General features: G+C 46.8%; 66 protein-coding genes and 1 pseudogene. 57 read left to right on the top strand and 10 right to left on the bottom strand.

Annotated features, from left to right (window positions below):
* The first annotated feature begins 479 nt into the window (after nucleotides 1-479).
* Nucleotides 480-2240 carry an ABC transporter ATP-binding protein gene (locus tag IEY53_RS08420; RefSeq protein ID WP_189023877.1) on the top strand — a complete coding sequence of 587 codons (1761 nt, stop codon included), beginning with the start codon at nucleotides 480-482 and terminating at the stop codon, nucleotides 2238-2240.
* 42 nt (nucleotides 2241-2282) lie between these two features.
* The gene (locus IEY53_RS08415; RefSeq protein WP_229696064.1) at nucleotides 2283-4109 is read left to right on the top strand and encodes an ABC transporter ATP-binding protein; all 1827 of its coding nucleotides are present in this window, start codon (nucleotides 2283-2285) and stop codon (nucleotides 4107-4109) included.
* Nucleotides 4110-4181: 72 nt separating this feature from the next.
* Here IEY53_RS08415 and IEY53_RS08410 read toward each other — a convergent pair whose 3' ends face one another.
* Nucleotides 4182-4430 carry a DUF7667 family protein gene (locus tag IEY53_RS08410; RefSeq protein WP_189023873.1) on the bottom strand — a complete coding sequence of 83 codons (249 nt, stop codon included), beginning with the start codon at nucleotides 4428-4430 and terminating at the stop codon, nucleotides 4182-4184.
* A gap of 306 nt (nucleotides 4431-4736) precedes the next feature.
* Between IEY53_RS08410 and licT the strand changes: the two genes are divergently transcribed.
* From licT to IEY53_RS08395, 3 genes are all read left to right on the top strand, one after another.
* Nucleotides 4737-5582 carry a BglG family transcription antiterminator LicT gene (licT, locus tag IEY53_RS08405; RefSeq protein WP_189023871.1) on the top strand — a complete coding sequence of 282 codons (846 nt, stop codon included), beginning with the start codon at nucleotides 4737-4739 and terminating at the stop codon, nucleotides 5580-5582.
* 194 nt (nucleotides 5583-5776) lie between these two features.
* On the top strand, nucleotides 5777-7648 hold the full coding sequence (locus IEY53_RS08400) for a beta-glucoside-specific PTS transporter subunit IIABC (protein WP_189023863.1): 1872 nt from the start codon (nucleotides 5777-5779) through the stop codon (nucleotides 7646-7648).
* 28 nt (nucleotides 7649-7676) lie between these two features.
* Entirely contained in the window at nucleotides 7677-9134 is a 1458-nt protein-coding gene (locus tag IEY53_RS08395) for a glycoside hydrolase family 1 protein (protein ID WP_189023861.1), read from the top strand.
* A 449-nt stretch (nucleotides 9135-9583) separates the two neighbouring features.
* On the opposite strand, the gene IEY53_RS08390 is transcribed toward IEY53_RS08395, so the two are convergent.
* Together IEY53_RS08390 and IEY53_RS08385 are read right to left on the bottom strand one after the other, a co-directional pair.
* Nucleotides 9584-10624 carry an HD-GYP domain-containing protein gene (locus IEY53_RS08390; RefSeq protein WP_189023858.1) on the bottom strand — a complete coding sequence of 347 codons (1041 nt, stop codon included), beginning with the start codon at nucleotides 10622-10624 and terminating at the stop codon, nucleotides 9584-9586.
* 78 nt (nucleotides 10625-10702) lie between these two features.
* Nucleotides 10703-11416 carry a molybdenum cofactor biosynthesis protein gene (locus IEY53_RS08385; RefSeq protein WP_189023856.1) on the bottom strand — a complete coding sequence of 238 codons (714 nt, stop codon included), beginning with the start codon at nucleotides 11414-11416 and terminating at the stop codon, nucleotides 10703-10705.
* A gap of 140 nt (nucleotides 11417-11556) precedes the next feature.
* On the opposite strand from IEY53_RS08385, the gene IEY53_RS08380 reads away from it, so the two are divergent.
* From IEY53_RS08380 to IEY53_RS08320, 13 genes are all read left to right on the top strand, one after another.
* The gene (locus IEY53_RS08380) at nucleotides 11557-12996 is read left to right on the top strand and encodes a bifunctional metallophosphatase/5'-nucleotidase (protein ID WP_189023854.1); all 1440 of its coding nucleotides are present in this window, start codon (nucleotides 11557-11559) and stop codon (nucleotides 12994-12996) included.
* Between the two features lie 28 nt (nucleotides 12997-13024).
* Nucleotides 13025-13852, top strand: a complete 828-nt coding sequence (locus tag IEY53_RS08375; protein WP_189023852.1) for an undecaprenyl-diphosphate phosphatase — start codon at nucleotides 13025-13027, stop codon at nucleotides 13850-13852.
* 42 nt (nucleotides 13853-13894) lie between these two features.
* Nucleotides 13895-14977, top strand: coding sequence for an HD-GYP domain-containing protein (locus tag IEY53_RS08370; RefSeq protein ID WP_229696050.1), 1083 nt, complete (start codon nucleotides 13895-13897; stop codon nucleotides 14975-14977).
* A gap of 183 nt (nucleotides 14978-15160) precedes the next feature.
* Nucleotides 15161-16297, top strand: a complete 1137-nt coding sequence (gene yfkAB, locus IEY53_RS08365) for a radical SAM/CxCxxxxC motif protein YfkAB (protein ID WP_229696049.1) — start codon at nucleotides 15161-15163, stop codon at nucleotides 16295-16297.
* 18 nt (nucleotides 16298-16315) lie between these two features.
* On the top strand, nucleotides 16316-17674 hold the full coding sequence (locus IEY53_RS08360; protein ID WP_189023850.1) for a hemolysin family protein: 1359 nt from the start codon (nucleotides 16316-16318) through the stop codon (nucleotides 17672-17674).
* Between the two features lie 526 nt (nucleotides 17675-18200).
* A complete protein-coding gene (locus IEY53_RS08355) occupies nucleotides 18201-18923 on the top strand; it encodes a GntR family transcriptional regulator (RefSeq protein WP_229696048.1) in 723 nt (240 codons plus the stop codon).
* Between the two features lie 176 nt (nucleotides 18924-19099).
* Nucleotides 19100-19924, top strand: a complete 825-nt coding sequence (locus IEY53_RS08350; RefSeq protein ID WP_189023848.1) for an ABC transporter permease — start codon at nucleotides 19100-19102, stop codon at nucleotides 19922-19924.
* A 9-nt stretch (nucleotides 19925-19933) separates the two neighbouring features.
* The gene (locus tag IEY53_RS08345) at nucleotides 19934-20980 is read left to right on the top strand and encodes an ABC transporter ATP-binding protein (RefSeq protein WP_189024308.1); all 1047 of its coding nucleotides are present in this window, start codon (nucleotides 19934-19936) and stop codon (nucleotides 20978-20980) included.
* Nucleotides 20981-20998: 18 nt separating this feature from the next.
* A complete protein-coding gene (locus IEY53_RS08340) occupies nucleotides 20999-22156 on the top strand; it encodes an extracellular solute-binding protein (RefSeq protein WP_189023846.1) in 1158 nt (385 codons plus the stop codon).
* The gene (locus IEY53_RS08335) at nucleotides 22153-23052 is read left to right on the top strand and encodes an ABC transporter permease (protein WP_229696047.1); all 900 of its coding nucleotides are present in this window, start codon (nucleotides 22153-22155) and stop codon (nucleotides 23050-23052) included. The genes IEY53_RS08340 and IEY53_RS08335 overlap by 4 nt, the downstream gene beginning before the upstream one ends.
* Before the next feature lie 42 nt (nucleotides 23053-23094).
* Nucleotides 23095-24447 carry a hypothetical protein gene (locus tag IEY53_RS08330; RefSeq protein ID WP_189023844.1) on the top strand — a complete coding sequence of 451 codons (1353 nt, stop codon included), beginning with the start codon at nucleotides 23095-23097 and terminating at the stop codon, nucleotides 24445-24447.
* Entirely contained in the window at nucleotides 24437-24919 is a 483-nt protein-coding gene (locus IEY53_RS08325; RefSeq protein WP_189023842.1) for a hypothetical protein, read from the top strand. The genes IEY53_RS08330 and IEY53_RS08325 overlap by 11 nt, the downstream gene beginning before the upstream one ends.
* On the top strand, nucleotides 24916-26013 hold the full coding sequence (locus IEY53_RS08320) for a CehA/McbA family metallohydrolase (protein ID WP_189023840.1): 1098 nt from the start codon (nucleotides 24916-24918) through the stop codon (nucleotides 26011-26013). Before IEY53_RS08325 ends, IEY53_RS08320 begins: the two co-directional genes overlap by 4 nt.
* A 223-nt stretch (nucleotides 26014-26236) precedes the next feature.
* Here IEY53_RS08320 and IEY53_RS08315 read toward each other — a convergent pair whose 3' ends face one another.
* Nucleotides 26237-26539 (bottom strand): putative quinol monooxygenase, encoded by a 303-nt coding sequence (locus tag IEY53_RS08315; RefSeq protein WP_189023838.1) that lies wholly within the window; start codon nucleotides 26537-26539, stop codon nucleotides 26237-26239.
* 492 nt (nucleotides 26540-27031) lie between these two features.
* On the opposite strand from IEY53_RS08315, the gene IEY53_RS08310 reads away from it, so the two are divergent.
* From IEY53_RS08310 to IEY53_RS08300, 3 genes are all read left to right on the top strand, one after another.
* A complete protein-coding gene (locus IEY53_RS08310) occupies nucleotides 27032-27547 on the top strand; it encodes a CarD family transcriptional regulator (RefSeq protein WP_189023836.1) in 516 nt (171 codons plus the stop codon).
* A gap of 135 nt (nucleotides 27548-27682) precedes the next feature.
* Nucleotides 27683-30514 carry an excinuclease ABC subunit UvrA gene (gene uvrA / locus IEY53_RS08305; RefSeq protein ID WP_189023834.1) on the top strand — a complete coding sequence of 944 codons (2832 nt, stop codon included), beginning with the start codon at nucleotides 27683-27685 and terminating at the stop codon, nucleotides 30512-30514.
* Entirely contained in the window at nucleotides 30511-30846 is a 336-nt protein-coding gene (locus tag IEY53_RS08300; protein WP_189023832.1) for a hypothetical protein, read from the top strand. Before uvrA ends, IEY53_RS08300 begins: the two co-directional genes overlap by 4 nt.
* Nucleotides 30847-31214: 368 nt before the next feature.
* On the opposite strand, the gene IEY53_RS08295 is transcribed toward IEY53_RS08300, so the two are convergent.
* A complete protein-coding gene (locus tag IEY53_RS08295) occupies nucleotides 31215-31499 on the bottom strand; it encodes a hypothetical protein (protein ID WP_189023830.1) in 285 nt (94 codons plus the stop codon).
* A gap of 12 nt (nucleotides 31500-31511) precedes the next feature.
* Nucleotides 31512-32540 carry an HD-GYP domain-containing protein gene (locus tag IEY53_RS08290; protein WP_189023828.1) on the bottom strand — a complete coding sequence of 343 codons (1029 nt, stop codon included), beginning with the start codon at nucleotides 32538-32540 and terminating at the stop codon, nucleotides 31512-31514.
* Between the two features lie 427 nt (nucleotides 32541-32967).
* On the opposite strand from IEY53_RS08290, the gene IEY53_RS08285 reads away from it, so the two are divergent.
* The 3 genes and pseudogenes from IEY53_RS08285 to IEY53_RS08275 form a co-directional block, all read left to right on the top strand.
* A complete protein-coding gene (locus tag IEY53_RS08285; RefSeq protein ID WP_189023826.1) occupies nucleotides 32968-33180 on the top strand; it encodes a spore coat associated protein CotJA in 213 nt (70 codons plus the stop codon).
* A gap of 3 nt (nucleotides 33181-33183) precedes the next feature.
* Nucleotides 33184-33450, top strand: coding sequence for a spore coat protein CotJB (locus IEY53_RS08280; RefSeq protein ID WP_189023825.1), 267 nt, complete (start codon nucleotides 33184-33186; stop codon nucleotides 33448-33450).
* Nucleotides 33451-33510: 60 nt separating this feature from the next.
* Nucleotides 33511-33711 (top strand): annotated as a pseudogene (locus tag IEY53_RS08275) (manganese catalase family protein); the annotation flags it as partial.
* A 24-nt stretch (nucleotides 33712-33735) separates the two neighbouring features.
* On the opposite strand, the gene IEY53_RS08270 reads toward IEY53_RS08275, so the two are convergent.
* On the bottom strand, nucleotides 33736-35322 hold the full coding sequence (locus IEY53_RS08270) for a recombinase family protein (protein WP_229696046.1): 1587 nt from the start codon (nucleotides 35320-35322) through the stop codon (nucleotides 33736-33738).
* A gap of 193 nt (nucleotides 35323-35515) precedes the next feature.
* On the opposite strand from IEY53_RS08270, the gene IEY53_RS08265 reads away from it, so the two are divergent.
* The 4 genes from IEY53_RS08265 to IEY53_RS08250 are packed head-to-tail and all read left to right on the top strand — an operon-like array spanning nucleotide 35516 to nucleotide 37211.
* Nucleotides 35516-36148 (top strand): hypothetical protein, encoded by a 633-nt coding sequence (locus tag IEY53_RS08265; RefSeq protein ID WP_189023823.1) that lies wholly within the window; start codon nucleotides 35516-35518, stop codon nucleotides 36146-36148.
* Nucleotides 36141-36668 carry an accessory gene regulator ArgB-like protein gene (locus tag IEY53_RS08260; protein WP_189023822.1) on the top strand — a complete coding sequence of 176 codons (528 nt, stop codon included), beginning with the start codon at nucleotides 36141-36143 and terminating at the stop codon, nucleotides 36666-36668. The genes IEY53_RS08265 and IEY53_RS08260 overlap by 8 nt, the downstream gene beginning before the upstream one ends.
* Nucleotides 36665-36808, top strand: a complete 144-nt coding sequence (locus IEY53_RS08255) for a cyclic lactone autoinducer peptide (protein ID WP_189023821.1) — start codon at nucleotides 36665-36667, stop codon at nucleotides 36806-36808. The genes IEY53_RS08260 and IEY53_RS08255 overlap by 4 nt, the downstream gene beginning before the upstream one ends.
* 22 nt (nucleotides 36809-36830) lie before the next feature.
* A complete protein-coding gene (locus IEY53_RS08250; RefSeq protein WP_189023820.1) occupies nucleotides 36831-37211 on the top strand; it encodes a hypothetical protein in 381 nt (126 codons plus the stop codon).
* A 267-nt stretch (nucleotides 37212-37478) separates the two neighbouring features.
* On the opposite strand, the gene IEY53_RS36035 is transcribed toward IEY53_RS08250, so the two are convergent.
* Together IEY53_RS36035 and IEY53_RS08245 are read right to left on the bottom strand one after the other, a co-directional pair.
* Nucleotides 37479-37730 carry a helix-turn-helix domain-containing protein gene (locus tag IEY53_RS36035; protein ID WP_373293825.1) on the bottom strand — a complete coding sequence of 84 codons (252 nt, stop codon included), beginning with the start codon at nucleotides 37728-37730 and terminating at the stop codon, nucleotides 37479-37481.
* Nucleotides 37731-37949: 219 nt separating this feature from the next.
* Nucleotides 37950-38756: a hypothetical protein gene (locus IEY53_RS08245; protein ID WP_189023819.1), complete on the bottom strand. Its 807-nt coding sequence runs from the start codon at nucleotides 38754-38756 to the stop codon at nucleotides 37950-37952.
* A gap of 172 nt (nucleotides 38757-38928) precedes the next feature.
* Here IEY53_RS08245 and IEY53_RS08240 point away from each other — a divergent pair, with 172 nt between their 5' ends.
* From IEY53_RS08240 to IEY53_RS08130, 24 genes are all read left to right on the top strand, one after another.
* Nucleotides 38929-39195: an XRE family transcriptional regulator gene (locus tag IEY53_RS08240; protein ID WP_189023818.1), complete on the top strand. Its 267-nt coding sequence runs from the start codon at nucleotides 38929-38931 to the stop codon at nucleotides 39193-39195.
* Nucleotides 39196-39564: 369 nt separating this feature from the next.
* Complete coding sequence (locus IEY53_RS08235; protein ID WP_189023817.1) at nucleotides 39565-39960, top strand: hypothetical protein; 396 nt, start codon at nucleotides 39565-39567, stop codon at nucleotides 39958-39960.
* Between the two features lies 1 nt (nucleotide 39961).
* Entirely contained in the window at nucleotides 39962-40219 is a 258-nt protein-coding gene (locus IEY53_RS08230; protein WP_189023816.1) for a hypothetical protein, read from the top strand.
* Nucleotides 40220-40566: 347 nt separating this feature from the next.
* A complete protein-coding gene (locus IEY53_RS08225) occupies nucleotides 40567-40743 on the top strand; it encodes a hypothetical protein (protein ID WP_189024347.1) in 177 nt (58 codons plus the stop codon).
* A 277-nt stretch (nucleotides 40744-41020) separates the two neighbouring features.
* A complete protein-coding gene (locus IEY53_RS08220) occupies nucleotides 41021-41188 on the top strand; it encodes a hypothetical protein (RefSeq protein WP_189023814.1) in 168 nt (55 codons plus the stop codon).
* Between the two features lie 158 nt (nucleotides 41189-41346).
* Entirely contained in the window at nucleotides 41347-42036 is a 690-nt protein-coding gene (locus IEY53_RS08215) for a Rha family transcriptional regulator (RefSeq protein WP_189023812.1), read from the top strand.
* 455 nt (nucleotides 42037-42491) lie between these two features.
* Nucleotides 42492-43562 carry a replication protein gene (locus IEY53_RS08210; protein WP_189023810.1) on the top strand — a complete coding sequence of 357 codons (1071 nt, stop codon included), beginning with the start codon at nucleotides 42492-42494 and terminating at the stop codon, nucleotides 43560-43562.
* A complete protein-coding gene (locus tag IEY53_RS08205) occupies nucleotides 43555-43896 on the top strand; it encodes a replicative helicase loader/inhibitor (RefSeq protein ID WP_189023808.1) in 342 nt (113 codons plus the stop codon). Before IEY53_RS08210 ends, IEY53_RS08205 begins: the two co-directional genes overlap by 8 nt.
* A 22-nt stretch (nucleotides 43897-43918) precedes the next feature.
* Nucleotides 43919-45250 (top strand): replicative DNA helicase, encoded by a 1332-nt coding sequence (dnaB, locus tag IEY53_RS08200; RefSeq protein ID WP_189024302.1) that lies wholly within the window; start codon nucleotides 43919-43921, stop codon nucleotides 45248-45250.
* Nucleotides 45251-45252: 2 nt separating this feature from the next.
* A complete protein-coding gene (locus IEY53_RS36030) occupies nucleotides 45253-45438 on the top strand; it encodes a DUF6906 family protein (protein WP_373293824.1) in 186 nt (61 codons plus the stop codon).
* 128 nt (nucleotides 45439-45566) lie between these two features.
* Nucleotides 45567-47486, top strand: a complete 1920-nt coding sequence (locus tag IEY53_RS08195; protein ID WP_229696045.1) for a DNA cytosine methyltransferase — start codon at nucleotides 45567-45569, stop codon at nucleotides 47484-47486.
* A gap of 260 nt (nucleotides 47487-47746) precedes the next feature.
* Complete coding sequence (locus tag IEY53_RS08190) at nucleotides 47747-47935, top strand: site-specific DNA-methyltransferase (RefSeq protein ID WP_189023806.1); 189 nt, start codon at nucleotides 47747-47749, stop codon at nucleotides 47933-47935.
* Between the two features lie 73 nt (nucleotides 47936-48008).
* A complete protein-coding gene (locus IEY53_RS08185; RefSeq protein WP_189023804.1) occupies nucleotides 48009-48284 on the top strand; it encodes a hypothetical protein in 276 nt (91 codons plus the stop codon).
* Nucleotides 48285-48318: 34 nt separating this feature from the next.
* Nucleotides 48319-48624, top strand: coding sequence for a hypothetical protein (locus IEY53_RS08180; protein WP_189023802.1), 306 nt, complete (start codon nucleotides 48319-48321; stop codon nucleotides 48622-48624).
* Between the two features lie 42 nt (nucleotides 48625-48666).
* On the top strand, nucleotides 48667-49101 hold the full coding sequence (locus tag IEY53_RS08175) for a hypothetical protein (protein WP_189023800.1): 435 nt from the start codon (nucleotides 48667-48669) through the stop codon (nucleotides 49099-49101).
* A 194-nt stretch (nucleotides 49102-49295) separates the two neighbouring features.
* Nucleotides 49296-49961, top strand: a complete 666-nt coding sequence (locus IEY53_RS08170) for an ArpU family phage packaging/lysis transcriptional regulator (RefSeq protein ID WP_189023798.1) — start codon at nucleotides 49296-49298, stop codon at nucleotides 49959-49961.
* A gap of 38 nt (nucleotides 49962-49999) precedes the next feature.
* Nucleotides 50000-50209 carry a hypothetical protein gene (locus tag IEY53_RS08165; protein ID WP_189023796.1) on the top strand — a complete coding sequence of 70 codons (210 nt, stop codon included), beginning with the start codon at nucleotides 50000-50002 and terminating at the stop codon, nucleotides 50207-50209.
* Nucleotides 50209-50511, top strand: coding sequence for a DUF7678 domain-containing protein (locus IEY53_RS08160; RefSeq protein WP_189023794.1), 303 nt, complete (start codon nucleotides 50209-50211; stop codon nucleotides 50509-50511). The genes IEY53_RS08165 and IEY53_RS08160 overlap by 1 nt, the downstream gene beginning before the upstream one ends.
* Before the next feature lie 34 nt (nucleotides 50512-50545).
* Entirely contained in the window at nucleotides 50546-50731 is a 186-nt protein-coding gene (locus IEY53_RS08155) for a hypothetical protein (protein WP_189023792.1), read from the top strand.
* 50 nt (nucleotides 50732-50781) lie between these two features.
* Nucleotides 50782-50970: a hypothetical protein gene (locus IEY53_RS08150; protein WP_189023790.1), complete on the top strand. Its 189-nt coding sequence runs from the start codon at nucleotides 50782-50784 to the stop codon at nucleotides 50968-50970.
* A 61-nt stretch (nucleotides 50971-51031) separates the two neighbouring features.
* Complete coding sequence (locus tag IEY53_RS08145) at nucleotides 51032-51199, top strand: DUF7167 family protein (RefSeq protein WP_189023788.1); 168 nt, start codon at nucleotides 51032-51034, stop codon at nucleotides 51197-51199.
* 55 nt (nucleotides 51200-51254) lie between these two features.
* Complete coding sequence (locus tag IEY53_RS08140; protein ID WP_189023786.1) at nucleotides 51255-51443, top strand: hypothetical protein; 189 nt, start codon at nucleotides 51255-51257, stop codon at nucleotides 51441-51443.
* A gap of 30 nt (nucleotides 51444-51473) precedes the next feature.
* Nucleotides 51474-51752, top strand: a complete 279-nt coding sequence (locus IEY53_RS08135; protein ID WP_189023784.1) for a hypothetical protein — start codon at nucleotides 51474-51476, stop codon at nucleotides 51750-51752.
* Between the two features lie 45 nt (nucleotides 51753-51797).
* A complete protein-coding gene (locus IEY53_RS08130; protein ID WP_189023782.1) occupies nucleotides 51798-52277 on the top strand; it encodes a GIY-YIG nuclease family protein in 480 nt (159 codons plus the stop codon).
* A gap of 112 nt (nucleotides 52278-52389) precedes the next feature.
* Here IEY53_RS08130 and IEY53_RS08125 read toward each other — a convergent pair whose 3' ends face one another.
* Nucleotides 52390-52632, bottom strand: a complete 243-nt coding sequence (locus IEY53_RS08125; RefSeq protein ID WP_229696063.1) for a hypothetical protein — start codon at nucleotides 52630-52632, stop codon at nucleotides 52390-52392.
* A 157-nt stretch (nucleotides 52633-52789) separates the two neighbouring features.
* Between IEY53_RS08125 and IEY53_RS08120 the strand changes: the two genes are divergently transcribed.
* The 5 genes from IEY53_RS08120 to IEY53_RS08100 all read left to right on the top strand — a co-directional run bounded on the left by IEY53_RS08120 (nucleotide 52790) and on the right by IEY53_RS08100 (nucleotide 55975).
* Nucleotides 52790-52972, top strand: coding sequence for a hypothetical protein (locus IEY53_RS08120; protein ID WP_189023778.1), 183 nt, complete (start codon nucleotides 52790-52792; stop codon nucleotides 52970-52972).
* Between the two features lie 5 nt (nucleotides 52973-52977).
* Nucleotides 52978-53166 carry a hypothetical protein gene (locus IEY53_RS08115; protein WP_189023776.1) on the top strand — a complete coding sequence of 63 codons (189 nt, stop codon included), beginning with the start codon at nucleotides 52978-52980 and terminating at the stop codon, nucleotides 53164-53166.
* 86 nt (nucleotides 53167-53252) lie between these two features.
* The gene (locus IEY53_RS08110) at nucleotides 53253-53438 is read left to right on the top strand and encodes a hypothetical protein (protein WP_189023774.1); all 186 of its coding nucleotides are present in this window, start codon (nucleotides 53253-53255) and stop codon (nucleotides 53436-53438) included.
* Nucleotides 53439-53880: 442 nt separating this feature from the next.
* A complete protein-coding gene (locus tag IEY53_RS08105; protein WP_189023773.1) occupies nucleotides 53881-54492 on the top strand; it encodes a hypothetical protein in 612 nt (203 codons plus the stop codon).
* A gap of 670 nt (nucleotides 54493-55162) precedes the next feature.
* The gene (locus tag IEY53_RS08100) at nucleotides 55163-55975 is read left to right on the top strand and encodes an inositol monophosphatase family protein (RefSeq protein ID WP_189023770.1); all 813 of its coding nucleotides are present in this window, start codon (nucleotides 55163-55165) and stop codon (nucleotides 55973-55975) included.
* Nucleotides 55976-56268: the final 293 nt, after the last annotated feature.

The raw sequence follows: 56268 nt of genomic DNA, 5'->3' as shown, positions 1-56268 counted from the left end.
ACAATAAGAGCACCTGAGTCCGTCAAAAAGGACAACACCCTTCGTTGCCTCAAATAAGAGCACCTGAGTCCGCTTCCTTGCACAGCCGGTCCCGGTAGCGTCCATTCGAAATGCCAAAGTCGATCCTACTCCAAGTTGTGTGGGGAAGGGCCACTTAAATTGTATTATTATACAATTTAGACGGATAAAGGGCTGTATTGACAGAACAGAAAACAGTGTATTCTTCATTCAACAGCATTCGCGAGCAAATAGAAGCATTTTAAGATATAGGGAGTCGTTTGCTTTATGGAAATCCCGGTATTTCCCGGAATAAGGGGTTAAATGCCCGATTATCCGCTTTGCTGCTTTAAAATTAGGATGATAAACTGCATAAAGTCACTACATTGGAAGCGTTAAAAAGACGTTTTTCAAAGCTAGCTTATTTATAAAGCTAAGCCCATGCTTACGAAAAACTTCGTAAAGCTTTAAGGAGGAGAGAGATGGATGTTCTCAGGCAATTGCGGGGCTTTTACCGGGAGAAGCTGCATTATTTGATTCTTTCGATTATTTGCTTGGCCGCCGCCACTGCAGTGGGGCTGATTACCCCCAATTTATTAAGAAGGCTGATTGACGATGTCATTGTTCCAAGAAAGTTTACAGAGGTGCCGATGCTGGCAATCGCTGTAGTCGTTGTAGTTTTTGTAAAAGCTTGCCTGCAGTTTGCACATGGTTTTTTTGGAGGGCGGCTGGGGAATTTCCTGGCTTATCGGCTGCGCAACGCTTGTTATGAGAAGCTGCAATTCCTATCTTTCCGTTATTATGATACGGCGAAGACCGGTGACCTGATGTCCCGGCTGACCGGTGACCTGGAAGCAATCCGGATGTTTATCGGCTTTGGTTTCGCCCAGTTGCTGAATGTATTTTTTATGGTGTTGTTTGGCTCCGCTATGATGTTCTCGATCAATTGGCAGCTGACGCTGGTCACGTTGATCACCATGCCTTTTCTCGCAGGGATCGCGCTTAAGTTCGAGTCCAAGATTCATCCCGCTTTTCAGGAGATGCGTCTGGCGCTCAGTGCGCTGACCACGGCGGTTCAAGAGAATGTTACTGGTGTGCGGACCGTCAAATCCTTTGCCAGAGAGTCTTACGAGGTCGAGAAATTCTCACACCGCAATGAACGTTACAAAAACAACCAGATTTTTGCCGCAGAGCTCTGGAGTAAATTTTTCCCCTTGATGGAGCTTATGGCTTCGGTCAGTGTGGCGATTCTGCTGGGTGTTGGCGGGACCCTCGTAATCAATGGACGTATGTCCCTGGGTGAGCTGGTTGCCTTTTTCAGCTTGATCTGGTATATCATTGGCCCGGTATGGGGCCTGGGCTTCCAAATTAACAACTATACGCAGTCCAAGGCTTCGGGAGAACGTGTGCTTGAGGTGCTGAATCAGCGGATTGATGTGAAGGATAAAGAAAATGCCCGCGAGCTTGTGTCTTCGGAAGTCAAAGGCGATGTGGAATTTAATCATGTGACGTTTGCTTATGGCAACAAAATGCCGGCGGTGACCGATATCCATTTCCGGGCCAAACCGGGAACGGTCATTGGTTTCCTTGGCGGTACGGGGTCTGGTAAATCAACAATTACACAGCTGATGATGCGGGCCTATGACGTTAATGAAGGAAGCATTACGCTGGATGGAGTCGACATCAGGGAGTACAATGTCCGCAGTCTGCGCTCACAGATCTCAACTGTGTTCCAGGAGACATTCCTGTTCTCCTCCTCCATCCGCAACAATATTTCCTATGGCCTCAAAAATGTAACCATGGATGAGATCATCCGGGCCGCACAATTGGCCAAAGCCCATGATTTCATTATGGAAATGGCAGAAGGTTATGATACGGTTGTCGGTGAACGCGGAATGGGGCTCTCAGGAGGCCAAAAGCAGCGGATTGCCATTGCCAGAGCGCTGCTTAAGAATCCGCGGATTCTGATCCTCGACGACGCGACAAGCGCCGTGGATATGGAGACGGAGCATGAGATTCAGGCGGGGTTCCAGGAGGTCATGCGTGGCCGCACGACCCTGATTATCGCCCACCGGATTTCATCGCTGCGCCATGCCGACCAGATCATTGTGATGAACGAAGGCCGTGCCGTGCAGCAGGGCACACATGAAGAGCTTATTGAGGTTCCGGGACCCTACAGGGATGTATACCGTATTCAGTACGCGGATTATCTGTCAAGAGCTACCGGCAGAGAGGGGGCGTAAAAAAGCATGAAACTTGAAGCCAAACCAAGCCAGGCAGCGGGAATGAACAAGAATACCGCCCAGCAGCAAAAGACCCTGGAAGAACGCTTTGTGTATAAAGATGACGACCTGATTGATAAAGCGTTTGACTGGAGGCAGTTCACCCGGCTGTTCGGCTATATGAAGCCCTATGCGAAGCAGATGCTTCCGCTCGTGTCGATTATGATGATTCTCGGAACGATTACGAAGCTGACCGTTCCGTTCCTGACCAGTCTTGCCATTGACCGTGCGATTGCTCCCAAGGAAGGGAATCCAAGCTTAACGCTTTTATACACCCTGACCGCCAGTGTAATTGTCCTGTACCTGATTCAGTGGATCGCCGGAGTGTACCGGATTAAATACACAAACGTTATCGGGCAGCGGGTCATTTATGATCTGCGCTCGGATTTGTTCAAGCATATTCAGAAGTTATCCTTTAACTTCTTTGACAAAAGACCGGCCGGTTCGGTGCTGGTGCGGGTCACGAATGATATCAACTCTTTGCAGGACCTGTTTACGAACGGGGTTGTCAATCTGATGATTGACTGCGTGCAGCTGCTGGGGATTACGGTTATCCTGCTGCTGATTAACTGGAAGCTTGGGCTTGCAGTGATGATTACCGTGCCGGTGATGTTCCTGATCTCCACCAAGCTGCGTCAAAAGATCCGTCTGGCTTGGCAGGATGTGCGCATGAAGAACTCGAGAATCAATTCCCACTTAAATGAATCCATTCAGGGGATCAGAGTGACGCAAGCATACACGCAAGAGCGGGAGAATATGAATTATTTCGATTCCATGAACATGGACAGCAAGAAATCCTGGGATAAAGCCTCGGCGATGAACCAGGGGTTCGGGCCAATTATTGAGGTGACCGGCGGATTCGGGACGATGATTCTGTTCTGGTTCGGGGCCTATCTGATTCAATCGGGTGAACTGACCGTCGGTTTTCTGGTGGCTTTCAGCACGTATGTCAGCAACTTCTGGGACCCGATTAACCGTTTGGGACAAATGTACAATCAGCTGCTCGTCGCCATGGCCTCCTCGGAACGGATTTTTGAATATCTGGATGAACAGCCGGCGGTCCAAGACAAGCCGGGCGCACAGCCGATTCCCAAGATTAACGGCGATATTGTATTCGACAAGGTGGTCTTTGAATATGAGAAAGGCCGGGCTGCGTTAAAGGGCATTGACCTGAACGTCCAGGCCGGGCAGTCCATTGCCCTGGTAGGTCATACCGGCTCCGGGAAAAGTACGATTATTAATCTGATCGGACGGTTCTATGATATTACGAGCGGCAAGATCACCATTGATGGCCAGGATATCCGTGACGTTACCCTGGAGAGTCTGCGCAGCCAGATCGGAATCGTGCTCCAGGACACCTTTATCTTCTCGGGAACCATCCGCGATAATATCCGCTTCGGGCGGCTGGATGCGACCGACCAGGAAGTGGAGGAAGCTGCCAAGGCGGTGGACGCTCATGAATTCATCACGAAGCTGCCGGGAGGCTACAATACGGAGGTAGAAGAACGGGGCAGCGCATTGTCCATGGGACAACGCCAGCTCCTGTCCTTTGCCCGGGCGCTGCTTGCCAATCCGCGGATTCTAATCCTGGATGAAGCTACAGCAAGCATTGATACAGAGACGGAGCTCAAAATTCAGGAAGCGCTCAAAATCCTGCTGCAGGGCCGGACCTCCTTTATCGTCGCCCACCGTTTATCCACGATCCGGCACGCCGACAAAATTGTGGTGCTGGATCACGGGGAAGTTAAGGAAGTCGGAACCCACAGTGAGCTGACCGCGCATGAGGGTGTGTACAACGGCCTTATTGAAGCCCAATTCCGCTTTCTCTAAAATCAGCAGACAGCCCATTCCCCGCAAGTCAGTGGGGGAATGGGCTGTTTTTATATTGAGCGATGACTTTGTTTACTTTCGGCGTTTGGATACCCTACCTGTGGTGCGGAGCTCAAACATTTGGGCAGCTATCTCCTGGTCCCATCCCGCATCACCGGTAAGGCCGGCGAGAAGAGCTTCATTCTTCAGGCGGGCCATTTCCCAGCAGTACCTGGCGTTGACCTGCAAACACTGCTGCTGCTCGGCTTCCTCAGCAGGAGTCAGAGCCCGTTTGCCGCTTATGATGAACAGTTCGGCCAGGCGTTCATGAACGGGCAGCATGGTTTTTCGCTCCTTTGTATGAATATACCGGATCATACATTATTACCTGTATAAATAGTTTCACCCAAGAGCTGAGCACTTAAACGTTTTAGAGTTACCTGATCTGATTCCCTGGTCAAAAAATTCAGCAAAAGATAAAAAACATATTGTAATCGCTTTTTTTTATGCTACAATAACAGTAATACAGGATTGTGACCGGTAACGCGGGCAATGCCTAAGCTGATTCGAGTATCATTTTTGATAATGATATTGGAATCAACTTAGGCTTTTTTTGTACAAACTATAGGGTAAGGAGGTGAGAGTGCGGTGATTATTGAGAAAGTGCTCAATAACAATGTCTTACTCACAAAGAATCAGAAGGGCAAGGAAGTTATTGTTATGGGCAGGGGGATTTCCTTTAATAAAGTGGCCGGGGATTATGTTGATCCCGAGAAGATAGATAAAATCTTTATGCTGAATGAGAACGAATTTACGGCCCGTTTAACAGAGCTGTTGAATGATATTCCGGTGACACATCTGGAGCTTGCGAATGAAATTGTGACCTATGCGAATGGAGTGCTGGGCACGGAGCTGAGCGACAACATTTATTTGACGCTGACGGACCATATCCATTTTGCCGTACAACGTCATGAGAAAGGCATTATGCTGAAGAATGCGATGTTGTTCGAGATCAAACGTTTCTATAAGAAAGAATTCTCGATCGGAATGGATGCGCTGAAGTTCATTGAACGGACGACCGGGCTGTCGCTTGGGGAAGATGAGGCAGGGTTCATAGCCCTTCATCTGGTGAACGCAAGAATGGATGGCAGTGAAATGAAGTCTACAATGAAGATGACCGAGATTGTCCAGAACATTATCAATATTGTGACCTATCATTATAATGTGGTTCTGGATGAGACCTCCTTGAATTATTCGCGCTTTTTGACCCATTTGCAGTATTTTGCGATGAGAGTGCTCCGCAAGGAGACCAATAACAGCGGCGAAGAGTTTCTGTACAACCAGGTGAAGAGCACTTACGTGAAAGCATTTGAATGTGCCACCAAGATCAACGGCTATCTCGAAAGCTCTTATGGACAGACTTTGAGCAAGGATGAATATGTGTACTTGACGATCCATATCCAGCGGGTGACGGAGCGCAACAGCCTACAATAGAATATTTCAGCGTACAGGGTGTAACTGGTAAGGCAGGCAAAACCTGAACTGATGGCAAAATGGCGTGAATCGGCGCTTATTTTACCTTGAGTTCAGGTTTTTCTTGTTTGCAGAGGTTAATTCGATGATTGCTGGCACATCTTATAACTGCTGCAAATATCCCCAAATACTAATGATGCAGAGGAGTCGTATATATGAGCAACAAAGAGCTATCCAAACAAATTATAACGCTCGTGGGCGGTGAATCGAATGTCAATTCCGTGTTTCACTGTGCCACCCGTCTAAGATTCAAATTAAAGGATTCATCCAAAGCCAATAAAGAGGCCCTGCAAAAAACACCGGGTGTCATCACGGTTGTGGAGAACAGCGGCCAATTTCAGGTCGTCATTGGGAACAATGTGGGTCAAGTGTTCGAACAAATCATGAAAGAAACCAACCTCCAGGATGCCGAACAAGGCAGCAAGGAGGACTCTTCATCGGACGCAGGTTTCCTGGGCAAAGCCGTGGATATCATCTCTAGTATTTTCTCGCCGATTCTCGGCGCTCTGGCGGGTGCAGGGGTTCTAAAAGGGCTGCTGGCCCTGATTCTGTCGCTGGGCTGGATCAATGGAGCCAGCGGGACGTACCTGATTCTGAATGCGGCCTCGGACAGTGTGTTCTACTTCCTGCCGGTCTTTCTGGCGATTACAGCGGCCCGGAAATTCAAGGCCAACCAGTTTGTTTCGGTTGCGATAGCCGGTGCGCTGATTTATCCGGCGGTGATTACCGCAGTTGGCGGAACGGAACCCCTGTCATTCCTAGGAATTCCGATTGTTCTGGTTAATTATTCTTCCAGCGTTATCCCGATCATTCTGGCGGTGTGGGTCCAGTCCTATGTGGAAAAATGGTTCCGCTCTGTCATTCATGAATCAGTCAGAAATATTCTCGTGCCGATGTTCGCCTTGCTGATTGTCATTCCCTTGACATTCCTGGCTTTTGGACCGGTCGGCTCCATGATCAGTAACGGTCTCGCAAGCGGGTATACCTGGCTCTACAATCTCAGCCCGCTGGTGGCAGGCGCCATTGCCGGCGCATTCTGGCAGGTTTTCGTTATATTCGGTGTTCACTGGGGATTTGTGCCCATTATGCTCAGCAATATTTCTACTTTGGGTTATGACACGATGCTGCCGATTCTTTCAGCAGCCGTTATGTCCCAAGCCGGTGCTGTGTTTGGGGTATTCCTGAAATCCAGAAATACGCAGCTGAAAGCACTGGCAGGCTCGTCTACCTTAGCCGCTGTATTCGGGATTACGGAGCCGACGATCTATGGGGTTACCTTAAAGTTGAAAAAGCCTTTCATCTATGCCTGTATCTCCGGGGCCATTGGCGGGGCGATCATCGGAATGGGCGGTGCAAGAGCCATTTCGTTCTCGCTGCCCGGTCTGCTGGCTCTGCCTACGTATTTCGGAACCGGCTTCTCGTGGGTGGTAGTTGGATTAGTAGTGGCCTTTGTGCTCGCGATCCTCTTGGTATATGTACTTGGCTTTGAAGATCCTGCTGAAACTGAAACCGCAAGCAGTACAACAGCCGAGACCTCAGTGGACCGTGTTGCTTCAACGGACAGTCTGATTGAAAAAGAAGTGCTGGTAAGTCCGCTCGCAGGTGCCGTTAGTCCGTTGTCTGAGCTGCCTGACGAAGCTTTTGCTTCCGGTGCAATGGGTAAAGGGATCGTAATCGAACCTTCTTCCGGCCGCCTGACTTCTCCAGTCAATGGTACGGTGACAACTGTATTTCCAACCGGGCATGCCATTGGCATCACGTCCAACGAAGGGGCGGAACTGCTGATTCATGTGGGTGTGAACACGGTCAAGCTGAAGGGCAAGTATTTTGATAAAAAAGTGCAGGAAGGCGATATCGTGAAGCAGGGAGATTTGCTGCTGGAGTTCGATGTAGAAGCTATCCGTGCGGCTGGCTTCGTAACGGCGACCCCTGTCATTGTCACCAATTCGGCCGATTATCTCGATGTGCTGAGCACTAAGGAACCGGAAGTGAAAAGTGGAGATTATCTGCTGACTGTGATGATCTAAAAAAACTAATGGAGAGGGGTTTATTGATATGACAAAAACTGTACAAGGATTCCCGAAGGACTTTCTTTGGGGAGGCGCCACGGCAGCCAATCAATTGGAGGGAGCCTTCGACGTGGACGGCAAGGGCTTGTCCAGTGCGGATATGGTCGCTTATATTCCCAAGGCGCTGCGGACGAATGACCACGCCATCGAGATTACTTCCCAGCGGATCGAGCAAATCCTGTCGGGAGAATTCGAGGCCCGTTTCCCCAAACGTGAGGGGATCGATTTCTATCACCGGTATAAGGAAGACATCGCATTGTTTGCCGAGATGGGTTTCAAAGTGTTCCGGCTCTCCATCAACTGGGCCCGTATCTTCCCGAACGGAGATGATGCCTTGCCGAATGAAGCAGGTTTGCAGTTCTATGATGATGTGTTTGATGAGCTGCATAAGTATGGAATTGAGCCGCTGGTTACATTGGCCCATTATGAAACCCCGCTTGGTCTGACCCAGAAATACAATGGCTGGGCCAGCCGGGAAGTGATTGGTTTCTTCACCAAATATGCTGAGACGGTATTCACCCGCTACAAAAATAAGGTGAAATACTGGATTACATTTAATGAAATCAATATGATGACCCTCAGTCCGTTCACGGGCGGCGGTGTGGTGATTGACCGGGTGGACAATAAGCTGCAGACGATCTACCAGGCGCTGCATCATCAGTTCATCGCCAGTTCCCTGGCCACCAAGCTGGTGCATGAGATTATTCCCGGCTCGCAAATGGGTTGTATGCTGGCCCGGATGGAGAGCTACGCGAATACCTGCAACCCTGAGGATGTGCTGAAGAATCAGCAGGAGAACCAAATGAACCTATACTTCACGGATGTTCATGCACGCGGGGAATATCCGCGGTATATGGAACGCTTTTTCGCCGAAAATAATGTGGCGCTTCAGAAAGAACCGGGCGACGATGATATTCTCCGGCAATATACTGTGGATTATGTAGCCTTCAGCTATTACATGACGTTGACCGTGTCAGCAAGCCCTGAAGGGGAGCGGGCGCAGGGCAACCTGTTTGGGGGCGTAAAAAACCCGTATCTGAAGGCTTCCGAATGGGGCTGGCAGATTGATCCGATCGGTCTGCGGATTATGCTGAACACGATGTATGACCGCTACCGCAAACCTCTGTTCATTGTTGAGAATGGCCTGGGAGCTTATGATAAAGTGGAAGCGGATGGTTCCATTCACGACACATACCGCATTGATTATTTAAGACAGCATATCGCCCAGATGAAAGAGGCGGTTAGAGATGGCGTGGAACTGATCGGTTATACAAGCTGGGGCCCTATCGACCTCGTGAGTATGTCCACCTCCGAAATGTCCAAGCGCTACGGCTTCATTTATGTGGATCTGGATGACGACGGCAACGGTACCTTGCAACGCTCCAAGAAAGATTCGTTTGATTGGTACAAAAAGGTGATCGCCAGTAATGGCGAGGAGCTGTAGAAATAATCTGCAGATGGCAACGGCAACTGAAAGATGAAGTGATATAAACAAATGGCAGGCCGGAACTGAAGCATCATGTTCCGGCCTGCCATTATTTTGTTAAAGATCTGTTGTGGGAGAGTAGAGTAAGCTGAGCGAAGGAAAGCTTATCATCGCCAAGCCGACAGAGAAGGCTCAGAGGGTGGCAGGAGAGCCGAGGGATTATGCACAAGGTTTCTACACAATCACTCAAATAAAAGCCCCCTGGGGAGAACCAGGGGGCTTTTACAGTGAAGTGGAGCTTTGAGGATCCCTTACTTTGCGGAGCAAAGCAGAGAGCCTCAAGGCGGGCACATGGCCAAACGCGCCGGTTGTCTGTGCCGTCACCGGATCTTGCTTCGGGTGTCCAGAGGGCTGAGCCCTTGGGGCCCTCCCCTCCCAAGGGAGGGTTTCCGGTGGGATATCCGGGATCAATCCATATAAATCTCCACAACCATCAAACTGCGGTCACGGGAGAGGTCGAGGAATTTCCCATCGCTCTGCACGAGCGGACGGAAAACATCGATGGGATTATTCATAATAATGGTGCCCATGTCGCCGGTATTCAGCAGTACACGTTTGCCGATAAAATTAGGCATCAAATGCTGGATAAAGGCTTGAACGGTCCGCGCATTCAGCTTGCCGAAGCTAAGGGTATGTAGCTCACGCAGAACGGAAATCAGCTCCTGCTTGGACTGGTAGACCCGCGGGGAAGTCATGGCGCTATAGATGTCAGCTACCGCAGCGATTTGGGCATAGGGGTGGATCTCTGCTTTGGTCAGCTTGCCGGGATAGCCGGAACCATCCTCACGTTCATGATGCTGAAGTGCAACCAATGCCGTATGATTGTCGTCCATGGAATTGCGGATAATTTCATAGCCATATGTAGTATGTTTCTTGACTTCCTCGAATTCTTCCACTGTCAGCTTGCCCGGCTTATTGAGCAGAGCGGCCGGCACACGGCATTTGCCGATATCAATTAAATATCCCGCCCGGCTGATCTCATAACATTCTTGCTTGGAATATCCAAGCCATGTCGCTATATAATAAGAGAGCATGCCCACTTGCAGCGAGTGGTTGTAGGTATAGTCGTCCTCATGGTCCAGCAGCAGGAGCAGTGAGACTACGTCTTTATGCTTGTCCAGTGTCTCCAGTGAAGGCTGGAGCACATCATCCACCAGGGATTGGTTGAAGCTGCCGGTCTTGAGCGCATCCATATAGGCAGACTCAAAGCCTTCGGTCATGGTATCGAAATGATGGGTCACTTTCTGGATTATGGAGGTCCTGTCCGGGAAGGCCGGCTTCTCCATCAGTCTTTCGATATCGACGTAATCTACTCCATGCAGAATAAGCTTGGAGATCTCATCCCGCTGCAGCTGTGTTCCTTTGGGTAATACATGGATCCCTCTAGTGCTAAAGGTATCTGAGTCTAAATAATCACCAGGCTTCAGATCTGTGACGTGAACTCTCAATGGTATGCCACCTTATTCACCGATTTTTTTCCAGCATAGCAACAAAATTGAGAATATTCAATGGTCAAGGAGTAATGGTTACAGGTAGTCTGAATTCAATGATTTGGGGTCCGGTGACACCCAATTTTCCCCGGAATCTCCGATATCTTTTTTCCAGACAGGAACGATTTGTTTCAGCTTTTCGATTGCAAAACGACTGGCTTCATAACAGATATCACGGTGGCCGGCGGATACGGCAATAATAACACTTGATTCTTTAAGGGTAACAAGTCCTATTCTATGCGTAATTGCGCAATGGGCATTCCAACGTTCGAGAACTTCCCGGCCAATCTCCTGAATTTTGGCTAAAGCCATGGGAACATAGGCCTCATAATGGAGGGCTACCGTGCGTTGGTCTCCGGTCATCTCGCGTGTAGTGCCGACAAAAACCAGTGAGGCTCCATGATTTGCATCCAGGACTTTGTCGAGCAGCTTCTGCGCATCGAGGGGTTGGTCAGTTATGCAGTAGAGGCCGTCAGGCGTTGACGCATGAACGGATTCCGGCTCGCCGCCGGAAACAGGGGGAATCAGCGCGATCTCGGCAGCTTCTGGAATCAGGGAGTCATCAGGAGCATATTCATGGTCTATGGCGACCAGGGACACCGCAATCTGGGAAGCGGCATCCGGATAGGCAGCGGAGAGGAGTTCTTTTAATTTTCCCGCGGTCAGGGGACTCTCCTGGGCATGAAAGGACAGCTGGGACAAACCGATAATTTCGGCCAATCCCGCAAATAGACGGACGTTGATGTGCATGCAGGTTCACCTCGTAATGATGTTTATTAGTGTCTACAATATACCATATTGGTCTTGAAAATGTTATGCTAGGCTTTATAAGATCACGCGCCTGCCGCTTCATTTGAAGAGTGGCTTTACAGGTGGGAGGGATGTTGCTTATGAGGCCCGAGCCCCAACGATTGACCCTGCTTCATACCAATGATATACATAGCCATTTTGAAATGATGAGCCCGGTGGCTGCTGTTATTGCCCGCTCCCGGAAAGAAGCTGGAGAGGGGCCCGTTCTGCTGCTGGATATCGGTGATCATATGGACCGTGCTGCCGTAGAGACGGAAGGCACCATGGGACAGGCCAACATCGACATTCTCAATCTGACCGGCTACGATGCCGTCACCATAGGGAACAACGAAGGGTTGACCTTCTCGCAAGACATGCTGTCTGCCGTTTTCTCGGGCCTGCAATGCCCTGTGGTCTGCTGCAATTTTGTGGAGACGGCAACGGGGATGCCACCGCACTGGATGAAACGTCATGCGATCCTTGAGAAGGACGGGATAAGAATAGGAGTAACCGGAGCGACGGTCGCCTTCGCTTCATTCTATTCGCTGCTGGGCTGGGATGCGCTGGACCCTGAGCAGGCACTGCTCGAGCAGTGCCGCATCCTTGCCCCGCAGGTGGACCTTCTGTTTGTGCTGTCTCATCTGGGGCTTCCGGCTGACCGGCTGCTAGCCGAAAGACTTGAAGGCGTGCACGCCATCCTGGGTGGCCACACCCATCATGTACTGGAAGAACCGCTGATGATCAACGGTACGGCTGTTTGCGGTGCGGGGAAATTCGGGCGTTTTGTGGGCCGCCTGGTATTCGAGCGTGAAGACTCTGCAGCGGAATTCCGGCTGGTTACGGGTGAGTGCCTTCCTGTTGATCCTGCACTCATCGAAGATTCCATCGGCCCGGCAGCGGCCACTCATCTGCGGCATGGACGTGAGGTGTTGCAGGAGACGGTAGCGATCTCCGACCGGGAGCTGGCCCTTGATCTGAAAGGGGAGTCACCTTTCGGGAATTTGCTGGCTCAAGCGGTCCGCCGGTTTACAGGCAGCCAGCTGGCTATTGTGAATACGGGCCAATTGCTTGGACCACTGCCGGAAGGGGAGATCACTTCCGGGATGCTGCACGGCCTCTGTCCCTCCCCCATTAATCCTTGTACGGTCAGGCTGAAGGGGCGCGATATCCGAACGGCCCTGGAACAGAGTCTGACCGAAGAATTCCGCAGCAAAGTCATCTACGGATACGGCTTCCGCGGCCATTACCTGGGCAGCCTGGCAGTGGATGGCCTGGACATATTGTACGATCCGGGCAGCTTGCCGTTTGACAGCGAGATGGTTGTGTATGTGGGTGGAGACCCCTTGGAGGATGAGCGCGATTATGACGTGGGGACCCTGGACATGTTCACTTTTCGGATCGGCTATGAGTCGCTTGCGAGTGGGGAGGATGCCGTATTCATGCTGCCGCATTTTTTGCGGGATTTGCTGCGGATAGAGCTGCAGCGGCCAGGCAGTCTTGAGGAATGCGGGAATATACGTTTTAAGAGTAAGCAGGGATGAGTCTGATTTATTAATCGGGAGGATGTTAATGGACACTATAACAGCAATTATATTGGCGGTGGTCGAAGGAATCACGGAGTTTATTCCTGTTTCCTCAACGGGCCACATGATACTTACAACCAGGCTGCTCGGGTTCGCCGAACAGAATTCGCTCATGAAGACGTATGAGATCGTCATTCAGCTGGGCGCTATTCTGGCGATTGCCCTGGTATACCGCCAGCGCGTGCTGAATTTGCTCGGGCTCGGGCGCCGCTCTCAGAGCAGGGGCGGCGTGATGCCGGCTTCCCGCCTGAATCTGCTTCATGTGATCCTGGGAATCGCTCCGGCCCTGGCCGTAGCTTTTTTTGCCCGGGATTTCATCAAAAGCTTGTTCGGAGCCACAACCGTGCTCTGGGCGCTTGTCGCAGGCGGGATTCTGATGATTATTGCCGAGTGGGTGAACCGGCGCAAGATCCGGATAACTGCCCATGAGCTGGATGATCTGTCCTACGGCCAGGCCTTGGCTATTGGCCTCTATCAGATTATTTCCGTATTGTGGCCGGGATTTTCCAGATCAGGCTCGACCATCTCCGGGGGAATGCTGAGCGGAGTCAGCTACAAGGCCTCTGCCGATTTCTCCTTCCTCATTGCCATTCCCATCATGTGTGCGGCCTCCGGCTATGAGCTGCTCGATTCGTACCGGGATTTTACAAGTGATACCATCGGTTTCTTTGTGGTTGGATTTCTGGTTTCATTTGTAGTGGCTTATGCTGTGGTTATCTTGTTCATGAAATGGATTCAAAAAATCCGGCTCACCCACTTTGCCATTTATAGATTTATTCTGGCAGCCGTCTTCTGGTTGTTTATTATGCGTTAATTGTGGCAGTAATTTACCGTTTAGGGCAGGAGTGAGCACAAGTTGCGTTTAGTAGCCGTGAACCAGCTTCAGGCGGGAATGAGGCTGGGTAAAAAAATATATAATGATGAAGGCTTGATCCTGCTGGCCGATGGTGTGGAGCTTACCGATTCGCTGATCAAGCGTCTGTTCTTAATGGACATTGGCTATGTCTACATAGAAGATTCCATTACGGACGATATTGTCATTCCCGAAATGCTCCAGGACGAGACCCGTAATCAGGCACTCAAAATTATCCGTAAAGAGTTCAAGCAAATGTCTGGCGCCTCAGGTATCACCAAGGGTTTTTATCATCTGGATAAAAAATTCTCCAAAATTATGGATTCCATTCTCGGCGATCTTTCTACACAAGAGGACCCGATGATTATGCTGATGGACATGCATACGGCCGATAACTATCTGTATGCCCATTCGCTTAATGTATGCTTGTACACATTGGTGCTTGGCATTGCCCATGGATACAGTCAGGAAGAGCTGCATGTCATAGGCATGGGCGCCTTGCTGCATGATATTGGTAAAACACAAATCCCGGCCAAAATTGTGCATAAGCCGGGGATGCTGAGCGACGAGGAATTTCGTCATATGAAGGCCCATACCGAAATCGGTTACCGGATCCTCAAGGATGAACCGAATATCCCGCTGCTTGCGGCACATTGTGCCCTGCAGCATCATGAGCGTATTGACGGCTCCGGTTATCCGCGTGGCCTGAAAGGGCCGGAAATCCATGAATACGCCAAATGGCTGGGGGTGGCCGATTCCTATGATGCGATGACCTCCAACCGGATTTACAAAAAAGCCATGCTGCCGCATCAGGCGGTAGAAGCGCTTTATGTGGGTTCGGGTACGCTATATGAACAGGAACAGCTGGAGTTGTTCAGGGACCGTGTGATTATTTATCCAATGGGGCTGACAGTGAGGCTTAGCAACGGCGAAAGTGGTGTGGTAGTCAAAATAGACCCCACTACCCCGCACAGACCGGTGGTTCGTGTGCTTACCGGCCCTGAAGGGGAGAAGGTGGCCCCGTTTGAAAGGGACCTTGGAACTGCTCTCTCCATAGTTATTGTTGATGTGGACGGGTCGGGATAAGCAGGCTAAAGACATTATTGTATTTACCTCGAGAAACGGTGCCTCCTGGAAGGATGGCCAAGCCGTTTCTTCTTGTTTTTATGGTTTTTTTCATGGGCATGGTATGATACAGGGTAAGTCAAATAATTCTTTTTAGATTTTTTGGGTTAATATAAGGAATAAGCTTTAAAGGAGCAATAGTTAATGAATGTACTTAAACCAATGACCACTTCCTTGCAGGAGTTGTCTCCAAGTTATGATCCATGGGACCCGATTACTTCTCTGCGCAAGCATGGCCGGCATGTGCTGACCAGTGTGGAGATGACGGTTACCAACCTATGCAATATGCGGTGTGAGCACTGTGCCGTTGGCGACAGCTTGACGATGAAGGAAGCCGAGATGCTGCCGCTGGGGAGTATGCTGGACCGGCTTGAGGAAGTCGAGCATCTGGAGACCATCAGCATTACCGGCGGGGAGCCGATGTTTCGTGCTTCTACCGTTGAGAATACCATTGTCCCTTTACTGAAATATGCCCGGGAACGGGGGATCAGATCGCAGATCAACTCCAATCTGACAATGCCATATTCCCGTTATGAGCAGCTGCTTCCGTATCTGGACGTGATGCATATTTCGTTTAACTATGTGAACGGAGACGACTTTCATGAAGTGGGTTTCGCCAACAGCGGTCACCCGGTATCCAAGGAAGCGGCCTACCGTTTGTACGACACGATGCTTGAGAATTCCCGCCGCCTGAGCGAGGATGGCATGCTGATCTCAGCAGAATCCATGATTAACTATCGTACGCACACCAAGCTGCCGGAAATTCATAAGCTGATCGGTGATATGGGGGCAAGGCGGCACGAAGTGCATCCGATGTATGCTTCCAGCTTCGCCTCCTCACTGCCGGTGCTGTCGCTGAAGGAAATGGCCACGGCCATCCATTCCTTGCTGGACCGGCGCGACCCGGAGATGTGGATGCTGTTCGGTACGCTGCCGTTTTTTGCCTGCAGCTTCCTGGAAGAAGACCAGAAGCTGTTGCGCAGGCTGCGGACGGAACAGAACGTTACGCTGCGCAATGATCCCGATGGACGTAACCGGGTGAACGTGAATCTGTTTACGGGCGATGTGTTCGTTACCGATTTTGCAGATATTGCGGCTTTCGGGAACATTGCAGGCCAGAAGCTGGATGATATCTTTACAGAGTGGCAGATCAAACATCCACTGAACCAAAAGGTCAACTGCCACTGCGATGCAGCCGGCTGCTGCGGACCCAATCTGCTGGTGGCGGATATGTATTATCCGGGCGTGGATTTCAAAACAAGAAAAGCGATCACTCTGTAGAAATGAGGCGTTGTTATCGTGCATACGGAATTTGAAGTAGGAAGATTGCTTCTTAATCTTTTGCTGGTTCTGGTGCTTGTATTACTAAATGGTATATTTGTCGCCGCAGAGTTCTCACTGGTGAAGGTTAGGCAGTCACGCCTGACCCAACTCGTCAGTGAAGGTAATCGAATGGCCGGGTATGCGCTGAAGGTTAATAAGAAACTGGATTCCTATTTATCCGCTACCCAGTTCGGGATCACCCTGGCTTCACTGGGCCTCGGTTGGGTGGGAGAACCGGCGATCTCTGAGCTGCTGGTTGAACCGCTGATGATTCAGCTTGGCGTCACGGACCATACGCTGATATCTACCGTATCGGTCGTTATCGGATTTTCCATTATTACCTTTTTACATATTGTGCTTGGAGAGCTGGCCCCGAAATCTTTGGCGATTCAACGGACAGAAGGTTCCGCGCTCATCTTGTCAGCTCCGCTGATGTTTTTTTACAATCTGTTTCTGCCTGTTATCTGGGTGCTGAATGCCTCAGCCAACAAATTGCTGCGATTGTTCGGAGTCGAGCCTGTCAGTGAAGCCGAGGCAGCCCACTCTGAAGAGGAAATCCGGATTCTGATGAACCAGAGCGCCAAAAGCGGGGTGATCGACAAAGATGAAATGAAGCTGATGGACAACATCTTTGAATTCTCCGACCTGCTGGCCCGTGAAGTGATGCTGCCGCGTACCGATATGGATGTGCTCTACAGCAATCTTCCGCTGGAAGACAACATGCGGATTATCACCGAAACCAAACATTCCCGTTATCCGGTAGCGATGGAAGACAAGGATCGCATTATCGGCTTTATTCATATTACAGACCTGCTGTTTGCACCGCCGGAACAGCAGAATGACCTGACAACGATTGTCCGCCCGATCCTGAATGTCCCTGAATCCATGGAGATCAGCCATGCGCTGCGGCTGATGCAGAAGAATAAAGCCCAGCTTACCCTAGTGGTTGATGAATACGGAGGTACGGCCGGGCTGCTGACGGCAGAAGAAATTCTGGAAGAAATCGTCGGCGACCTGCATGATGAATTCGAGGATGAACGGCCCAGTGTAGAGCGCAACGGAGAATATATCTCCGTAGAAGGCCGTATGCTTATTGAGGATGTCAACGACCTGACCGGTGTCATCATTGAGGATGAAGAAGTCGATTCTATCGGGGGTTGGCTGTTCAAGGAGCTGGAGGGCAACCCTGCCAAAGGGAAACGCGTGACCGTGGGCAATGTTATTTTTGAAGTAGAGGAATCCACCCGGCTGCGGATTACAAGAATCAATATCCACCGGGAATCTCCGGCAACGGATGCCGGTGAAGCCGCGGAGCTGGATGAGGACAAGGAATAACGGCTGTTCAATATAACGATTAGGCGGTCGGTTCATAGGCCTGATCATACAAAACCCTTGCCCAAAGAGCGTGAAGAGTTCCTGCCGGTAAGGGTTTTGTTGTGCTGTAATGTGCTGAAATGTGCTGAAATGTGCTTTATGGAGCCCCGCTCCGGGCAAATCTAATGTATTTAGTGCAGCAGAATCGCACTTAGAGTGCTCAAAACTGCGTTCTGATGTATTTGCTACAGCAGCATTATAGAAAATGGGCGATTTTCGATTTTTTTAGTTTTTCTGATGCACAAAATACACTCAAATCGAAAATCAGCCTCATCTACTCGCAATCTGATGCACAAAATACATTCAAACCAGTTGAGATCTTGAATCGGGTCATTCTTATATTTCGTCTCTGTATTCCTCCAGCATATCACCTTTCTACAGCTGTTCTGCACGGATAAGTTCTCCGGGCGATCGCATCATCCCCTTGACATCGGGTGCTCAATAATTCAGAATATGAGTAAGTTGTCTAGAGGAGTATGAAGATAATATGAATCTAATGTCAAAAACTGCACTCATTAAGCAGCAGCTGATTCAAATGATCAGCGAGGGAACTTACAGGGTAGGTGAGCGGCTGCCCTCAGAGCCCGAAATGTCCAAAACCCTGGGAGTCAGCAGGGAAACGTTCCGCGATGCGGTGAAGCAAATGGAGCTGGAGGGACGCCTGCTTGTAAAACATGGGGTCGGGACCTTCGTTATTCAGCCGCTGCCCGGCATTCCGAGCAGCCTGGACCGGTTGTCCAGCACCGGTGAGATGATAAGGTCGGCGGGGCTAGAGGAAGGCGAGAGCCGCATTTCGCTCCAGAAGCTGGAGAGCTCCCGTGAAGTAGCACAGAAGCTGGGGATTAAGACGGGAGATCCCGTGATGATGCTGGAGCGCATCCGCACTGCCGATGGAGAACCGGTGGCTGTAACCATCAATTATTTTCATCCCCAGCGGGTGGGAGATCTGTTTGAACGCTTTGATTTTTCGGGTTCCCTGCTTGAATTTCTGGAGCTGCATCTCTCGATCCGAATTGTGAAATCGGACACCGAGATTACGGTTCCGCTCCATGTGGACCGGAACTGCCAGAAGCTGCTTATACATCCTGCCACAACGGTTCTTCTGTTTAAGCAACTGCATTATGACGAAGAGCATCAAGCCATCTTTTATTCAACGGATTATATGCGCAACGATGTGTTTACCTTCCAGATCCGCCGCACCCGCAATTGATGGCATGAACCCGCAGAACCAGCAACATGTTGAAACACAGACTGGTCTCTCTTATGGAGGGGCTTTTTTTGTTGCAGTTTTTACAAACTATTAGATCTCTCTTTAAAGAGCTGGATTATTCTATTCCATATAGATGTCTATACAAGTAACTTAAAACTCTGGAAAGGGGAACATTCATGGGGTGGTATGCAAGATCGCTGGGCAAACGAAAAATCTTCGAGTTTATCGTACTGCTGGTATTTGTTTTCTTTTTTCTGGGTCCGCTGCTTAACCTGGTGCTGCTGGCTTTCTCGGGGAAATGGCAATATCCCGCCATGCTTCCGCAAATCTGGTCCTTGGAATGGTGGTCCTTTGTACTGACCAAGGAGGAGGTGTTGTCCTCCATTTCGCTTTCCTTTGGAATTGCCGCAATCGTTACGGTCGCATCCATTTTAATTTGTATTCCGGCTGCTTATGCTTTTGCCAGAATCCGGTTTCCGCTAAGCCGCTGGTTTTTATTCTCTTTTCTGCTGACGAATGCTTTTCCGAAAATGGGCCTTTATGTCTCGATCGCAGTTTTGTTCTACCAGGTGGGCTTAATGAACACCCTGCTTGGTATTGTCCTCATCCACATTGTCAACACGCTGATGTTCATGACGTGGATTCCGGCGGCAGCCTTCAAGAGTGTCCACCAGGCACAGGAGGAATCCGCAAGAGACGTCGGCGCGGGCCCGTTCCGAGTCTTCTGGCATATTACCCTGCCTATGGCGCTGCCTGGCATTCTGGTCGCTTCGATCTTTACCTTCCTGTCTTCACTGGATGAGGCGCAAGGCACTTTCATGGTAGGGATTCCCGATTTCAAAACAATGCCGCTTGTGATGTATTCCATTGTCGAGGATTATCCCAGTACGGCGGGTGCTGTATTTTCCATCATCATGACTCTGCCGACGATTATTTTACTGATGGGCGCACGCAGATTTGTCAATGCGGATGTTATGTCAAGCGGATTTCAGATGAAGTGAGGAGTGAAAATGGACGTGAAGGAAGAGGAAGTTCTACTATCTATCCGCAGTTTGCAGAAAACGTACAAGACCGGCGACGGTGTACGCGATATTAATCTGGATATCCGCAAAGGAGAGCTGATCACCCTGCTCGGCCCCTCCGGCTGTGGAAAGACAACCGTTTTACGCACTATCGGCGGTTTTTTGAATCCGGATGCCGGAGAAGTAAAGATTGAGAATCAGAGCATTCTGCATCTTCCTCCGGAGAAGCGCCCGACTGCCATGGTGTTCCAGAGCTATAATCTTTGGCCGCATATGACGGTATATGACAATTTGGCTTTTGGACTTAAGCTCAGAAAAACGGGCAAACAGCAGATCCGCGAAAAGGTCGAGCAGGTGCTGAAGCTCGTGCGGCTGCCAGGAACGGAGAAAAAATATCCTTCCCAGCTGTCAGGCGGCCAGCAGCAGCGCGTTGCGGTTGCCCGGGCCTTGCTGCTGGAGCCGAAGGTACTGCTGCTGGACGAGCCCTTTTCCGCGCTGGATGCCAAGCTGAGAATGGAAATGCGCGAGGAGTTGCGTGAAATTCAGGCAGCCGGGAATTTGACCATGGTGTTTGTTACACATGATCAGGAGGAGGCCTTGTCCATATCCGATCGCATTGTCGTTATGAACAGCGGCAGAATCGAACAAGTGGCTTCCCCGCAGGATATTTATGATCAGCCAAGCTCCTTGTTCGTGGCCCAATTTATCGGACGTATGAATTTCTTGAACGGACAGGCCTCCAAAGACGGAATTCAGGTGCAATCACTCAGGTTTGGCAACGACAAGGGCCTGGCCGGTGAAGTGACGGTTGCAGTGAGGCCGGAGGATATGGTCATGCAGGACCCTTCGGCGGCAGGAATGTCCGGAACCGTCAGACAGGTAATGGTGCTGGGTCATTATGCGGAGGTGTCGGTCGAAACGCCAGCAGGAATGACCAAGGTGTTTCTGCCGCGTGAGGAAGCACGTGCCCTGCTTACCGGAGCAGAGGTCCATCTCGGTATTTCGCGGGCAACCGCTTATTCCAAAACATCTTAATCAAGGGGGATTTACGAAATGGCCAAGAAATATGTGGGTTCAATTCTGGTTGTACTGATGCTGGTGTTGTCCGCCTGCGGCAACAATAAGGGTGGCACTGCCAACGATGCTGCGGCAGCGGGGGATAACGCAGGCCCGGTGGAGCAAACGGAGCTTAATTTCTATTTCACGGGTTCCCTGAATGTAAAGGATATGTGGGAAAAGATTGTCCCGATGTTTGAAGCTCAGAACGATGACATCACCATTAAGCTTACACACATTCCGTCCGGACAAGGCGGACAGTCCACAATGGATCGGCTGCTGGCGGCCAAAAAGGCAGGCGAATCGAAGGTTGACATCGATCTCTTTGAGGCATCCGGAGGCGATGTGCTGCTCGCAGAGAAAGAGGGTATCTTCGAACCTGTAGGAACCGATGTTATCCCGAATATCAGTAAGATTGAAGAAAGCTACATGAGCGACCTTAAAAATCTGGCCGTGCCTTACCGTGCTTCTTCGGTTGTGCTTGCCTATAACAGCGACACGGTAGCCAATCCTCCGCAGACGACCGATGCACTGTATGACTGGATTCGCAGTAATCCCGGGCGTTTTGCCTACAACGATCCGGCGACCGGTGGAGCAGGCAGTTCATTTGTGGTAACCGCTCTGTACAACTTCCTGCCGGATGAAGCCGTGCACAGTCAGGACCCGGCGATTATGGAGCAGTGGAATCAGGGGTTTGATCTGCTGAAGGAACTGCACCCATTTATGTACCAAAAGGGCGTGTATCCGAAAAAAAACCAGGGGACGCTGGATATCCTTGCTACTGGTGAAGTAGACATGATTCCTGCCTGGTCGGATATGGCACTGGAGCAGCTGAACAAAGGCCTCTTGCCGGATAATATCAAATTGACGCAAATTGAGCCTGCTTTTACAGGTGGACCGGCAATGCTTGCGATCCCGGCGATGTCAGAGAAAAAAGAAGCTGCCCAAAAGTTCATTGATTTTGTGTTGACCCAGGAAGCGCAAGAAGTGATCGTCAACACCATGTTCGGATACCCGGGAATCAAATGGTCGGAAATGCCGGCTGAGCTGCAGGCCAATTTCGAAAGTGTCGCCAAAGGGTACCGTCAGTTCCAGATCGGTGAGCTTGGAAATGAGATTAACAAACGCTGGCAAGCGGAAGTAGCCACGCAATGAACGTGGACAAAGCCGGTTTGATAAAAATGAAGGGCAAAACAGAGCGAACCGGAATTAGCAGTCAGACGAAGGCCTCCATTACAGGCTTGCTCATGGTCATTCCTTCCTTTGCGCTGCTGGTCTTTACTGTAATCATACCGATTTCGCTTGCGGTTAAGGAGAGTTTCCTTGACACGGACAGAGCTTTTTCACTGAAAAACTATACGTATCTGTTTACTGATAAAGCCATGCAGAGCAACCTGATGTTTACTTTGAATCTGACTCTAATCAGTACAGCCCTTACGCTGTTAATCGGTTATCTGCTGGCGATATATCTCAGATTCAATGAAGGCCGGATAACGGACTGGATTCGCAAGCTGTATTACATTCCTATGTTCGTTCCCGGCGTAATTGCAACTTACGGCATCATCAATATGTACGGAAATCACGGCTGGCTGATGAGAATAGGGAATGCTTTGGGCTTCGAGAGCTTCCCGCGTTTTATTTATGATTACAATGGACTTTTGCTGGCCAATCTGTGGTTCAATATCCCCTTTACAACCATGTTGCTCAGCTCTGCGCTGGCGGGAATCCCTAATTCAGTCATTGAAAGCGCACGTGATGTAGGGGCAGGGAAAATAAGTATTTTCGCGAAATTTATTGTGCCGATGACGTACAAGACGCTGCTGGTAGCAGCTACCTTTTCCTTTATGGGGATGATCGGGGCGTTTACCGCTCCGTTTCTGATTGGACCCAATGCTCCGCAGGTTCTGGGCGTAGCCATGCAGCAGTCTTTTTCCATCTATCATGAGGTAGGGATTGCCAGTGCTATGGCGGTGTTTATGTTCCTGCTCTGTTCTGGAATGGGCTACTTCTATATCCGCAGCATGATTAAAGAGGAACCGGCCGCCAGGTAAGCAGGCAGCAATTAAATCAAGCATTCTGGAGGGAGAGTTACGGTGGAGAAGACAACAACAATGGATAAAAAGGAGATAACACACCTTCAGCTTCCCGAATGGCATAAGCTTGCCGGGGCCACGGGGTGGTCGGGAACATTTCGGATAGACGAACCCGGTTATGCCGAAATTACGTTACTTGCCCGTTCCGACAGTCATTGGAGCTTACCGGATAAGGAATCTGTGCTGCTCACCCTTGAAGTGGACGGAGAATATAATCAGACCGTTGTGCTCTTTTATGGGGAGGAGCCGTTTGCCTATACACGGCTCCTTGGCCGGCTGGAGGTCGTTGAGCATCAATTGCAGTTGTCTTTCAGCGAGGATTCCTCGCCGCTGGCCAAATGCGCCTGGATAAAGGGAGTGAAGATAGCGGTAATTCCCGAGGATACATCTCTGGGGCTAATCTACCGCCATGCTCCTGTGCTCTATGGCCGCAATTTGCAGGATCCCTTCGAAAGCCGATACACGGACACGCCGCTTCTGCTGATCTACCGGATGGAGGATGCTTCTTCCGGTAAGTTGCTGGAATATCATACGATATACAGTCATGAGGATGCGGGAACCCCAGCCCCGCTATTGATGAGCAAATGGGGAAGGTTGACGGATATCGAATGGACGTACCGTGTGCTGCTTGATAAGACGGGGGAGGTTGTGAAGGCGGAATATCAGGCTCCGCATCATGAAACCAAAGAATTTGCCGGCCTAACTGCCTTGGGCGGTCATCCAGTGTTGCAATCGGCTACGGACAATGGGATGGTGACGGACGTTCCGGTGTCAAGCTACCGCTTCTTGCTTCCCCCGGTTTACCACTGGAAACCGGAGGTTGAGCCCCGCGAACGTGCAATGGACGAGTATCCGTTCACATACCAGCTGATGGCTTGGGAGCTTCTGCGGCAGGAGGCCTGGGAGCGCCCCTGCAACCCGGATACGATAAAGTTTACCGATCCGAGGCATTATCTGTATGTTCAGACCTCTGCACAACATGAAGCAGCAGTGGCGGAACGCCGCACTTCCATCGACATCAAGGTTAAACGGCGAGGGGAAAAACGCTGGTATTCCAGCAGCTTCAATGATTGCCGGGCGAATGGTCAACGTGCGGCGTATGACGGTCCTTACCCTTGTTTTGCCACCACCGTTAAAATGCCGGAAGGCTGCTCCCTGGAGGAACTAGAAGAGGTGCGGGTCGTTTTGCTTCCCGGAGGAGCAGATGAAATCCTCGTGAAAGGTCTGAAGTTATTCTATCTGACGGAGTTATTCACACCCGGAGAGGCCGTTGAGCTTGAGGGCTCCGTCAACCTGACCGTGCAAGTGCCTGAGAGAACGATTTGGAAAGCGGATGCTGCGTATGTACTCTAAAACACTGCTTGATATCAGCTCAAGGATTACGCCTGCGGACAGACATGTGCACCTTGTGCACAGGTTTCTTGTACCGCGGAATACACGACAGCTGCGGATTGACTTTGCTTACTCACCCAAGCTTCTGCAGGATGAGGCACGGCAGAATACGCTGGTCCGGCAGGCCGTAGACCGGTATATGGAGCCTGAACTCCGTGAAGTAGCATATACGGACCCGGATTACCTTGTCTTGCAGAATCTGCTTACCGTCTCACTGGATGATCCCGCAGGGTTTCGCGGGGCTGCACATCGTGCGAATAAGGAGCAGATCATTATTGTATCGGAGTCGACGGCCACGCCGGGATTTCTGGCCGGTCCGCTTCCCGCAGGACTGTGGGAGCTGACGGTTAGCCTGCATGAGGTTGTAACGGACAAATGTCAGTTCGAGCTGCAAGTGCAGGCGGCAGAGACGGAAGGAGCAGATGGATTATGACGATCCGCTGGGTGGCGTGCGAACTGCATACGCACACCGTTCACAGTGATGCTTCCCACACGCTCGACGAGATGGCAACGGCCGCCCGTGAGCTGGAGCTGGACTGGATTGCGCTGACCGACCATAATACCGTCAGCGGCTGGGCCTTCAAAGAACAGGTGGAAGCTAAACGGGGCATCGGCATTTTGTCCGGGCTGGAGTGGACCACTTTTTATGGCCACATGCTGACGCTGGGTGCGAATGTACTGCATCACGCCGATTGGCGATTTACCGGACCGGATGATATTGATGAGGGGATCGCCGGAATCCACAAATCCGGGGGACTTGCAGGCATAGCCCATCCATTTCGAATAGGCAGTCCGATATGTACGGGCTGTTATTGGGAGTTCACCATCGGAAAGTGGAAAGCCCTCGATTATATAGAGGTGTGGAACGGCCCCTCACCTCACATGAAAGCTTTTAATCAGCGTGCTTATCTCTTTTGGACGGAACTGCTTAACCGTGGTCTTCGCATCCCTGCTGTCAGCGGCAGAGACTGGCATCATTCACTGCTTAGCAGTGAAGCTACTCTTGCGGTTACTTATTTGGGCGTACACGAAGAGGCCGCTGCCGGTTATGCCGGGGGAGGAGCAGCACTGGAGTCCGCCGTGCAGGACCCGCGGAAAGGAGTGTCAGAACCGCAGCTGCTGGAGGCGATCCGGCTGGGAGCGGTCTCGGTTACACAGGGTCCGCTTCTGAAGCTGTATGCCAGGGAAACCGGGCGTGAAGAAAATCGTACATTTGGCATCGGTGAGGTAGCCAGGGTTGACCCTTCGGCGGGCAGCCGATTGTCGCTTACCGTGGAAGCCGATTTTGAAGTGCGTAAACGCCAGTGGAGCCTGGAGGGGCAAGAGCTGAAGTTATGTCTGGTCGGCAGTGCCGGGATAGTAGCCGAGTGGATTGTCCCTCCGGTTTCGGCTGCTTTCAAGACATGTTCCGATATGACGGGACAACGCTGGATCAGAGCGGAGTTGTACGGAACGATGAACGGCCAGGCAGGATTGCTTGCCTTTACCAACTGTATTTATGTGGAAGAAGGAAGCCTGACACTGTGAACTATGAATAGAATGAATAGGTCATTAATTTGCATTCTGGAAGCCATGAAGCTCTCGTTACTTTTCTCTTGCAGAGAACAGGGGGACGGGAGCAATCATGGCTTTTTGCTTCGGTTTCTGGATGCCGGCGGGGGCCTACTCCCCCAGGATCAAGGTGCCTGCGCAACCTGCTCCTGGGGAATTCAATCACTAGTCTGATAAGGAATAGCATTGCATCAAAACCCTACAAACCTTTGCCGCCTAGGGCACGCAGTTTAATGGGCTCCGCTCCGGCAATCAACGGCCGGCCGCGTTGAATCGACGCCAGTACTTCTTCATTCTTTAGACTGGCTGCATGGGCCTCTGCATCTTTCCACAGTTCGGTCACATACACCACATTCGGATCGTCGTCTGATACATTGACTATGTACAAATAGCAGTCATTATTTGCTTTCAACAGATCGGCCGCTTCTAGCAAGATGTCTGTAAGAGCGTCCCTTTGCCCCGGACGTGCCGTCAACTTTCCATACATAGCAAAATGGTTCATGAGCCTCATCCTATTCTCGAGTGATATTTACTTCATCTTATCATAATGTTCCGCAATTGAAATGCAGTTTCCCCTTCGGCGTATTGTTCAAACGTATGACCGAACAGCCAATATTGGTAAAGCTCGTTCAATGCTTGTTCGTGTCACCGGATTCGTACGGCTTGCGAAGAAACAAACGAAAAATGCTTCCAAATACAAGAGAGTCGATCATATGAAATAAAGCGTAAAATGAAAAAGCAGTTTGTCTACTGGCCGGCTGCTATTCATGTTGTGATCACAGATGAAACAAATGGTTAGTATTGTAAACAGCACCTTGCTGGTTAGTGTATGCGGCCCTCTCAGGTGGGCTATGTGTGAGGGGGGCTTGACAGGGGTGTGCTATACTTATTTCAGGATGTGGAGTTAAAAAGAAGCTCTGCGGCGCTCTTATATGATCATTTTGATAATATTATTATGATATTAAAGAGGCGGACATTAAGAGGAGGTAAAACAATGTTAGAATCTGGAGCCAAGGTATTTTATCCGAATCAGGGTGCGGGTTTAATTAAATCTGTTGAGAACATGCAGTTTATAGGATCACCAAGAGAATATTATAAAGTCTATATGCAGATGAACAGCCTGATCCTTTACATTCCCTTATACGATGCTGATAAAATGGGGCTGCGCCGGCTTTCCACTCCGGAACAACTGGAAGAAGCGAGAACGCTCTTTTTTGCCGAATCCAAGCAGCTGCCGCAAAATAGCAGCGACCGGAAGCAGCTGCTGAAAAACAGGCTGAAGTCAGGAAAGCTGTCAGATTTATACCAGGTCATTAGAGATCTCACCTGCAGTAAGGATCATGGTACAAAAGTGAACGCCGAAGACAAATACATTCTGGAGCACGCCATCGAGCTGCTTGAAAGTGAGCTGATGCTTATCCATAAGCTGTCTGGGGAGGGCGCCGGGCTGCTGGTAAGAGAAGAAATCCGGCAACGGTCATTGGACGCCGCTGTTCAGATAACCAAATGATTATCATGGGGAAATCCGCCTTCTCTATGTGTATGGCCAGAAAATAATTCTGATTTAAAAACCAATATATGTCAAAAAGACTTGACATGCATATGCTACAATTAAATTATGACAGCTGATACCGGGAGGAACCTCATGCATAAATATATAAGTGTCAGCGGAGCGAGACAACATAATCTGAAGAATATCAGCCTGCAAATTCCGCGCAACCGGTTTGTAGTCTTTACCGGGGTGAGCGGGTCGGGCAAATCCAGTTTGGCCTTTGATACGTTGTATGCCGAAGGACAAATGCGCTATGTCGAGTCTTTGTCCGCTTACGCCAGACAATTTCTGGGGCTGATGGGCAAACCGGATGTGGATGCGATCGACGGTCTCTCCCCGGCGATAGCCATTGAACAAAAGACAACCTCCAATAATCCGCGCTCCACCGTGGGGACGGTAACGGAGATTTATGACTATTTGCGTCTGCTGTGGTCCAAGATCGGCATTCCCCATTGCCCGTCCTGCGGGAGAATAATTAAACGCCAATCCGTGGATGAGATTGTCCAACAGATCAGCAGTCTGCCCTACGGCACCAAATATGAAATTCTGGCTCCCGTGATCCGGGGCAAAAAGGGTGAACACCAGAGAGTATTTGAGCAGGCGAAGCAGAACGGCTATGCCCGGGTCCGGGTGGACGGCGAGGTTCATCACTTGACTGGCGACATTGCGCTGGACAAGAACAACAAGCATTATATCGAAATTGTGATTGACCGTCTGGCCGTGAAGGATATAGATCGGCAAAGACTGGCGGACTCCCTTGAAACCGCGTTGGCGCTCTCGGGTGACCTGGTTGTTATTCATCAGACGGCCAGCGGTGAGGAGACTCTGTTCTCACAGAACTACGCCTGCCCTTACTGCTCGGTCTCCTTGCCGGAGCTGTCTCCGCGTATGTTCTCTTTTAACAACCATGAAGGTGCATGTTCCGGCTGCTCCGGCCTGGGTTCCTATTTGAAGGTCGATCAGGGCAAGGTCATCCCGGACATGAGCCGCTCCATCCACTCTGGCGGCATTGTGGCCAATGGTTGGAACAATGTCAAGACGAATTCCTTTTGCAAAATGTATTATGAAGCGCTGGGGAAGAAGTATGGGTTCGATTTCGATACTCCGCTTGCACAGCTATCACCGGAAGCATTGTCCGCACTTCTGTACGGGACTCATGGAGAGAAGCTAGACGTGTACCATCCGAGTGAAGGGTTAAGGAAATACGTGAAAGAGTCCTTTGAGGGCATCATCCCTAATCTGGAGCGGCGCTACCGTGAAACCCCATCCGAGGACATGCGCAAGGAGCTGGAGACGTATATGTCCGTCCTGCCTTGTCCCGATTGCCAGGGGGACCGCTTGTCGCCTGTTGTGCTGGCTGTCAGGATAGCAGGTATGAATATTTCGGAATTCTGTGCCTTGTCCATAGAGGATGCGTTACAAAGTATAAGGAATCTGACCCTGACGGTTGAGCACTCCGGGATTGCCGGTTCCATTCTGCAGGAGATTGAGGCAAGATTCCAGTTCCTGCTTAACGTAGGCCTTAATTACTTAACACTATCCAGAGCTGCCGGGACCTTATCGGGCGGTGAAAGCCAGCGGATTCGTCTCGCTACACAGCTGGGTTCCGGGCTTATGGGCGTGCTGTATATCCTGGATGAGCCTTCGATCGGCCTGCATCAACGGGACAATGACCGCCTGCTGCTGGCTCTTGGCAAAATGCGCGATCTGGGCAATACTCTGATTGTCGTAGAGCATGATGAAGATACCATCCGGCAGGCGGACTGGATTGTGGACATCGGACCCTATGCGGGTGTTAACGGCGGTGAAGTGGTGGCGCAGGGTGTGCTTGATGATATCAAGGCAGAGCCGCGTTCGATAACCGGCCAGTATCTGGATGGAGCTATCCGCATTCCTGTTCCAGATACGCGGCGTTCCGGGACCGGGAAACAGCTGTCCATTCTGGGAGCAGCGGCCAACAATCTGAAGGGCATCGATGTGTCGATTCCACTGGGCACCTTCACTTGTGTAACAGGAGTGTCCGGCTCGGGGAAGTCAAGCCTTGTCAACGAAATCCTGTACAAAAAGCTGGCGTCCTCGCTCAACAGAGCACATACTGTGGCCGGGGCGCACCTTGGGATCGAAGGCTTGGAGAATCTCGACAAGATCATTAATATTGATCAGCAGCCGATTGGACGTACCCCTCGCTCCAACCCGGCCACCTATACCGGTGTTTTTGACAACATCCGCACGCTCTTCTCCCAGACGAACGAAGCCAAGATTCGTGCCTATGGTCCGGGGCGTTTCTCCTTCAATATCAAAGGAGGCCGCTGTGAAGCGTGTGCAGGCGAGGGTCTGATCCGTGTGGAGATGCATTTCCTTCCGGATGTGCATGTGCCATGCAGTGTATGCAAAGGGCGAAGATACAGCCGCGAGACGCTTGAGGTGCACTACAAGGGAAAGAGTATAGCTGATGTGCTGGATATGACTGCCCAGGAAGCGGTCAAATTCTTTGAGAATATCCCGAGAATCCGTAAAAAAATTGAGGCGCTCTGCAAGGTCGGACTGGGGTATATCAAACTGGGCCAATCCTCGACCACGCTGTCCGGAGGGGAAGCGCAGCGGATCAAGCTGGCCGCGGAGCTTCTGAAGCCCGCTACCGGCTCTACCATTTATGTCATGGACGAGCCAACTACGGGGCTGCATTTTGCTGATGTGCACCAGCTTATTCAGGTCTTGCATTCGTTGACGGATGCCGGCAATACAGTGGTGGTCATCGAGCATAATCTGGAGTTGATCAAAAATGCCGATTATCTTATTGACCTGGGCCCCGAAGGGGGAGCCGCTGGCGGAGAGATTGTATGTACTGGTACACCGGAGCAAGTAGCCCGGCATGATCTGAGCTACACCGGACAATACTTGAAAAAAGAGTTGGAGAAGAAATGAATTTAACAACTAAACAGGTTAAACATATCCGGTATGGTACCGGAACAGTTTTAAGCCATACTGACGGACGGTTAACTATTACATTTGCTGATGTAACGGGGACAAAGAGCTTTATGTATCCGGAGGCTTTTGAACAGTATTTGAGCATAGCTGATCCCCTTCTTCACGAAGAGATCCTGTTGGATTTGAAATTGAAGGCTGAGCAAACTGCAAAGGAAAAGATCCGTCAAGAGCAGTGCCGGTTGGAAGAAATCCAGAGACTTGCAGAGGAGAAGCTTGCCTTACAGAAAAAATCACGGCGCAAACCATCCCAATCCAAGAAAAAAAGTTGAGCCATTATTAAATCTCTCAAAGAAAACCTCCTCAATATAACCTTTTAGTGTTATATTTCACAAGGCTGTCGTTTGATTATTACAAACGGCAGCCTTGTGAATATTACTCGGTCTGTAGGGATAATACAGAATCTTATTTGTCAGCAAGGTAACCTAAACCGTGTTTGTAAAGAGAGCTGGAAGTTACAGGAAGCATAAATCATATCCGCCGACTTTAAACCCATTTTGGTTGCCTCACCATTCTGATTCCCCTATCAAAAATCGTTTTTTGCAATTTCAAAATCATCATAAACTCCTCCACGAATGTATACTGTATCCCCAGAGGAAGCTGGCGATTCTGTTTTGCATCTCTTCGGGTTATGTATTGTTCAATTATGCTTCTTTTTGGAAATCTCCTTCAGCAGCTCCAACAACATTAAAAAAGACTTTTCTCCAACGCCTTTCATGAGTTGAATGTGTTTCGCTTTTGAATTCAATATATCTTCAATCGTATGTAATCCATTACGACGTAAAATATTAATGAGTTTTAGAGTTGCATATTGGTTGTTTCCTGAAGTATCAATCTCCATTAAAAATACAACATCCTGAATCAAGTATTCTTCTGGAATAAGTAAGCTTGTTTTTAGCGGTTGATTTAGTGAAAGGTCAAGCATCGAGACAACTCCTCATCCAATGACTTTTTTAATTATAACAGCACCCGTTTTTCTGAGATCAAGAAATTCATGATTCTCCAAAACAATGAGCGGTTTTGTTGGGTGGTTGACGTTGGTCAGGAGAATCTTGCCTTTACGATCATCTGATAAAATGACATCACAGCCGACTTGCCTGGAAAGCATCATATCAAGAAATGTCAAACCAATAACGGGGTCGAATCGATTTAGGATTATTTGTCTGTGAATTTCATTAACTGTCTCAAAAAAGGTGAATGCTGGTCTGTGGGGGCGATCCGATATCAAGGCCATATACACGTCGGCCAGAGCCACAATTTTGCTTAACCGGTCGAGTTGATTTCCTTTTACACCCATTGGATATCCACTACCGTCATCCCGCTCGTGATGCTGTAGAGCTACGAGTGCAACCCGGGGATCAATCTCCGAATTTTTCAAAAGCTCGTAACCATAAACAGTATGCTTCTTCATCATGTTGAATTCTTGGGTGTCAAATTTTTCTGGTTTTTGAATCAAGGAAGAGGGCAGCTTAACTGTGCCGATATCATAGAGCGTCGCCGCAGTTGTAAGCAAAGCCAGTTCTTCTTCATCCAATTGCAGACGCTCTCCAAGCGACGTGGCAATGACCGCTACACCGATGCTTTGTTCGTACCGAAAGTCCCCCTTTTGCTGCAGTTCGGAAAACACTTGGAATAAATTATATCGTTTTGCGGTTTTCCTAATGAAAGGGAGGACCTTTTCTTCTATGTCAGCAATCGGGACAACACCGTTCGACTGAATGTATTTATTAATTTCCGATAGATATTTCTCAGTCTGAATTGCATTTTCATGGGAATACATTGGAGATTCTGAAGGGCTTAATCCAATAGTTTGAATGAGAACAGTCTTAATTCTAAAATTGGCCAGCTTCTTAATATGGCTTTCTAGGAGAACTGTTCCTTTCGAAATTAATAAAGTTCCATTGGCGTGGTAAATGTTTTCTGTTAAGCGCTTCCCTATAAATTCTTCATATTCTTTAACCGACATCTCTTGTTTATTACCTCCTTAACATTAATCACTTCAATCATCGAGAGACAAGGTCGTCATAGGCTGCTGTTTTTCTCGTGAAATGAACATGAAAAATATTACGGTTCAATCAATCAAAAATATTAGGTGAAATCTAAAGAATGAATCGTAAGTATCAATAAAGATGGATTAGGCCTATTTATGGCTATGGAAATTGAACTGCAACGTCTAGTATGCTAGGTATTTAGGACTGTCAAAGCTGGATCGTTGACCGGGCTCATTCTGCATATATTATTCCTTGTCTTCTGTGATAATCATTTTTCTTATAGAACAAGAGTTTTTTTGAAAACATCGTTTTATAATGTATGACGCTGTCATAAGTTAGTTAAGGGAAGAATGATTAGGGTCTCACGACCAAGGGAAGAGGAATAAAGGAGGAACTGTAATTATGGAATCGCAGGAACGGGTGTATAAGCCCTACAGGGGTCCGTTTGATCCCTGCCCGCCAGTGCCCTTTAAGACGTATGTTGTACCGCCGAACCAATTCATCAACTTCCAGCCGCCGGATCTGCCCCAGTTTTCCTTGCCTGAAGCACTGAGGTTAGGCACCTTATGGCCGGCATTGTTCAGCCCCTATGAATCCAAGCAAGGAGGGAGATAGTTCATGGAGGCTAATCCTTGCGAACCCCGTTACTACGAAATGCTGGAGCAGTTGCAGATTCTGGATTTTGCACTGGTCGAACTCAATCTGTATCTGGACACCCATCCCGATGATTTACGAAGCATCCAGCAATTTAATCAGCTGACCCAAGAGCGCACCCGCTTGGCCAAGCAATTCCAGGAGCTGTATGGTCCACTGCAAAACTTCGGCCGTGCCTACTCCAAATGTCCGTGGGAATGGAATCAGCCCCCTTGGCCTTGGCAGGTGTAAAGGCGGGAGACGGAGCCATCGCAGTGAATATTCTATGCTCAAGGAGGGGGAGGTCTACCCATGTGGATCTATGAGAAAAAGCTGCAATATCCCGTGCGGGTCAGCAAATGCGACGTGCGGATGGCGCGGTATTTGATGGAGCAATACGGGGGAGCAGACGGTGAGCTGGCAGCGGCGCTGCGCTACATGAACCAGCGGTATGCGATTCCCGATAAAGTGATTGGTGTGCTCACCGACATTTCTACAGAAGAATTCGCTCATTGAGGTTATCAGTTAGACACAATCTCAAGATTCCGGTAATTTCGGATACAGTTTAAGATCGAATTTTCTCATTGTTTCTGGTTGCGTCCAATGGCCACGCTTCTCTTTGTTGTATACAACACCTTGCAACACCGACTTAAGTAGGCCGTTACGTTTCGTCGCATCATCAATTTGATTGTAAACATCAAGTACACGCTCTACTTGTGGTATTATCCCCGTTTTAGCCTCTTTACGATGTTCCTCTGTTTCCAAATCAGCTTGAGCTGAGAGTAATCCCCTCTCTGCTTCGGCAATTCGTTCAGAAAGGTTCTGAGAACGTTCTAAAAACACATCTATAGTATAGATTCCACGTTCTAGTAGATCATGAAGTGCACTTGATTGTTTTTTTAACTCATTAACTTTTTTACTTAGTTCTTTGACAATTTGCTGCTTGGCCTTTATTAATTCTTCAGAATCTCCAGAGTTAATGGGTATATTTTCGCTCCACTGCGCCTTGTACTGATCAATCCATAATCGTAATCCTTCTAAAATTCGTTCTTCCACAAGCACAAATTGTGAGCTGACTTGATTACACATTGGAGTGACGCAAATAAGGGATGGCTCAGACTGATTTGAATAGGGGCGGCGTACCATCAAATGCCTACACAAAGAGCATCTGACTAAGCCAGCTAAAGAACTGGTTATTATTCCTGAAGGTGCTGGTGCATGATATCTGCCTTTCAATATTTTTTGCGCCATTTCCCAGATCTCTTTTGTAATAATAGCCTTGTGTTTACCAGGCACTCTGATCCACATGTCTTCTGAAACTTCGGGGCGTGTTTCTAGCATTTTTCCATCTTTGCGAGTCTTTTTAACAGGACGCCGGTTCCACACAATCTCCCCGTTATAAACTGGATTTTGTAAGATTCCACTGATTGTTGCGACAACCCATAAAGACCCTTTAGCTGTAGGAACACCCAATTGATTTAGTTTCTTGGCAATGTTGCCCATACCCATATTCTGAGAGGTATACATGTCAAAAATCATCTTAACGATAGGTGCTTTTTCAGGATGGGGGGCTAAGCTATAGGACTTATCCTCCAAACGTATTTTTATGTAGCCATATGGAGGGATATTACCAATGTAATTTCCTTCTTTGACTGATTGTATTCTTCCGGCTTGCTGTCTGCGGTTAATAGTTTTATATTCTCGGCGAGACATGAAGAGTCCAAATTCAAAATATTCTTCATCAAATTCATTGTCAGGGTCATAAGTTTTAACTGGAGTGATGATCTTTGTTCCACTATACTTAAAGGCCTGCGCAACGAATCCTTGATCCATAGTATCACCACGTGCAAGGCGCTCAATTTCCATGACCAGTACGCCCGTCCACTTGCCATCTTCAACATCTTGGAGTAACTGCTGAATCTCCGGTCTATCGGCAATTCTTTCTCCGGAAACGATCTCTTTATATACTTTGGAGATGTTAATATTCATTTTCTTAGACAATGCAAATAAAGCTGTTTGGTGTTTTTTTAAAGTTTCGCCTTCACCGCGGGCCTCTGCATCCATATCAGCGCGAGACTTACGTAAGTAAAGGGCATATTTTTCAAAGTATGTACTTAAATCCAAAATTGTCCCTCCTAATAAATACAGCAAACTATGTGATTATTGTAAAGCAGATGGAAGCTAATGACCATACCTCCGTTAATAGGGCAACGCGGAAGATAGACCTATTCCGTAGTAAATAAGTAGTATACGTAATCCTTGGAGCAGATATATAATTAATGTATTGAATGAAAATTATGTCAGGCGGTGTTATGATTTGTCGTGGGAACCTATGGGGTTTGTTTTCTTCTCAACTTTGGAGTTTATAGCTATTTATTTCATCACCTGTGCTCTGTTTAGATTAAGACCTTCTGAAATTATTTTCCCGGCACTATTTATTATTTTATTGATGGATTTACAGAGTTTTTTTCTGAGGAAAGATCTAGAATTGCCAGCGTTTGTACCTCTTATTAACATTTTATTATTCATATTATTATTTACTACCTTAACTCGAATACCTCTTATATGGTCAGCTGTTATTTCGGTCATGGGTTACTTTGCCTTTGTTTTATTGCAAGTTGGTTTAGTTCAATTATCATTTGGATATTTATCTGTTTCCGAATTGACCTCACATCCGGAGAAGGGCTACTTTCTGCAATTGATAAGTAGCGTTTTAGGTATTGGTGGAGCGAGGATGTTTTATACGTTAGGTGGAGGGTTCACCTTTGAATTTGAAAAACTGAGATTGAGACGTGAGACATTATATGTATGTCTACTGATCGGCATTGCACTTGTTGCATCTGTTTGGTTACTTTACAACAGAAGTAGTTCAACTGATGTGATCTATGTATCCATTGCATTGATATTCTTCACCTATTTTGCGATTAAAAAGGAGAAAGAACGTGATTGAATACCTTGCCTTAAGAATGGCTGAAAGTATAAAAAAAAATGTGCCTGAAAGCCCTACATCAACAGCGGTAATGAAATTTGCACTTTCAGTAATTATTAATGCGGTGATGATCATTGTTCTATCGTTATTTATCTCATTCTTTACAGGAAGAATTACAGAAGTAATCCTCGGACTTCTGGCGTTTCCGCTGTTGCGGCAAGCGTCAGGAGGCTATCATATGAAGTCTGGAATGAAATGTGTGCTATTTTCTACAGCGCTTATAACTGTGATCTCCCTAGCAGACCTTCAGTATAAACATATCTTTATGATGGGACTGATAAGCCTGGTGTTAGTGGGCGTCTATGCTCCTTCAAATATTGAAAAGCAATCAAGAACGCCCAAAAAGTATTACCCTCTTTTAAAATTTATTTCACTCATTATTGTGGCTTTGAATTTATTTATTGGCTCTTCCGTGCTGGCAGCTACATTTTTCGCTCAAAGCATTTCTTTAATTCGATTGAAAGGAGGTGAGCGCCCATGAAAAATACTTACTTTAAACTTAAAAGATATGCATTGCTTAATGTGGCTGCACTTTTAGGTCTTGTAGCTCTTGGAACTGTAAGTACAAATAGCGCATGGTATGTATATTCGGCAGAAGTTCCTGAAGAACTACTTAAATAATTTGAGGTGGGGGGTGGGGGACGTGGCATTACTTACCGTAACTCGCGATCCCGAAGGTAAATCTGGAATTCTAAATATTGATGCTGGACTCATATTGATGCTTAATTTTGCAATGAGTTCAGATAAGGTTACGGTACATACTGAAGAGAATATCTACTTCATGGTTGGCACTCTAAAATATTGGAATAAAGTTCTAAAATGTAGTGGATATAGATTTGAGATTGTCGATCGGAGTAATTCAATGAACCTTGATAAGGTGAAGGTACTTGATAAAACATTGAAGATAGCGTACTTCGATCGAAAAATAACCAATAAGTCTAAACGATGTATGATAGCGAGTTGTAGATTTAAAGAGGTAGTTGATCAGATAGTTTCTTTTAACCCGACTATAACTATTGCATAGAGTCCACAAGGGCTCTTTTTTCTATCATAAAAAGGTAGAAAAGTAAACAGTTTTTGTTACACTTATTTGAAAAATTTGTCCAGCCAAATACAGTGTACAGCATACACAATTTGGTATTTAATATAGGTATATTCAAATTACGAACGAGTGTTGACAAATATCTGAATGCGCATTTGTGAACCTAGCATTTTGTGAGAGCAGAGAGTTACTTATTTGTTGGCATATTCACTTCAAGATTTCTTGAAGTTTTTGCCGGATCGGGAGGCATTACCTCCGCGTCACCTTAGGAATTTTTTTAGAAACTGCCACCTCACGCCATGTATATAACAGATCGCAACTCGGAAGCTTCAGAGCTTTGCTTATTGTCATGGCTGTTGCAAAGCCCATAGTTGTGCGATTATGTGCATAGTCAGATAGTTGGCTCTCGGGATATCCAGTTTTGATATGAACCTCTCTTTGAGATATCCCTGTTTCTTTATAGAGTTCCAGAAGGCGACATCGATCCGGTTCATACCGCATCGCGCTGCTCCTTCTTTGTTTATGTTATTTCTACGAACAAAAGCAAAGATTATTTACGAACATAGGTTCGTGTGTTAGGATTGGTAGTAAATATCACCTAAGAATTGGATGGTGAGGCCGATGGATAGGTCATACTGTATAGAAAAAAGGTTAGAGCTTTTATCGAAAGAACTGAACATATCGAAACAGCAAACGTCTAATCTAATCATTAAGGCTAAATCAGTCTTCGGAGGAGAAGATGATTTTGGCGGCGCGTTTGAGTTTTTTTTGAATCTCAGGATCAGTGAGGTCAAGTCCTAAATCAGACTCAAGATTTTCAAAAAACATAATTTTTTGTTGTGTTGCACTGTCTATTTCTTCCTCATAATTAGGCATGGGGATGAAATTAGTTGGTTGCTCATTCTTCATGTTCTCTATTGCCGAAGCTTCTGTTGCTTCCTGTATCTCCGGGTACGGATTTTCCTTAAAAATCGGCTTATTATCTTTGGATACATAATCAGCAAAGTTAATTTTAACTCCACGATACGAAATAGATTCAGTTAAGGGAATAAAGTGCTGTTTAAGCCTAACGATTAATTCAACAGCATATTCAGGAAAGCCCTCCAGATAAGAGGTTGCTAACCGGTATTTATATTCACTACCGAATAATTCATTAGCTACTTCAATTTTTTGAAGTAATTCTTCGTCAATTGTGCCAGATGACCGGTACTTCTCTACATAGGAAATAAGTAATGCAAAGAATGCAAATAATTGGCCAGTATTAGTTGCCTCCGTGAGAATCGATTTGATCTCATCGGGGGCTTTTTCTATATATCCAGCAAGTAGTAAAGCATCGACATCACCGCCAGTAACCTCTGCCAATGCTCGTGTAATATCTTCACCTGCAGGTGGATGAATACCATTTTGTAACTTACTTATATATGCCTTATTTGTCGAGAAACCTTTGTTTCTCATGTTCTCTTCTATTTTACTAAGACTTAAACCTGAACTCTCAATATAAGATTTTAATAAGTCTCTGTACTTCATGTTTTCACCTCTGATATGTATTTTATCTTTCGTTGTCATTCAAAGTCAACGATAGTATTCGAATAATTCGTTATAAACTATTGACAACGAATTTGATGTGGTGTAATTTAATGATAACGTTATTAGTAATTGACAACATTATTTTATAATGACAACGAAGGATGGTGAAATCATGAAATATTCTACTCTTCTTAAAAATTCAATAAATAAAGAGTGTCTAACATTAGGAGAGATTGAAGAGAAGCTTAAGGATTCTGGTCAAAAAACCAATAAGGCTTATATCAGCAAACTTCAAAACGGTAAATTACCACCTGCTGGAGATAAGCTTAATGACGCGTTGGCCGCTGTTTTAAATATCGATCCAGTTGAATTAAAAGCTGCAGCTTATCGTGAAAAAATCTCCTCTGATGTATTAGAGCGAATAATCGGTGCTAATTAAGAAGGAGGCAGTATAAAAATATGACTGTCCTACCCAAGTTCTCACATGCACATACCTTAAGTAGTAATACGGTGACAAAAAACAAACTCCCGGATGGGAACGTAGTAAAAACGATATGGATCGGGGAGAGCAAAATAGAATTCTGTGATGACTATGTAGTTCGCACACCTGAAGCAATAGCAAAAGTGCAGAGAGAATTTCACGCTTGTGGTTGGGAGATCGTCAAAGTACTCCGTGAACAAGGTGTGGAGATTTGATTGTAGTAAGTCGTATATAGCATATCAGATTATGGATTTAACGTTAAGTTCTCATATTTTTCAAATTTCCATTCACACAAATTATTCGTTAATTCTAAAGGAGTAGATACATATGGCCAATTTCAAGAATTTGCTTAACATTCAACAGTGTATAACTGAAAAGAGAGAGGACATTGAAATCATTAAACAGAAACGTCGTGTTCTTTTCAATAATGTGGCTGCAAATGAGGATGAAATTATTGCTCTTCATTACGAGATCGAATTCAAAAAGCTTGAACTATTGCACATCAAACGGGAACAAATCACCGTCTTAAGAGATTCCTCTGATGTATATGACAGAACAATCTATTTGCAGCAGTTGGGACGCCTCCAAAATGTAAATGAAAAATGCATCTCGATTCTGGTAAAACGTCTATTTGAGGAAGGGTACGGAATGGAGTTGAAGAAACGAGGGTTTATTCCTGAACATAGACCAGAAAAGCCTGCGAACCAGATGAAGGTGATCTAAATTGAACATACATCCTGAAAACCAACCACTTCCTGACGTGCATATGAGCGAAAAGGATAAATTAGAATTTGCTGAAGCGTTAGCGTTCAGATACGTCCAGTTAACGTTTCAGGCTAATTCGGCAGATCCACTAGCATCTACCGAACAAATAAGAAATCAAGCCTCAGAAGAACTGAGACGTCTGTCTAATCTTCTGCCTGATCTTCCAGAAGATATCCAAGGACTGGTGAAGGACCGGATTCGTTTATACCAAAAATGAGGACAGGCCTTGGCCTTGTCTCCGTGCTTGTCCGTAATCTACAGACAAGCACGGAGATGCGGCTAACGCATCCAGAAGCGCTGAACGCAAAATTGCGCTGAGTCCTCAGTAAACAACATTCATTTCAATTAGATCTAAAGGAGGAGGAACACACCGTTCAGGCTTAAGGCAAACTTTATGAAAATTGCATATTTAGAGAAGGGGAATTTGTGGATATGTTCAGGATTTCTCATTAATGTATTTGTCCAACGCTACCTTCAAAACATCTAGAGATTTATCTAGAAATTTTCCATAGACACTGAACGCAAAATTGCGTTGAGTCCAATCATGAGAATGGGGATAGAGAAGTGAAGTCCTTAGTAAACGACAAACCCTTAACTAAAAGTATGGTTGGAAACCGGATTTGGGCATTGCAAAAGACAGATGAAGCGGCTTTTCAGCGGGAACTTGTAACGTATTTTGCACTGGCTTGTCCTGGATATTCCATAGTGAGAGTGGAGTATCCGTATATCTTTCTGCAGTGAGGAGGCTAGTAATGAAGAAAGAAATGAGGACTATACATATAACTTTGCAAAGATGCTTTGACGTTGGAGCAGACGAGAGCTTTCTATCTCAAATCATTTCGATGTTTCGACGCAAATGGCGGGGGAAGCCACTTGTTTTGTCTTTCATTAATGACATGGAGGTAAGGTTTATCACCTCCTTTAGTATCTACAAATAGTTTAGCTACCAATAAATTTTCGTAAGGGTGGATTCAAATACAATTTGGGCTAAAGCCCTTATCTACAAGGAGGAAGCAGCATGCAGCAATGGAGCAACAACTCTTGCTTGGGTTACATCCGATCTGCCCTGGAGCGGAAGGGATGGCCTGAAGAGAAGATCAGGGAAGTAGTAAAAGCCGTCTATAGTGAGTTTGATTTTAAAACACTGGAGGAGGCCCGGAAAGTTTACGAAAACTCATTTGATTAATCCGCCTGACGAGCGCCTAAGCGCCTTGGGCCTGTTGCGGTATCCCGCCATAGAAGGAGCTTTCATAGATTTCTGTGTAACGAGAGCCGGTTCTAAAAAATCGACTCCCACTGTAATTGAGTATCACCAAATCCTGCATGAATTAGGGAGGACACTAAATGACCCAGGAAAGTAGTGGAAAGGCGCTTTTGGCAAATGAAGAAACACCCCATTTTGTCTATGAGGAAAATGGACAAGCCATGACCGACAGCAGGACGATTGCATTCAAGTTTGGTAAACGTCATGCGGATATTTTGCGGAGCATCAAGTCACTGGAATGCAGCGCTGAATTTACTGAACGCAATTTTGCACAGAGTCATTATAAGGACAAGACGGGGAGAAACAATCTCTACTATAAAGTCACTCGGGACGGCTTTGTGTTTCTAATTACTGGTTTTACGGGCCGGGAAGCTGCACGGTTTAAGGAAGAGTATATTGCCGCGTTCAACCGCATGGAAGGGCAGTTGCAGTTACTGCAGCAATTGCAGCAATTGAATCCCCCCTCTAACTTCTTAATTAGTGAAGAAGCATTCTCCCAGATGAAGGAGCGTGTGCATAACATGGAGCAGCTATTAGTACAGACTGAACAAGAAATTACGTTAAAGGCTGCTGAACAGAAAACCTTGCAGACGGCTATCGGCCAGAGAATCCTTACACTTGCTAAGAATTCCTCACAGCGGCCCGAGTTGTTTCGTAAATTGTACCGGGCGATCTATGTGGAATTTGCTGTGTCAAGTTACCGGGATATCCTTAAGAAGGATTATCAGCTGGCTTTGAAAGTTGTGGAGGTATGGATGCCTGAGGGTTAACGCAAAGATGCGTTGTGTCTGTAGTTCACTGAACGATGATGTGCGTCCAGTAAGCTGAACGCAGTATTCCGTTGAGTGAATAGCTTCTATGTAAACGCAAATAAGCGTTCAGTGATGGAAGAAGCAGTACGTAAACCTGCGCTGAGTGTTTGAGGGGAAGTTGCTGAACGCAATCTGGCGTTTAACAATATCGACGAGAGGAGAGGATTCTGTGGTTGATGACATGACATTGCCCTTACTGGCAACCATCTGGTTTGAGCGCAGCCCACTGCAACATCATGTGCTCATCAAGAACATTATGCGAAGTGAGCATAAAAAAAAGCACGCAAGCACTTCCGATGCTTACGTACCAAGCCAATTTGCGAACTGATTATCTCATAAAAGTATCTTTAGCGCAATATTATCCACTTAACGCAATTTTGCGCTCAGTATTCGGCTAAACAGGGGGAGATGCCGTGGATTCCAATGTTAATCCTCAACCAACGGATGCACACATAAGAATATCACATGAAATACACCGAGAGCTGATCCGGCGGAAGTTCTCTAAGCGTCAGCGTGATGTCATTGACTTTATCCTGACTTTGAGCTGGGGATGCGGGAAACCATCGGCAATCATTCCGGAATTGAAAAATTTTGAAGAAGCCGGTATTCGCCAGAATCATATCCGCGAAGTTTTAGATGACCTAATCGCAGGAAAGGTCGTTCTATGGGATAAAGAAATGAGTATTTTTCAGGTCAACAAGCATTTCGACCTATGGGAGATTGATTCAGTTTCAAGCTCTGCGAAGAAATTTAATGAACTGATTAATCTGAATCTTGCCCGTCCCTCACCTAATTTACTGAAGCAATCGGTTCCCAAAAAGGGAACTGAACCCCCAAAAGAGGAACCGGGTCCCCAAAAAGGAAATACAGTTACCAAAAAGGGAAGCAAGCTCCCGAAAAAGGAACCGAGTTCCCAAAAGGGGAACCATTCAGTTCCTAAAAAGGGAACCGAGTTCCCAAAAGAGGAACTGCCCAGTTCCCAAAAAGGGAACCGTTCAGTTCCCAAAAAGGGAACCGTCAAGCGCGATTATCCTTGTCATATCAAAGGGTTCAGCGATTCTAAAGCTAGTATTAAAGCTAGTATTAAAAAAAGATTTAGTTCTAGTAGTACAAGTACAAGAATCCATTTTGAGGGACACACACTGGCCAGTGTGCTTCGGGATTATGCAGATAATTTTTGTTCCAGCGGTCGAGTGACTGCATTCGATAAGGCTGATCTAACTGCCTATTACAACGAGTACGGTGGAGAATGGCTGTCCAAAGCGTTAAGAGAAGCATACCGGATGGGGCCAGAGAAACGGAACTTGGCCTACGTTCATGGGGTGCTGAAAGGGTATCGGGACCGAGGGGGGGCGGACGTAGTGAGAGAACAAGAACCAAATGCAGGTTTGTATTCTTCTATAGACGGCAAAAAAACCACGAAGCAGTTAGAGATTGAACGCTTGGAGAGGATTATGCGAGAGGAGGCAGCATTACATGCATAAAGGCGAAGTCGCAGCTCTCCTAATTGCAATCAGGAAAGATTATGAACACTTTGATACCAGCGATGAAAGCATAGAACGGCATCTCAAATACTTACGGGATTTCCCACTGGATCAAGCATTGAGAAATGTGGCTGAACATGTGCTGACCAGTGATTTTCCACCACGTATCTCACAAATTCGAGGGCGGATTGGGAGCAGGACTCTTTCAGAACAGTCCAAAGAAGAGGCGGAAGCCTATATGCAAGAACTCGAAAGCTTTGAGCAAACCGCCGTCAGGCCATCCGATGAAATCAGGAGGAGATTGAGTGAACTACGATCCAGATTCATCGAGTGAAGAATTTAAACTGCCTATAAGCATGGAGACCGAACAAGTCGTTTTAGGCTCCATCATCTTGGAACCTGATCTTATGCATACCGCAGTTGAGATTATGGATCAAGGGGCCATGTACGGTCAGGCCCACCGTCATATTTACACGGCCATGTGTCAGTTGCATAAGGCAGGTGACCCCATTGATCTGGTTAGCTTAATCAAAAAGCTAAAAGACAACCGACATTTGGTTCTGGTTGGTGGAACCTCTTATCTGACCAATCTGTATCAGAGCATCCCTTCTACTGCAAATTTTTCGTACCATGTTGGTGTCCTGAATGAGAACAGCATGCTTCGAAAGATTATACGTGCCGGTTACAAGCAGATGCGTGCGGCATCTGAAGATAGAGACGTAGGCCAGGCCTTAATTAGCATGCAAAGTACCGTTGATCACCTCATGGCTCAATCTTCGGCAGCCAGAGAACCGGATTTCATTCCCCTGCAGCAATTGGGTGTGCAAGCTCTTGAACAGATGGAAGAGCAGGTACTGACTCACGGAGGGGGGATTAATGGTGTGCCTTCCGGCTTTAGGGATCTGGACAACATGACGAATGGGTTCCAGGAGTCCGACCTCATAATCATCGCTGCTCGGCCATCGGTAGGGAAAACGGCAGTAGCTCTGAATATTGCATCCAATGCTTCTAAATGTGTCACAGCGCCTATTGCAGTGTTTAGTTTAGAGCAGCCAAGACAGCAAGTGACCAAACGCTTTATCAGTTCCGAAGGTCAGGTGGATGCCAATCGTATTCGTACAGTGAATATGAGTGACAGCGATTGGGGGCGAGCGGTGGACACAGTTGCTCAATTTGGGAATATTCTGGTGAACGATTCACCGGGACTGACCGTTTGGGACATCCGGACCAAGGCCCGCAGATTGAAGCAGGAAAAAGGACTTGCCATGATTATTATCGATTACTTGCAATTGATTCGTGGGAACAGTAAATCTACCGAAAACCGCCAGCAGGAAGTCTCGGAGATTTCCCGGACACTGAAGCAAATTGCGAGGGAATTGGACGTACCTATCATTGCCTTGTCTCAGCTCAGCCGGAATGTGGAGCAGCGTCAGGATAAGCGTCCGATGATGAGTGATCTACGGGAGTCTGGTTCAATTGAGCAGGATGCGGACGTTGTTGCCTTTTTGTACCGTGATGACTATTACAACGCGGATTCAGAGAAGAAAAACATCATCGAAATTATTATTGCCAAACAGCGAAATGGTCCGGTCGGCACCGTAGAGTTGGTGTTCCTGAAGAATTTTAATAAGTTTGTTAACTATGAACGCAATCATAATCAAGATCAAAAGTTGGGAGATGCTCGTTAGCCATGATAACTACAAATAACAACGAAACAAAGAAACTGAGGGGGGTACGTCCCACACTGCGTCAGAAGCAAATCATTAGCTCCTATGAACTGGCCCCAGAAAATTGGCTGGTGGTGAGTGCTACTTCTAAAAAATTGGAGTTGCTGCATAAGAAAAAGGGCAACATTCGCCTTGTAAACTGCCGGTAGAGTGGGAACAAAAATATTTTTTAAAGGTGGCTTCGGAAGAATTGATGTTCCGAGGGCGGGAAGTCTTGCTTATGAAATAGAACATATGATCTCAATTCGGTGTAATAATGCCTCAAAGGAGGATTTATTTGGAACAGACAATGACAACTCATTATAAAACAGCTGCTGTGTTATTTGGTGGAATTGGCGGTGAGTCAGCCGGATTGCTGCAATCACAGGTTGAATATGGTGGCAAACTATATAAATTCAAACTGCTATGTTCGATTGACAGTGATCCGGTAGCTTGCCGCAATCATGATCTGATTACGGGCGAGAAAACGGCAGTCGTAATGGATTTGTTCCGTCGCTGGCAGTACGAAGCCTGGCATGAGCAACAGCCACCATCACACTGGCGAGAAATGACACCATGGGATATTTGGCTGGCCTTTGGGCAGCAGGTACCCTTCTTCCTCTTTACCTCTCCACCGTGTAAGGGGTTGAGCGGGTTGCTCCCCCAGAATAAAGCGAACTCGGATAAATACCAGGCGCTGAACTTTCTAACCGTTAGTGGGCTAGAGCTGGCTTTGCAGGCTTGCGATGAATACGGCGGCAATGTACCCGCCATTATTCAATTGGAGAATGTTCCAAGAATCAGTACCCGAGGCAAGAAGCTCCTAAAACAGATCAAGAAACTACTTCAGAAATATGGGTATGCAGTCAGCATCCGTGCGGATCATAACCTTGGAGAAATCGGGGGCCTTGGGCAGAACCGTGTCCGATTCCTCATTATGGCCCGGCATGAAGCACAGATTCCGAACGTGATTTATTATCCGGAACGGAAACCCTTGCGAACCATTGGAGACATTATCGGTCCACTACCATTTCCAGGTGATATGACGGCGGGAGGGCCTCTTCATCGGATGCCCAAGCTTGCCCGAAAATCTTGGGAAAAGCTGATGGCTATTCCTGCTGGAGGAGATTGGCGGGACTTGAACACCTTTGAATTTGAAAAATATCGCCTTCAGCACGAACCCCGGAGTGGGGCCTGGGCGGTAGAAGATTGGAATCTAACGAGTCGGACCGTAACCGGAGGAGCAGGCGTTGGCCGGAGCAATGGCGTAGCAGCCATATCAGATCCACGAATGAACCTGGGAGAAGGGACCCATTCCAACATTTACAGATTGGTGAGATGGGAAGAAGAGTCGCCTTGTGCAACCGGCGCAACAGGTTCAAACAATGGGGCCTTGAGTGTAGCTGACCCTAGGTTATCTGAACGGGACAGTCGCCACCCTGCAGCCTATCGAGTCGCGAAGGATGATGAACCGGCCCCTTGTGTGACCGGCACGCGATTTGGAAGTGGAGCGATAGCAATCTCGGATTCAAGAGTGAATGATCGAGCTGGCAGATATACAAATCAATTCAAGATGCAGTCCTGGCTGGAACCAGCAAAGACAGTCACTGGAGATACCGACATTCAAAGCGGTGCTCAACTCATTTCTGATCCACGTTGTCGGACGATACTGCAGCCTGATTGTTACGGGGTGCAAGAATGGGACATGGCTTCCAAAACGATTCGGGGCGCTTCACGAATTATGCAGTCGGCCTCCAGCATTGCGGACCCGAGAATGAAGTGTGCTCCTCGCGCGGACACCATGGGGGTACAGGCTTGGGACGTTCCAGCGAAGACAGTCACGGGTACTGCCGACATCCATTCCGGAGCTGCTGCAGTTGCAGATCCACGGATTCCGGAGCCAGATGAGCGGTGCGTCATGATTATTATTGCCGAAGATGGCACGTGGCATCGGCCATTAACCACTTTTGAAATGGCGATGCTGCAGAGCTTCCCGCAATTTCTTCCGGACGGAAGGCCATTTCAACTGGAAGGCTGCTCTGACGCCAAGGCAAGAGAATACATTGGGAATGCCGTTCCGAAGGATGCAGCGGAGCAGATGGGTAATGTCGTTCTGCTGGCGGGAGCGGAAGCAGAGGCAGAGGTATCCTTTGAACTTAGCTGGAATCCGGTGTGGGTGGTTCCATTTGTTGAGCCTATGACTGTTTTAGTGCATTGATCTTGATGCCTGTAGCCAAGTTGACTGCCCCCGACAGCCGAGAGATCCGCGACCCTTCTACGAAGGTTTTCCCGTGAGGATCTGCTGAAGACTGCTCGTGATTATGTAGGATTTGCGGAATATCAAAAACGACGCTGTGAGCTAAAGCTGGAACAAATAGAAAGTAGGTCTGATGAACAATTGCGGAAGTTCATTTTTAAGAGAGACTACCCCGGCTACAAATGGCGGTCAAAAGATTAACTCAGGACGGAGGTAACACATTGATCCTACAAGGAGACAACATTCAGATTATGCCACAGCTGGCCGCCGAGAGCTTTCACTGTACTGTGACATCCCCGCCCTACTGGGGTTTACGGGATTACGGCATTCCGCCAACAGTCTGGCCGGAGACAACTTACACGCCGATGCCCGGTCTGCCGCCGGTGACTGTTCCTGCATGGACCGGTTGACTGGGGCTGGAGCCAACGCCTGAAATATAACAATTGTGGATTGCAATCGCCTGTGGGAGGAGAGATCAATGAAATGAACCAACTAGCCACTAATCTGATTCACCCACGCGCTTTAGTTATGATCAACAGTGCTCTCCAATCTCTGCTTCTTAAAGACAAGGAGTGCAGAATTGAGCGTCTGAAACTACATGTTTACCCTGATTCAGCGATGGCTCAACATCATTCCATTTCAACAGCGTTCGGAATGTTGAGGATCTGTCCAAACATTTACGTGACTAAAGGGGTAGCCTATGTGGTCGAAGATTCCGGGCGTGGAAAAATGGCATTTGCCTGGGTCAGCCGCCGATAGCAATAACTTTTCTAAGATCAAGGAGGAGGTGCATATGCCAAATGAACAAGGTAGGTACAACAAATCAGAAGTATTGAAATCTGCTCTTCCCTACTTTATTCCCCGTTCGAATCGATGGGAGGGCAAGCTATACTCATTTGCTGTACTTCTGACCATGACGCGCTGCAAAAAACTGGGTGTGCCAATACTGAGCAGAGAAAGTGAAGCACCTTCTGCTTTCCTGTACAGCGCGAATGCTGGAGCAGGAATAAGCGATAATCAGCATCGGTATATAGCTCTCTACGATCGTACAGATGCTTACGAATCAATCATGACAAGCTACGGCCCCATGAAATCATGAGGTCAATTCAGAAAAATTCTAAAAAAGGAAGAGGTTTGAGCCTTGAACACATATGAAGTGTGGTGCCAAAAAAGCCAATGGGACGAACCATGGTGCAAGCAGACAATCCAAGGAGAAACGCCGGGAAAGGCCAAATACGCTTATTGGGAATATCTTCAAGATGGTTTGTGGGAAGAACCATTTAGCGAAGTGTTTCGATTCTTGCACTGCCGGAAGATCGGAGGTTTTAAGGTTAGTGATCTATTCAGTAATCGGGTGGACTTCGAAAGGGTTTGCGAACGCAGAGGCATACCTTTCGCCTATCAGGGTATGGAAATTGAAGTGAACGGACAATCGGGGGTAATCGTAGGAGCCAATAATTCAGGAAATCTTGATGTTTGTTTCGATGGGAAATGGTACCCGGAAAACTGTCATCCCTGGTGGCGCACTAAATATTTTGATAGTGCTGGAAAATTGATTCAGGAATTTCTGGATTGAATCGGTGATTATACTACTGAATCAATTCAAGCAGGGGGGAGTGAGCATTGATTTGTCTTCAATGCGGTAAAGTTTGCCGAGTAGTGGATGAGAGCACATTCCATTGTGAAGGATGCCAGCAAACATTTACGCAAAGTGCATGGGACTTTGATGTAGAGGAGATAGAGGATATAGCCAGGGGGGAGTGTGGGGGATTGAAGAACTTTCAGGTCACGGAGCTTAACATCTCATCGGTGCCGGTAGATTGGTTATTCGCCCGATACCAAAAGTTAAAAAAATCAGTGAAGACAAACTCTTCAACTGCGTTGCACCGGGAATTGATGATTATCAAAGAACACTTGGAGAAGACGGGGAAATCATCAGGCAGTCACTGTGATGAAGAAGTAGAACAAATTGAGATGAACATACCCGTAGCCATTCGTCAGCAGTATGTATCTATCGTAGAGTATCGCTTGAAGCAATACTACCAAGCAAACAAGCGGATAAAATGGCTAAATATAGAACTGCAGCAAATCAAGCCGAAGGAGCCTAAGGTTACAGCGGGTATGGAGCTCACCGGAGTCAGTGGCCGATCAGGACTCCCCCATTCTTCCACTGAACATGCAGTACTGAGTATGTATGATAAAGCCGAAAGGCTCCAAGATGAAATTTGGGAAGTGGAGGATCAGTTATATCCTATGGAAAAAGCCTTGCGCAGCCTTGATCCAGATCAACTGAAATTGATTGAGTCTAAATATTTTTACCGCGAGGAAGCGCTGGACGAGTATCTTATGAACGAATTCAACTGGTACCGTGCGAAGTATTATCAGGTGAAGAAAACCGCACTTATTTTACTGGCTCAGTCCCTGCGGATTATCTAGAGACCGTTCAGGACTCTAAAACAGAAAGGATGAATCGTATGGAATCAGATTATCCCGTATTCAATGCATCACAAATGCTCAGATTTGTACATCAGGATGCTTATCTCAAATGGATATATGCCGATCTTTTGAAAAAAGGGCATGATTCTGAAACAGCATTAGAAGTCCTGTTTAACGGAAATGTATTGGAAGATTCTGCAATGACCGATGAGTATGAGTTATATGCCAAAAAAGGAGATAAACACTAATGCCACTGGAATACAAACGTCCCCTGTACGCAGGGGACATCTTTGAAGGAGAGGTGCAAGGTCTCTATGTACAAGCACATGTATTCTCACAGCCGTCCTCGTATGGGATATCCGAAGGTCGAATTAGTCGGTTGACCGTGTATCCGAATCAACAAAAAGAGTTCAGCAAACATCTGGTCAATTATGATCGGGGCTGGGATGGTAAGCCCCCGGAAGATAGCACAATTCGTGTAGTTATTGAAGCAGCAATTCGGCAATTTGATGATAAAGCGGTGGATTGGCGGTTTGAGGCTTTGCGTTAGATTGCGAAAAGCCCAACGGATTAGGAGGTGAATTATGCAACTTGGTCTGTTTGAACAAATGATGTTGTGTCGTGTATTAACGGAAGCAGATTATAAAGAAGTCCATTATGCACATTCAAATGATAGGTGCCATGTTTTTCATACGGATATCGGTCTGGTCGCTGTTGATCGGGAAACGGGGAAATTCGATTCCAAGGATTATAAACAGTTGTTTCGATAAAACCGTGTGTGATGCATGGTTGACGCATATAACGAAGGAGGGTAGCGACAATGAAGACTGGTGATAAGGTGACATTTCTCAAAGATATAACTGCATCTAATGGGAAGACCAAAAGAGCTAAAGTCGGAGATAAAGGGCGAATTGTTTGGGTCTTTGGAGGACTTTCTGTAGTTCGTCGGGATGGTTTATCACGCTCAATTAATGATGTTCCTACATCCTCACTTGAAGTAATTGACTGAATATCACCATAGCACTTGGCTTAAACGCATACAGAGTAACAAATTGAAAGGAATGATAGATATGGCTGGTACTAAAAAGTATAAATTTGTTCTTGGGACAGGGTTTCCGGGGGTTGAACATGAGGATGAATTTGAGCTGCCCGCAACAATGACTGCCGATGAAGTTGAAGAAGAGTATAAACAATGGGCTTGGGAGAGATTAGACCCTTATTGGGTTGAGGTCAAGTAGTGTGCAGTACGAAAACGTAGTGCCAGTAAGACGCAAAATGTGAAGGAGTGTTTTTATGAATAGCAGACAAAGGTTACAAGCTTTGATTGGCTTGGAGCTTAGACGATTGCAATTGGAAAAACAGATTGAAGTGTACGAACCTTTTACGGATCAACCAAGCGTGGAGACCTTAGCAAAATTGCGTGAGGAATTAAAAGACTGTGAATCAGCTAAAGACTATCTGACATTAGAAGATACAAACTGATGAATAGTACGAAGGAGGGATGAATGGAAAATGGATATAACGACTTCATTCAATATTGAGTATTCAGTAGGACTTGATTCTCGGCGTATCAAGAGTCATATGTTTCTTTTTACAAAGATGATGCTTAACAGCTTCGCAAAATATGAGCTTGTCGTAAAGGGATATCTGACATGGGACAAAGTTTATGTTTTTGTTGATGATCATGTAAAGGAATATGGATTGTGTGGATCTGGATCAGAGACTGAACTTATTTATCTGACCTCTCATAAAAAGGATGCATCTCTGTCTGCGTTGGAGTCAAGCAGTTGAACAGTCCGATGTGCTCAATGAATTGCTGCGTTAGGGAGTGAGCTGATGGCGAAAGGGTTCATTTTATACAAGATATATGAGGACTGGGGGATGCTTTATCTCGGTCGTACAAAACAAGATTTGCAATCGAGGCTGCGGGGCCACTTTTTTCGAAAGCCGATGCACCGATCTGTAAATATAGAGCGGGTAACAAAGATTGAATACGCAGAATTCCAAAGTGAAGCTGATATGTTCCTTTACGAAGTATATCTTATAAATAAATTCAAACCGCCATTAAACGTGGATGATAAGGCTCATGACGAACTGACTGTGGAATTACCACCAGTTGAATTCAGAGAATTTGATTGCAAGTTAATGGAAAAGTGGAAAGAAACAATATCAAAACAAGATCGTGTCGAAGAATTTAGACTTACCGAAAGAAAAGCTGCACTTGAAATGGTCGCTGTTATGCGTAGGCAATGGCATAATGGCGAAATATCTGAGGAAGACTATTATGCTTTCAAAGAGAAGATTGCCGCAATGTAATTTAACGAACAAACTGTGTTGCGTAGTACGAAAAGATAGTGCCGATAAGACGCAAACGGCGTAGGGAGGGGGTGGTATTGAAATTTCAAACGAACGCTAAGTATATTGCTATTTAATTAATAATATCGTGTTGTTGACCCTCTTTTGGGTCTTTTATAATAACCCATTGGTCCTGTATTACTTTGTACTTTTCAATGCAGTAGTCAACAGCTTCATCAATCGTTTCAAACCATAAATCGGCAAATCCACTCTTATCTTCTTGTGTATAATACAAAAAAACATAAACTCCATTTTCATTATCGTAAATCATAAGCTTTCTAACATTATCAACATGTTCTTTAAGAAGGGCATACATTCGCACTTCGTTACCCCCAATTCATTTTTTTACCATTTTACCATTAAACAAATCTGCTCGGGAGCTTAATGAGTTTTTTGCCAAGAATCATAATGATTGCTGCACAGTACGAAGACACTGGTCGGTAGACACATAAAGCCAAGGGAGAATTCGTTAGATGATCAAAGCTGAAACCGTCGAGCAGTTTTATATTTTGAAATGGCTAGAAGTAAATTTCGTAACGGAGTTGCTGGAAATAAAGCTAGTTGATAGGTACACCGTGAAGATAAAAGATGCGGACAATAAAATTGCAAGTGTTACTTATGCTGGCAAAGACAACATCATACTAACCGAGGAGTGATTGAAATGAAAATTGCAGTTTACTTCGGAAAACGCTTTGAACAATATACAACGCCTGAAGAGATTTTAGAGGGATTTCAGGATAAAACCAAGGCGAAAATAATTATTGCTGATCTTAAAAGATGTGGAACCAGTGTACGTCCAATTAAGGGGAGTATTGAAGCAGTCTATTATAAATTAGTTCCTGAATCTTAATGGGCTTCTTAGGCTAGGACTACGTATACATGGCTTTACAATCTGCTGCAGGCAGAATTATCAAAATAAATAAGGAGCGTGATTGGATGAACTTCAGATTACAGAAAGGACACCTGCATGAGCGGCGCACTTTATTGCAGCAACTTGCAGATTATAGCGATCTTATGGAGGATGCAATAAAGAAAGAAGATTTGGAGCTCTATGAGAAAATGGAGAGAGATTTCATACAGATAGTTGAGCAATTAGAGTTCGTGGGTAAACGTTATAAATAGATTTTCATTTATGAGTTTCAATTTGAGGTGACCTAGGTCACCTTTCTATTTCAATGAAGGAACAGTTCCAAAAAGCATGCTTTTTGAGACAACGAAAATGCTATTGATAATTTCGTTTCAAAAAGCCACAAAAACAGTTATGAAACGTCTCAGTGATTTGATGGATTATTTGAGACACTTTTTTAGAAAGGGTTTCATTGAAGAATGCATACGGGAGGGTTCCAACCAAGGATCAAAATATAGATGTCCAAAGAAAATAAAGAAGTAGACTGAAAATAAAGTGTTAGACTGAGAAAATAAAGTTGTAGACTGAAAAAATAAAGTATTAGACTGCCACCGCCTCATTAAGCTAACGGGCAGGATAGCTTAATGATTTCGCGAATGCTCTACATATGGAGTTATTTACAAAGTTCGTAAATAAGACGTTACCTGAAACAACCGAATGATAAAGAAAAACAAGAAAGAAGAAGTGAATATAATGAATAATTCTAAGCATTATTTGACTCATTACTTTATGAAAGGAACAAGACCATTCTTAAGTTTAACGAAGTTGAATTATTATGAAGCTAGTATAATTGCTGATAGACTTAAAACAATTTCGGGAAGGGCATTTCGAAGGTTTAATAACTTTGAATGGTATTTTAACGAGAGGGTTATAACAGAGGATTGGTTAATCAATGAGTTTATAAGTCTAGGTGGAAAACCTAAAACTAGACATCCTATTTATTTTGTTTTAGGTGAATCTTCTCATCTTGAAGAGGCATATGGGGAAAACTATTCAACAATCAAAGTAGCATTAGATGAAATCAATGATTTAGAAGTTAGTTTTACATATCCAGATAGTATGGCAACAAGATTTATATCAAGGGAGACAGATGCCATTCATTTTAATTCTCAATATCATGGTAAGCTTTTCACTAAGCAAGGTATCTTTGATACTATTGATAAGTTTGGTATGCCTGGGGAGCAATGGAGATCTGAGCCTAAGCGGAAGTTTGATTATTTTATTGAAGCACAGGTTTGGAACGAACAATATATAGCTGAATACATGTAACAATGATAACTTGTAGTATTGCGCTGATGCGAGTGAAGGATAAAGAATGATAGGACATATTTGGGTTATTCGAAGATGTCGGTTACTTCAGGTAACACCATATTCACGCATCGGGGCATTCGCCCCTCGGTCCGGCCGAAGTTAGAAGTGGATTCGGGGATGAGATTTTCAGGAGCGAGGAAGCGGAATCAGCAGACAACCCTGCACTGGCTAAGTCTGTCGTACGAGGCTGGCGCCCCTTACGCCCAGTGATGGTTCGTGAATGCGGGAACGTTACTCATATGGGCTTTTTCAAGTCATTGCGCTAACGGGAAACGATAGCTCAAAAACATTAAGACAGCCGATCTCAACACGATCGGCTGTTTTTGTTCAACTAGCCGTACTGTGTCCTAAATCTCATACCTCGCAAGCAATCTTGCCCGTCCCCCAACCGAAAAAACTTGTCGTTACTTATGATAAGGATCAACTTCAAGCAAGACGATGATGCCGTTCTCCCCTATGTTGAATGGATGTTCAGCTTCGTCTTCCAGTTCAGTTATACGTTGGTTGAAGTAGTCCTCCTGAAAATGAAAATGAAAATGACTCCTTAAAAAGGGATGTGGTACCGGGTCACGAATATGATCTATGTCTGAAAAAAAGATTACGCACTGTAAGGAGGAATGGGAACGAAATGAAGTTCGACCTTCGAGAATTAGCGTTGTTTGCAGAACAGGCTGTAACAAAAGCGGGTGACAGAATTTCCGAATTGCGCAGCCGGGAAAAAATTGAAGTGAATTACAAGGATGCGGGTGAACTTGTGACATCAGCTGACTTGCTGTCGGAAAGAATCATTCAAGAAGCCATTATGGGGACATTTCAAGGTCATCGAATTCTTTCGGAGGAAGATGGAGTACATAACTGGGATAATTTCAAGTTTGACGGTCCAGTTTGGGTGATTGATCCCTTAGATGGAACAGTTAATTTTGCTCGGAACCTGCCGCATTACGGCGTTTCATTGGCTTTTGCCCTTGATGGCGTAGTGCTGGCAGGAGCAGTATATGCGCCAGATTTGAACTGTACTTATGTAGGGATTAAAGGGGAAGGCTCCTATTGCAATGGTGAGCGTTTACGAATTCGTAAATGTACTTCACTACTAGATGCTGTCATTGGCACAGGTTTTCCGCATGATCCAGCAAAAGTGCAACCAGCAATCGAAAGAGTGAACCGACTCAGAAGAAACTGTCGTGACATTAGGCGTTTTGCCGCACCAACAGTAGACATTTGTTATGTGGCGTCCGGAAAATTAGATGCGCATACAGAAAGTCTTGCACCGTGGGACGTAGCCGCCGCAGGCTTGATTGCACGGGAGGCGGGAGCATTGAGTTGCCATGTACAAGCGGTGCCCGATGACATCCCTAAAGAACTCTATGGAGAAGAGGTCGTATTCACGACACCTGGAATCTTCGATGATCTCTTGACATTATTGCGGATGGAATCCGAATAAAAGGTTCAGTCTCTTTTCAACATTGTGTACGTGCAAAAATGTTAGCTTAGTAAGGTATGTTCTTCAATGAAAAAGCCATCCTTTTCAGGATAGCCTTAAATACTTGCCCCTTCAGCCAGCGCGGTGAACCGTATCATAGTTTACAGACAGGTCATTCCGCTAACGGGAAACGATACCGCAATAACAACTAGGAAAGCAGCCAACTATTACTCGGCTGCCTTTTCCCCGCTAACGGGCAGGATAGTTTAGCGGAAAAAAAAGGATATTATTGGTCGACTATTGAAATTACAGAT

The organism is Paenibacillus albidus, assembly GCF_014644435.1.
In the GTDB taxonomy this organism is placed as follows: Bacteria; Bacillota; Bacilli; order Paenibacillales; family Paenibacillaceae; genus Paenibacillus_AQ; species Paenibacillus_AQ albidus.
Note: the sequence above shows the minus strand (reverse complement) of the source record. Positions and strands in the feature narration are given on the sequence as shown.

What these genes read in the sequence shown, in the direction of transcription:
- IEY53_RS08420 (WP_189023877.1), top strand. Translation starts at nt 480, where the DNA reads ATGGATGTTCTCAGGCAATTGCGGGGCTTTTACCGGGAGAAGCTGCAT.
- IEY53_RS08415 (WP_229696064.1), top strand. Translation starts at nt 2,283, where the DNA reads ATGAACAAGAATACCGCCCAGCAGCAAAAGACCCTGGAAGAACGCTTT.
- IEY53_RS08410 (WP_189023873.1), bottom strand. Translation starts at nt 4,430, where the DNA reads ATGCTGCCCGTTCATGAACGCCTGGCCGAACTGTTCATCATAAGCGGC.
- IEY53_RS08400 (WP_189023863.1), top strand. Translation starts at nt 5,777, where the DNA reads ATGAGCAACAAAGAGCTATCCAAACAAATTATAACGCTCGTGGGCGGT.
- IEY53_RS08395 (WP_189023861.1), top strand. Translation starts at nt 7,677, where the DNA reads ATGACAAAAACTGTACAAGGATTCCCGAAGGACTTTCTTTGGGGAGGC.
- IEY53_RS08385 (WP_189023856.1), bottom strand. Translation starts at nt 11,416, where the DNA reads ATGCACATCAACGTCCGTCTATTTGCGGGATTGGCCGAAATTATCGGT.
- IEY53_RS08380 (WP_189023854.1), top strand. Translation starts at nt 11,557, where the DNA reads ATGAGGCCCGAGCCCCAACGATTGACCCTGCTTCATACCAATGATATA.
- IEY53_RS08375 (WP_189023852.1), top strand. Translation starts at nt 13,025, where the DNA reads ATGGACACTATAACAGCAATTATATTGGCGGTGGTCGAAGGAATCACG.
- yfkAB (WP_229696049.1), top strand. Translation starts at nt 15,161, where the DNA reads ATGAATGTACTTAAACCAATGACCACTTCCTTGCAGGAGTTGTCTCCA.
- IEY53_RS08355 (WP_229696048.1), top strand. Translation starts at nt 18,201, where the DNA reads ATGAATCTAATGTCAAAAACTGCACTCATTAAGCAGCAGCTGATTCAA.
- IEY53_RS08350 (WP_189023848.1), top strand. Translation starts at nt 19,100, where the DNA reads ATGGGGTGGTATGCAAGATCGCTGGGCAAACGAAAAATCTTCGAGTTT.
- IEY53_RS08345 (WP_189024308.1), top strand. Translation starts at nt 19,934, where the DNA reads ATGGACGTGAAGGAAGAGGAAGTTCTACTATCTATCCGCAGTTTGCAG.
- IEY53_RS08340 (WP_189023846.1), top strand. Translation starts at nt 20,999, where the DNA reads ATGGCCAAGAAATATGTGGGTTCAATTCTGGTTGTACTGATGCTGGTG.
- IEY53_RS08335 (WP_229696047.1), top strand. Translation starts at nt 22,153, where the DNA reads ATGAACGTGGACAAAGCCGGTTTGATAAAAATGAAGGGCAAAACAGAG.
- IEY53_RS08325 (WP_189023842.1), top strand. Translation starts at nt 24,437, where the DNA reads ATGTACTCTAAAACACTGCTTGATATCAGCTCAAGGATTACGCCTGCG.
- IEY53_RS08320 (WP_189023840.1), top strand. Translation starts at nt 24,916, where the DNA reads ATGACGATCCGCTGGGTGGCGTGCGAACTGCATACGCACACCGTTCAC.
- IEY53_RS08315 (WP_189023838.1), bottom strand. Translation starts at nt 26,539, where the DNA reads ATGAACCATTTTGCTATGTATGGAAAGTTGACGGCACGTCCGGGGCAA.
- IEY53_RS08310 (WP_189023836.1), top strand. Translation starts at nt 27,032, where the DNA reads ATGTTAGAATCTGGAGCCAAGGTATTTTATCCGAATCAGGGTGCGGGT.
- uvrA (WP_189023834.1), top strand. Translation starts at nt 27,683, where the DNA reads ATGCATAAATATATAAGTGTCAGCGGAGCGAGACAACATAATCTGAAG.
- IEY53_RS08300 (WP_189023832.1), top strand. Translation starts at nt 30,511, where the DNA reads ATGAATTTAACAACTAAACAGGTTAAACATATCCGGTATGGTACCGGA.
- IEY53_RS08295 (WP_189023830.1), bottom strand. Translation starts at nt 31,499, where the DNA reads ATGCTTGACCTTTCACTAAATCAACCGCTAAAAACAAGCTTACTTATT.
- IEY53_RS08290 (WP_189023828.1), bottom strand. Translation starts at nt 32,540, where the DNA reads ATGTCGGTTAAAGAATATGAAGAATTTATAGGGAAGCGCTTAACAGAA.
- IEY53_RS08285 (WP_189023826.1), top strand. Translation starts at nt 32,968, where the DNA reads ATGGAATCGCAGGAACGGGTGTATAAGCCCTACAGGGGTCCGTTTGAT.
- IEY53_RS08280 (WP_189023825.1), top strand. Translation starts at nt 33,184, where the DNA reads ATGGAGGCTAATCCTTGCGAACCCCGTTACTACGAAATGCTGGAGCAG.
- IEY53_RS08255 (WP_189023821.1), top strand. Translation starts at nt 36,665, where the DNA reads ATGAAAAATACTTACTTTAAACTTAAAAGATATGCATTGCTTAATGTG.
- IEY53_RS36035 (WP_373293825.1), bottom strand. Translation starts at nt 37,730, where the DNA reads ATGCGGTATGAACCGGATCGATGTCGCCTTCTGGAACTCTATAAAGAA.
- IEY53_RS08245 (WP_189023819.1), bottom strand. Translation starts at nt 38,756, where the DNA reads ATGAAGTACAGAGACTTATTAAAATCTTATATTGAGAGTTCAGGTTTA.
- IEY53_RS08240 (WP_189023818.1), top strand. Translation starts at nt 38,929, where the DNA reads ATGAAATATTCTACTCTTCTTAAAAATTCAATAAATAAAGAGTGTCTA.
- IEY53_RS08235 (WP_189023817.1), top strand. Translation starts at nt 39,565, where the DNA reads ATGGCCAATTTCAAGAATTTGCTTAACATTCAACAGTGTATAACTGAA.
- IEY53_RS08220 (WP_189023814.1), top strand. Translation starts at nt 41,021, where the DNA reads ATGCAGCAATGGAGCAACAACTCTTGCTTGGGTTACATCCGATCTGCC.
- IEY53_RS08215 (WP_189023812.1), top strand. Translation starts at nt 41,347, where the DNA reads ATGACCCAGGAAAGTAGTGGAAAGGCGCTTTTGGCAAATGAAGAAACA.
- IEY53_RS08205 (WP_189023808.1), top strand. Translation starts at nt 43,555, where the DNA reads ATGCATAAAGGCGAAGTCGCAGCTCTCCTAATTGCAATCAGGAAAGAT.
- dnaB (WP_189024302.1), top strand. Translation starts at nt 43,919, where the DNA reads ATGGAGACCGAACAAGTCGTTTTAGGCTCCATCATCTTGGAACCTGAT.
- IEY53_RS36030 (WP_373293824.1), top strand. Translation starts at nt 45,253, where the DNA reads ATGATAACTACAAATAACAACGAAACAAAGAAACTGAGGGGGGTACGT.
- IEY53_RS08185 (WP_189023804.1), top strand. Translation starts at nt 48,009, where the DNA reads ATGAACCAACTAGCCACTAATCTGATTCACCCACGCGCTTTAGTTATG.
- IEY53_RS08180 (WP_189023802.1), top strand. Translation starts at nt 48,319, where the DNA reads ATGCCAAATGAACAAGGTAGGTACAACAAATCAGAAGTATTGAAATCT.
- IEY53_RS08165 (WP_189023796.1), top strand. Translation starts at nt 50,000, where the DNA reads ATGGAATCAGATTATCCCGTATTCAATGCATCACAAATGCTCAGATTT.
- IEY53_RS08160 (WP_189023794.1), top strand. Translation starts at nt 50,209, where the DNA reads ATGCCACTGGAATACAAACGTCCCCTGTACGCAGGGGACATCTTTGAA.
- IEY53_RS08155 (WP_189023792.1), top strand. Translation starts at nt 50,546, where the DNA reads ATGCAACTTGGTCTGTTTGAACAAATGATGTTGTGTCGTGTATTAACG.
- IEY53_RS08150 (WP_189023790.1), top strand. Translation starts at nt 50,782, where the DNA reads ATGAAGACTGGTGATAAGGTGACATTTCTCAAAGATATAACTGCATCT.
- IEY53_RS08145 (WP_189023788.1), top strand. Translation starts at nt 51,032, where the DNA reads ATGGCTGGTACTAAAAAGTATAAATTTGTTCTTGGGACAGGGTTTCCG.
- IEY53_RS08140 (WP_189023786.1), top strand. Translation starts at nt 51,255, where the DNA reads ATGAATAGCAGACAAAGGTTACAAGCTTTGATTGGCTTGGAGCTTAGA.
- IEY53_RS08135 (WP_189023784.1), top strand. Translation starts at nt 51,474, where the DNA reads ATGGATATAACGACTTCATTCAATATTGAGTATTCAGTAGGACTTGAT.
- IEY53_RS08130 (WP_189023782.1), top strand. Translation starts at nt 51,798, where the DNA reads ATGGCGAAAGGGTTCATTTTATACAAGATATATGAGGACTGGGGGATG.
- IEY53_RS08125 (WP_229696063.1), bottom strand. Translation starts at nt 52,632, where the DNA reads ATGTATGCCCTTCTTAAAGAACATGTTGATAATGTTAGAAAGCTTATG.
- IEY53_RS08120 (WP_189023778.1), top strand. Translation starts at nt 52,790, where the DNA reads ATGATCAAAGCTGAAACCGTCGAGCAGTTTTATATTTTGAAATGGCTA.
- IEY53_RS08115 (WP_189023776.1), top strand. Translation starts at nt 52,978, where the DNA reads ATGAAAATTGCAGTTTACTTCGGAAAACGCTTTGAACAATATACAACG.
- IEY53_RS08110 (WP_189023774.1), top strand. Translation starts at nt 53,253, where the DNA reads ATGAACTTCAGATTACAGAAAGGACACCTGCATGAGCGGCGCACTTTA.
- IEY53_RS08105 (WP_189023773.1), top strand. Translation starts at nt 53,881, where the DNA reads ATGATAAAGAAAAACAAGAAAGAAGAAGTGAATATAATGAATAATTCT.
- IEY53_RS08100 (WP_189023770.1), top strand. Translation starts at nt 55,163, where the DNA reads ATGAAGTTCGACCTTCGAGAATTAGCGTTGTTTGCAGAACAGGCTGTA.